The 57,671-nt window shown below is 60.6% G+C and carries 49 protein-coding genes (2 of these 49 running past the window's edge); 29 read left to right on the forward strand and 20 right to left on the reverse strand.

Going from position 1 to position 57,671, the window contains the following annotated elements:
* Together ACILSI_RS03190 and ACILSI_RS03195 are read right to left on the reverse strand one after the other, a co-directional pair.
* On the reverse strand, positions 1-554 hold the 5' portion of the coding sequence (locus ACILSI_RS03190; protein WP_395720394.1) for a formylglycine-generating enzyme family protein. It extends 535 nt beyond the left edge of the window; only the first 554 of its 1,089 coding nucleotides appear in the window; it begins with the start codon at positions 552-554; its stop codon lies off the left edge, out of view.
* Between the two features lie 31 nt (positions 555-585).
* The gene (locus tag ACILSI_RS03195; RefSeq protein WP_395720395.1) at positions 586-1,347 is read right to left on the reverse strand and encodes a ThuA domain-containing protein; all 762 of its coding nucleotides are present in this window, start codon (positions 1,345-1,347) and stop codon (positions 586-588) included.
* Positions 1,348-1,451: 104 nt separating this feature from the next.
* On the opposite strand from ACILSI_RS03195, the gene ACILSI_RS03200 reads away from it, so the two are divergent.
* On the forward strand, positions 1,452-2,183 hold the full coding sequence (locus tag ACILSI_RS03200) for a DUF1080 domain-containing protein (RefSeq protein ID WP_395720396.1): 732 nt from the start codon (positions 1,452-1,454) through the stop codon (positions 2,181-2,183).
* Positions 2,180-3,376 carry a serine hydrolase domain-containing protein gene (locus ACILSI_RS03205; protein ID WP_395720397.1) on the forward strand — a complete coding sequence of 399 codons (1,197 nt, stop codon included), beginning with the start codon at positions 2,180-2,182 and terminating at the stop codon, positions 3,374-3,376. Before ACILSI_RS03200 ends, ACILSI_RS03205 begins: the two co-directional genes overlap by 4 nt.
* Before the next feature lie 9 nt (positions 3,377-3,385).
* Here the strand turns inward: ACILSI_RS03205 and ACILSI_RS03210 are convergent, their stop codons facing one another.
* From ACILSI_RS03210 to ACILSI_RS03250, 9 genes are all read right to left on the reverse strand, one after another.
* Positions 3,386-4,171: a hypothetical protein gene (locus tag ACILSI_RS03210; RefSeq protein ID WP_395720398.1), complete on the reverse strand. Its 786-nt coding sequence runs from the start codon at positions 4,169-4,171 to the stop codon at positions 3,386-3,388.
* A 6-nt stretch (positions 4,172-4,177) separates the two neighbouring features.
* The gene (locus tag ACILSI_RS03215; protein ID WP_395720399.1) at positions 4,178-5,482 is read right to left on the reverse strand and encodes a YeiH family protein; all 1,305 of its coding nucleotides are present in this window, start codon (positions 5,480-5,482) and stop codon (positions 4,178-4,180) included.
* A 119-nt stretch (positions 5,483-5,601) separates the two neighbouring features.
* Entirely contained in the window at positions 5,602-6,960 is a 1,359-nt protein-coding gene (locus tag ACILSI_RS03220; RefSeq protein ID WP_395720400.1) for a right-handed parallel beta-helix repeat-containing protein, read from the reverse strand.
* Between the two features lie 23 nt (positions 6,961-6,983).
* Positions 6,984-8,963: a CocE/NonD family hydrolase gene (locus tag ACILSI_RS03225; protein WP_395720401.1), complete on the reverse strand. Its 1,980-nt coding sequence runs from the start codon at positions 8,961-8,963 to the stop codon at positions 6,984-6,986.
* A gap of 122 nt (positions 8,964-9,085) precedes the next feature.
* Positions 9,086-10,474 carry a hypothetical protein gene (locus ACILSI_RS03230; RefSeq protein ID WP_395720402.1) on the reverse strand — a complete coding sequence of 463 codons (1,389 nt, stop codon included), beginning with the start codon at positions 10,472-10,474 and terminating at the stop codon, positions 9,086-9,088.
* A gap of 38 nt (positions 10,475-10,512) precedes the next feature.
* Positions 10,513-13,254: a hypothetical protein gene (locus ACILSI_RS03235; RefSeq protein WP_395720403.1), complete on the reverse strand. Its 2,742-nt coding sequence runs from the start codon at positions 13,252-13,254 to the stop codon at positions 10,513-10,515.
* A gap of 495 nt (positions 13,255-13,749) precedes the next feature.
* Positions 13,750-15,117 (reverse strand): DUF1501 domain-containing protein, encoded by a 1,368-nt coding sequence (locus tag ACILSI_RS03240; protein WP_395720404.1) that lies wholly within the window; start codon positions 15,115-15,117, stop codon positions 13,750-13,752.
* A gap of 60 nt (positions 15,118-15,177) precedes the next feature.
* Positions 15,178-16,404, reverse strand: a complete 1,227-nt coding sequence (locus tag ACILSI_RS03245; protein WP_395720405.1) for an MFS transporter — start codon at positions 16,402-16,404, stop codon at positions 15,178-15,180.
* A complete protein-coding gene (locus ACILSI_RS03250) occupies positions 16,401-17,222 on the reverse strand; it encodes an NAD(P)-dependent oxidoreductase (protein ID WP_395720406.1) in 822 nt (273 codons plus the stop codon). Before ACILSI_RS03250 ends, ACILSI_RS03245 begins: the two co-directional genes overlap by 4 nt.
* A gap of 119 nt (positions 17,223-17,341) precedes the next feature.
* Between ACILSI_RS03250 and ACILSI_RS03255 the strand changes: the two genes are divergently transcribed.
* Complete coding sequence (locus ACILSI_RS03255; protein WP_395720407.1) at positions 17,342-18,655, forward strand: hypothetical protein; 1,314 nt, start codon at positions 17,342-17,344, stop codon at positions 18,653-18,655.
* 65 nt (positions 18,656-18,720) lie between these two features.
* Here ACILSI_RS03255 and ACILSI_RS03260 read toward each other — a convergent pair whose 3' ends face one another.
* A complete protein-coding gene (locus ACILSI_RS03260; protein WP_395720408.1) occupies positions 18,721-20,070 on the reverse strand; it encodes a Gfo/Idh/MocA family protein in 1,350 nt (449 codons plus the stop codon).
* 157 nt (positions 20,071-20,227) lie between these two features.
* Here ACILSI_RS03260 and ACILSI_RS03265 point away from each other — a divergent pair, with 157 nt between their 5' ends.
* Together ACILSI_RS03265 and ACILSI_RS03270 are read left to right on the forward strand one after the other, a co-directional pair.
* Complete coding sequence (locus tag ACILSI_RS03265) at positions 20,228-21,466, forward strand: PQQ-binding-like beta-propeller repeat protein (protein WP_395720409.1); 1,239 nt, start codon at positions 20,228-20,230, stop codon at positions 21,464-21,466.
* A gap of 11 nt (positions 21,467-21,477) precedes the next feature.
* Positions 21,478-22,347: an alpha/beta hydrolase gene (locus tag ACILSI_RS03270; protein ID WP_395720410.1), complete on the forward strand. Its 870-nt coding sequence runs from the start codon at positions 21,478-21,480 to the stop codon at positions 22,345-22,347.
* 80 nt (positions 22,348-22,427) lie between these two features.
* Here the strand turns inward: ACILSI_RS03270 and ACILSI_RS03275 are convergent, their stop codons facing one another.
* The 4 genes from ACILSI_RS03275 to ACILSI_RS03290 form a co-directional block, all read right to left on the reverse strand.
* The gene (locus ACILSI_RS03275) at positions 22,428-22,892 is read right to left on the reverse strand and encodes a L,D-transpeptidase family protein (protein WP_395720411.1); all 465 of its coding nucleotides are present in this window, start codon (positions 22,890-22,892) and stop codon (positions 22,428-22,430) included.
* A 23-nt stretch (positions 22,893-22,915) separates the two neighbouring features.
* Positions 22,916-23,854, reverse strand: a complete 939-nt coding sequence (locus ACILSI_RS03280) for a sugar kinase (RefSeq protein ID WP_395720412.1) — start codon at positions 23,852-23,854, stop codon at positions 22,916-22,918.
* Between the two features lie 181 nt (positions 23,855-24,035).
* Positions 24,036-24,377 carry a hypothetical protein gene (locus ACILSI_RS03285; protein WP_395720413.1) on the reverse strand — a complete coding sequence of 114 codons (342 nt, stop codon included), beginning with the start codon at positions 24,375-24,377 and terminating at the stop codon, positions 24,036-24,038.
* Between the two features lie 48 nt (positions 24,378-24,425).
* Entirely contained in the window at positions 24,426-24,863 is a 438-nt protein-coding gene (locus tag ACILSI_RS03290) for a twin-arginine translocation signal domain-containing protein (RefSeq protein WP_395720414.1), read from the reverse strand.
* Positions 24,864-24,969: 106 nt separating this feature from the next.
* Between ACILSI_RS03290 and ACILSI_RS03295 the strand changes: the two genes are divergently transcribed.
* The 4 genes from ACILSI_RS03295 (at position 24,970) to ACILSI_RS03310 (ending at position 29,868) form a co-directional block, all read left to right on the forward strand.
* Entirely contained in the window at positions 24,970-26,385 is a 1,416-nt protein-coding gene (locus tag ACILSI_RS03295; RefSeq protein WP_395720415.1) for a sulfatase-like hydrolase/transferase, read from the forward strand.
* Positions 26,375-27,163, forward strand: coding sequence for a sterol desaturase family protein (locus ACILSI_RS03300; RefSeq protein WP_395720416.1), 789 nt, complete (start codon positions 26,375-26,377; stop codon positions 27,161-27,163). The genes ACILSI_RS03295 and ACILSI_RS03300 overlap by 11 nt, the downstream gene beginning before the upstream one ends.
* A gap of 121 nt (positions 27,164-27,284) precedes the next feature.
* Positions 27,285-28,595: a carbon-nitrogen hydrolase family protein gene (locus tag ACILSI_RS03305; RefSeq protein ID WP_395720417.1), complete on the forward strand. Its 1,311-nt coding sequence runs from the start codon at positions 27,285-27,287 to the stop codon at positions 28,593-28,595.
* A gap of 55 nt (positions 28,596-28,650) precedes the next feature.
* A complete protein-coding gene (locus ACILSI_RS03310) occupies positions 28,651-29,868 on the forward strand; it encodes a PQQ-binding-like beta-propeller repeat protein (protein ID WP_395720418.1) in 1,218 nt (405 codons plus the stop codon).
* Positions 29,869-29,937: 69 nt separating this feature from the next.
* Here the strand turns inward: ACILSI_RS03310 and katG are convergent, their stop codons facing one another.
* Positions 29,938-32,241, reverse strand: a complete 2,304-nt coding sequence (gene katG, locus ACILSI_RS03315) for a catalase/peroxidase HPI (protein ID WP_395720419.1) — start codon at positions 32,239-32,241, stop codon at positions 29,938-29,940.
* A 109-nt stretch (positions 32,242-32,350) separates the two neighbouring features.
* Between katG and ACILSI_RS03320 the strand changes: the two genes are divergently transcribed.
* The 5 genes from ACILSI_RS03320 to ACILSI_RS03340 all read left to right on the forward strand — a co-directional run bounded on the left by ACILSI_RS03320 (position 32,351) and on the right by ACILSI_RS03340 (position 38,188).
* The gene (locus tag ACILSI_RS03320; protein ID WP_395720420.1) at positions 32,351-33,274 is read left to right on the forward strand and encodes a LysR family transcriptional regulator; all 924 of its coding nucleotides are present in this window, start codon (positions 32,351-32,353) and stop codon (positions 33,272-33,274) included.
* Positions 33,275-33,511: 237 nt separating this feature from the next.
* The gene (locus tag ACILSI_RS03325; protein WP_395720421.1) at positions 33,512-35,071 is read left to right on the forward strand and encodes an arylsulfatase; all 1,560 of its coding nucleotides are present in this window, start codon (positions 33,512-33,514) and stop codon (positions 35,069-35,071) included.
* A complete protein-coding gene (locus tag ACILSI_RS03330) occupies positions 35,068-36,396 on the forward strand; it encodes a sulfatase (protein WP_395720422.1) in 1,329 nt (442 codons plus the stop codon). The genes ACILSI_RS03325 and ACILSI_RS03330 overlap by 4 nt, the downstream gene beginning before the upstream one ends.
* A gap of 78 nt (positions 36,397-36,474) precedes the next feature.
* On the forward strand, positions 36,475-37,704 hold the full coding sequence (gene pelA, locus ACILSI_RS03335) for a pectate lyase (RefSeq protein WP_395720423.1): 1,230 nt from the start codon (positions 36,475-36,477) through the stop codon (positions 37,702-37,704).
* A gap of 10 nt (positions 37,705-37,714) precedes the next feature.
* Positions 37,715-38,188 carry a hypothetical protein gene (locus tag ACILSI_RS03340; protein ID WP_395720424.1) on the forward strand — a complete coding sequence of 158 codons (474 nt, stop codon included), beginning with the start codon at positions 37,715-37,717 and terminating at the stop codon, positions 38,186-38,188.
* Positions 38,189-38,212: 24 nt separating this feature from the next.
* Here ACILSI_RS03340 and ACILSI_RS03345 read toward each other — a convergent pair whose 3' ends face one another.
* Both ACILSI_RS03345 and ACILSI_RS03350 read right to left on the reverse strand, forming a co-directional pair.
* Complete coding sequence (locus ACILSI_RS03345; protein WP_395720425.1) at positions 38,213-38,638, reverse strand: PIN domain-containing protein; 426 nt, start codon at positions 38,636-38,638, stop codon at positions 38,213-38,215.
* Entirely contained in the window at positions 38,635-38,901 is a 267-nt protein-coding gene (locus ACILSI_RS03350) for an AbrB/MazE/SpoVT family DNA-binding domain-containing protein (RefSeq protein ID WP_395720426.1), read from the reverse strand. The genes ACILSI_RS03345 and ACILSI_RS03350 overlap by 4 nt, the downstream gene beginning before the upstream one ends.
* Positions 38,902-39,005: 104 nt before the next feature.
* Between ACILSI_RS03350 and ACILSI_RS03355 the strand changes: the two genes are divergently transcribed.
* The 5 genes from ACILSI_RS03355 (at position 39,006) to ACILSI_RS03375 (ending at position 42,482) form a co-directional block, all read left to right on the forward strand.
* Positions 39,006-39,299, forward strand: a complete 294-nt coding sequence (locus tag ACILSI_RS03355) for a hypothetical protein (protein WP_395720427.1) — start codon at positions 39,006-39,008, stop codon at positions 39,297-39,299.
* On the forward strand, positions 39,296-39,673 hold the full coding sequence (locus tag ACILSI_RS03360; RefSeq protein ID WP_395720428.1) for an HNH endonuclease: 378 nt from the start codon (positions 39,296-39,298) through the stop codon (positions 39,671-39,673). Before ACILSI_RS03355 ends, ACILSI_RS03360 begins: the two co-directional genes overlap by 4 nt.
* Positions 39,639-40,046 carry a hypothetical protein gene (locus tag ACILSI_RS03365; protein WP_395720429.1) on the forward strand — a complete coding sequence of 136 codons (408 nt, stop codon included), beginning with the start codon at positions 39,639-39,641 and terminating at the stop codon, positions 40,044-40,046. The genes ACILSI_RS03360 and ACILSI_RS03365 overlap by 35 nt, the downstream gene beginning before the upstream one ends.
* A gap of 28 nt (positions 40,047-40,074) precedes the next feature.
* Complete coding sequence (locus tag ACILSI_RS03370; protein ID WP_395720430.1) at positions 40,075-41,220, forward strand: hypothetical protein; 1,146 nt, start codon at positions 40,075-40,077, stop codon at positions 41,218-41,220.
* 119 nt (positions 41,221-41,339) lie between these two features.
* Positions 41,340-42,482 carry a cytochrome P450 gene (locus ACILSI_RS03375; RefSeq protein WP_395720431.1) on the forward strand — a complete coding sequence of 381 codons (1,143 nt, stop codon included), beginning with the start codon at positions 41,340-41,342 and terminating at the stop codon, positions 42,480-42,482.
* A gap of 3 nt (positions 42,483-42,485) precedes the next feature.
* On the opposite strand, the gene ACILSI_RS03380 is transcribed toward ACILSI_RS03375, so the two are convergent.
* Positions 42,486-42,947: a hypothetical protein gene (locus tag ACILSI_RS03380; RefSeq protein ID WP_395720432.1), complete on the reverse strand. Its 462-nt coding sequence runs from the start codon at positions 42,945-42,947 to the stop codon at positions 42,486-42,488.
* 144 nt (positions 42,948-43,091) lie between these two features.
* On the opposite strand from ACILSI_RS03380, the gene ACILSI_RS03385 reads away from it, so the two are divergent.
* The 10 genes from ACILSI_RS03385 to ACILSI_RS03430 form a co-directional block, all read left to right on the forward strand.
* Positions 43,092-44,831: a sulfatase gene (locus ACILSI_RS03385; RefSeq protein ID WP_395720433.1), complete on the forward strand. Its 1,740-nt coding sequence runs from the start codon at positions 43,092-43,094 to the stop codon at positions 44,829-44,831.
* 558 nt (positions 44,832-45,389) lie between these two features.
* Complete coding sequence (locus tag ACILSI_RS03390) at positions 45,390-47,327, forward strand: sulfatase (protein WP_395720434.1); 1,938 nt, start codon at positions 45,390-45,392, stop codon at positions 47,325-47,327.
* 82 nt (positions 47,328-47,409) lie between these two features.
* Positions 47,410-48,783 (forward strand): sulfatase, encoded by a 1,374-nt coding sequence (locus ACILSI_RS03395; protein ID WP_395720435.1) that lies wholly within the window; start codon positions 47,410-47,412, stop codon positions 48,781-48,783.
* A 75-nt stretch (positions 48,784-48,858) separates the two neighbouring features.
* Positions 48,859-49,395 carry a sigma-70 family RNA polymerase sigma factor gene (locus ACILSI_RS03400; RefSeq protein ID WP_395720436.1) on the forward strand — a complete coding sequence of 179 codons (537 nt, stop codon included), beginning with the start codon at positions 48,859-48,861 and terminating at the stop codon, positions 49,393-49,395.
* Positions 49,392-50,294 carry a hypothetical protein gene (locus ACILSI_RS03405; protein WP_395720437.1) on the forward strand — a complete coding sequence of 301 codons (903 nt, stop codon included), beginning with the start codon at positions 49,392-49,394 and terminating at the stop codon, positions 50,292-50,294. Before ACILSI_RS03400 ends, ACILSI_RS03405 begins: the two co-directional genes overlap by 4 nt.
* Positions 50,295-50,328: 34 nt before the next feature.
* Positions 50,329-51,885 (forward strand): sulfatase, encoded by a 1,557-nt coding sequence (locus ACILSI_RS03410; RefSeq protein WP_395720438.1) that lies wholly within the window; start codon positions 50,329-50,331, stop codon positions 51,883-51,885.
* 26 nt (positions 51,886-51,911) lie between these two features.
* Positions 51,912-53,321 carry an alkaline phosphatase D family protein gene (locus ACILSI_RS03415; protein ID WP_395720439.1) on the forward strand — a complete coding sequence of 470 codons (1,410 nt, stop codon included), beginning with the start codon at positions 51,912-51,914 and terminating at the stop codon, positions 53,319-53,321.
* A 14-nt stretch (positions 53,322-53,335) separates the two neighbouring features.
* Positions 53,336-55,249 carry a metallophosphoesterase family protein gene (locus ACILSI_RS03420; RefSeq protein WP_395720440.1) on the forward strand — a complete coding sequence of 638 codons (1,914 nt, stop codon included), beginning with the start codon at positions 53,336-53,338 and terminating at the stop codon, positions 55,247-55,249.
* A 19-nt stretch (positions 55,250-55,268) separates the two neighbouring features.
* On the forward strand, positions 55,269-56,528 hold the full coding sequence (locus ACILSI_RS03425) for a DUF1552 domain-containing protein (RefSeq protein ID WP_395720441.1): 1,260 nt from the start codon (positions 55,269-55,271) through the stop codon (positions 56,526-56,528).
* Positions 56,529-56,578: 50 nt separating this feature from the next.
* Positions 56,579-57,671, forward strand: partial view of a DUF1592 domain-containing protein gene (locus tag ACILSI_RS03430; protein WP_395720442.1) — the start only. The gene runs 1,379 nt beyond the window's last position; the window shows 1,093 of its 2,472 coding nt (coding positions 1-1,093); its start codon is at positions 56,579-56,581; its stop codon lies off the right edge, out of view.

Raw genomic sequence — 57,671 nt, forward strand, 5'->3', positions numbered from 1 at the left:
GTCAGCCATTGGCAAAAAGCTTTCATGTCGTTGTAGCTCACGCACACGACCGGATAGTCATCCTTGTTCGGGAATCCCCAGTTTGGATCGCGCCAGCTCTTGTCCTTCATGGACTTCCACGGATGCACCACCTGGGTGGTGATATGATATCCATCCCATTCAGGATCGAAGACCTGGGTTTCTCCACCGGGCTTTTCGGCATCGGTCACAAAGCCAGTCTCTTCCACAAACCGCCGAAACTGTCCCACGCTGACCTCGGTGCGCCCCATCCAAAAGCTGTTCTTCACACGCGTCAGTCGTGGCTTTTCGCCTTCGAAGGACTCACGCGAAGTTCCCGGCTGGGCCCCACCTTCAATGCCGGTGGCCCAGGCCTTTTCCTCCGGCGTGCTGCCCATCATGAACTCACCCGGCGGAATGAAAACGACCTCCAGCGGCATTCCGCCGAGATCGAGCGTTTTCACCGTGCCTTGGACTGGATCCTGAGCGTGTGACACCGCGAAGGATAAGACCAGCGCGGCGATGCATGCGGGGAGTTTTGCGTGGATTCGTTTCATCGCTGATTTGTGGTGTTGGATTCGGAGGAGATCACTTTGCGAGCGTCCACTTCACCGCGTTCATCAGCAGTGTGCGCACATCCGCGATCTGCATGTCCTCGGGAGCACCGAGGCTGGTGTAGAAGATGCGGGCTTCGTTCGGACCGTAAGTGCGCGTCCAGGCGACAGGCATAGGAGGACTGGTGTCCGTCTTGGCGGTGCCGATGAGGATGGGTGTGGTGTCAGCGGCGAGCGGCAGGACTTTGTAAAGCGACTGATGGCCGAGGATGGCGGCCGCATTCACACCTTCGAGCAGCGGTGTTTTGACACCAGCGGGCACACTGACGGTGTAGGGCAGGCCTTTGGTCTCGTAGCCGGTGTTCGGTGCGCCGAGTACTTCATCAGTGAACTCGGGCCACGGCGCGAGGCTGGGATCAACGACCTCGTTGGGCTTTGGAATAAAGGCGTGGTTCGCAGTGCGGATGCCGAGAAGCGGCTTCCCTGCATCGAGATGGGCGCGGATGGCGGCCATTTGATCGTTTGGCGGAAAACGGCGGCGTGAGAAAAGCACCAGGAGGTCTGCATCCTTCAACGCCTCGACGAGTCCGGCGAAGTGATGCGGCTGCGGCTTGTCACCGTCGATGATCGTGACGTGATGACCAAGCGGGCGGAGCTGCTTTTCCGCGAAGTCACGCATGGTGCGTGGCGCTTCGTAGTTGTTCGGGTCCTCGACGACCATGATGACGATGTTCGAGGCCGGAGCGAGCGAGGTGAGAATGACAAACAAGGCGATGACACTGAGGAGACGTTTCATGGTGTGCGTCGATTACGGGCCTGTAAGCGCCATTCTTTGGCAGAGTCGGCTCATGCGAGTGAAAGGACACAGCGTGCTGCTGCGACTCTGCGACACGACTTCTGATGAAAAAACACCTCCCACTGTTCCTGCTACTGATGTTTGTCTGTGGTGGTCTTGCTGCTGAACCGATCAGCGACAAGCCTGATGCCACCGGCTTCACCTCGCTCTTTGATGGCGTGACGTGGACGGACTGGGATCATCCGCCGCATCTCGATGGCGTGTGGGAGATCGCGGATGGCGTCATCCGGCTACGCACGGATGAACCGAAGCGGGTGAGCGGGAAGGACTACAACCTTTCCACCGCGAAAAAATACAAGGACTTCACGCTGATGATCGACTGGCGGCTCACGGGAAAGCCGGTCGTGAAGCCGCATCAGTGGCTCACCGACGACGGGCAGTTCCACCATGATGGCGACGGCAAGGTGATCATGAAGGACAACCTCACGTGGGGCGACAGCGGCATCTACCTGCGCGGTGCCCGTGTGGCGCAGGTGAACATCTGGTGCCAGCCCTGCGGCAGCGGCGAGGTGGGCACGAAGTTCAAAGACCTCTCCGCCACCCAAGACGAACGCCGGAAGACCATGCCGAGCGTTCGTGCCGACAAAGGCCCCGGCGAGTGGAACCGCTTCATCATCACGCTGCGCGGTGATCGCGTGGATGTGACCCTCAACGGCACGCCGGTCATCCAAGGTGCCCGCGTGAAAGACATCCCCGCGGAAGGACCGCTCACACTCCAGAATCACAAGGACGCCGTGGAGTTTCGCAACGTGTTCATCAAGGAGCTAAAGCCATGAAGCGCATCTTCCACGCGATCCTGCTGATGACGTGCTTCCACATGGCTCACGGCGAAGCATTTCATCGCGACAAACTGACAGCGCTCGACGAGGCAGTGCAGCAGGCGATTGCCGATGGCAAGATCATCGGCGCTACGCTGTGGGTGGAACGTGAGGGCGAATCGTATCACAAGGCCTTCGGCCAGCGGGCGCTGAAGCCCCAGCCTGAGGCGATGACGGAAGACACGCTCTTTGATGTGGCGTCGGTCACGAAGGTGGTGGCGGCTGCCAGCGCGGCGATGTGGTGCGTGGAGCGCGGTCTGGTGAAACTCGACGAACCTGCCTCGAAATATCTGCCCGAGTTCACGGGCGATGGTCGCGAGAAGATCACCGTGCGCCATCTGCTGCTGCACACGTCGGGAATGCCGGTGAATCTCGATCCGAAGACGCAGCCGTTTCGCAACCACAAGGAGGCGATCGCTCAGTTGTGCCGCACGCGTCCGATGTTTGAGCCTGGAAGCGCATTTTCCTACAGCAGCGTCGGCAGCATGGTGCTCGGTGCCGTGATCGAGCGCGTGACAGGTCGGCGTTTCGACGACTTCTGCACTCACGAGCTATTCGAGCCACTGGGCATGAAGGACACCGTTTTTCGAACGGGCGGCGAGTTGCTGCGTCGTGTCGCTCCCTCGAGTGCGCCGGAGCGCGGGCTGGTGGATGACACCGTGGCGCGGCTCGCGGGCGGCGTCGAAGCGCACGCATCGCTTTTCACCACCACGGCGGACATCACGCGTTTTGCCCGCATGATGCTGAATCTCGGCGAACTCGATGGCGTGCGCGTCTTCAAGCCTGAAACAATCAAGCTCATGACCAGCGTGCAGAGTCCGCCGGACCTTCGCAGCCCGGCGGCGAAGAACCTGCCCGTGCAGCGCGGCCTCGGCTGGGACATCAACACGCCTTACCGCACGCCGCCGCACGATTACACGCTGCCTCGCGGTGCGCTGTTCCCCGTCGGCGGCTACGGCCACACCGGCTGGACCGGGCAGATGCTGTGGATCGACCCGTTCTCGCGCACCTTCGTGATCTTCCTCTGCAATCGCTACGGCCCCGATGGCAAAGACACGCGTCCCGACGTGTATCAGCTACACCATCGCCTTTCCACACTCGCCGCCGAGGCAGTGAAGGGATACGATTTCAAATCCGCGCACTCAAAGTGACCCGCACGATCACTTCTCGATCACGAGTCCGGCTTTCGGATCCGGTTTCGCGATGAAAACCTTCGCCGAGTGGCCCTCTCCTTTCACGGGGATGTTTTGCGCGATGAGAAAACGGCCACCGCTGATCGGCGCGATGCCGACCGATGCATTGAACTCCCATTTGCCGATGAAACGCAGCTTTTCATCGGCACGCAGCAACACGGTGGGTTTGCCGTAGCAGCCGAACCACCATGCGCCGTCAGCATACGCGGCGGTTTGGATGCCCATGAGCGTGTAGCCGCTCACGATCACGTGGCGTCTCACGAACTTGAAGCTCTCGTCATACTCATAGGCGTAGTTTTCGTTCACACCCGGCGGCAAACCGCCCACGAGGACGAATTTGCCGTCGTGCCACGCCATGCCGCCCGCACCATGGACCAGCTCGGGCACACGATGCTTCGCGAGTTCGGCAAGCGTGTCGCCATCATAGACATAGACCCACGAATCCGCCTCGCCGGCGGGCCGGTTGAACTTCGCGAGGTTCGTGGCGACATAGACGCGTCCGCCGTGAAAGCACAAATCGCCGTGATGATTCGCCACCGGCACTTTTTGGAGCACATGGCCGTCCGTGTCGGTTTTGACGAGAAAATCGGTCCAGCACCAATAAATAGCGTCTTTATCGTTGGTGCAGATGCCCTGGAGATGACGCGGATAAGTGCCTTCGCAGGCGGTGGCGTGAAACACAGGTTCTGCTGCGAGAGAACATGCCGTGAGCAAGAGCCAAACTGCGACGAGGCTATATGCGAATCGTGTCATGGACTGTCACTTCCCAAAGAGCCACAGCGCCAAAATCAGGGTCCACGCGATGTTGAAGACCTGGCCACCGAGGAAAGCGATGGCGGGGCGTCCGCCGCCGAGCCGGAAGAGTTCGCCGAGACGTGTCTCCAAGCCGATGCAGACAAAGGCGGCGGCAAACCAAATTTCACGCAGACCTTTGAGCGGCTTGCTGGCAGCTTCAGCGACGGCTGGTGATACGAAGTAAGAAAAGACGATGGAGGCGATGACGAAGCCGATGACGAACTTCGGGAAGCGCTGCCAAATGACGGCAGCCGATGGTTTCTCACGCTTCGCGGTGCCGTCTTTGCCACCACGCATGGTCCACCAAATGGAAAGCACGAAGGCCGCCACGCCGATGAGCACGTTTTGGGAGAGCTTCACGATCACGCCGACCTTCGTCGCCTCTTTGCCCACCTGCTCAGTCGCCGCTGCCACGGAGCCGCTGGTGTCCAGCGTGCCGCCGATCCATGCGCCGCCGACAGCTTCAGAAAGACCGAGTTTTTGCACGGCGACCGGCATGAGGATCATCATCGGCACCGCACAGAGCAGCACGATGGAGGTGACGTAGGAAAGCTTTTTCCGATCCCCCTGAATGGCACCGCAGGCGGCGATGGCTGCGGAGACACCACAGATCGAAACCGCCGTCGAGAGCATGACGCCGAACTCGTCATCCACCTTGAGTTTCCTCGCGATGAAGAAGCAGGCATACCAGACCACGGGGATCACCAGAGCACCTTGAATAAGGCCGGGGAATCCAGCTTTCATCATCTCTGGCAGCAAGATGGTGGCGCCGAGGAGAACGATGCCAACCTTGATGAAAAACTCCGTGCGCACCGCCTCGCGCAGCCACTCAGGCACTGGCAACAAGTGGCTCCAGATCATGCCCAGCCCTAGGGCGAAGACGACATACTCGATGCCCCAGACCTTGATGCCCGCGTTGCCCGCGATCCAGTGGGACAGCCAGCCGAGGATGAAAACCACCACAGCGCCACCGAGAAAGGCGAAGATGCGTTTTCCCAAAGAGGCGGCGAGAGCCAGTGTCGAAATTACGAGAAACACGACTAGCAGCACGCCACTGAGGGCGAGGTTGTCAGCAGTAAAGGCTTTGGCGACTTCAGCCGAGCCAGACCACCCCATCGAAGGCATCTTCGGGCTCCAGCCATTCGCTACAGCGATCAAAACCGGCAGCGCCGCGAGCACGGCAAGCCAGTCTTCATTCTGCCACCAGCGTGCGGTGGAGGGACCTGGAGAAGGATAGGCGGAGTCGGAGGCGGCAGCGTTGGCGGACATGATGATTGGAAGAATAGGTGCGAGTCAGGAAAGCGACTGGCATCAAACGAGCACGGTGACGATTGTTTTGCGTTTCATCGCCGCTGCGCCTATGCGATTTTCATCGTGAGAATCGCGGGTCAGTCCGCACCATGCGCGAGTTTGTTGTTGGCGAGGGTGTTGTCCTTGCCGCCTTCGATGCGGATGGAGGGTGCTGGTGCGCGATCAGGGCGGCGGTCGGCGATGAGGCAGCCGGTGACGAGGCTGTTCGTCACGTTCTTGAGCATCAGGCCGGCTCCATCGCTGTCTAGGATGGTGCAGCCAGAGAGGTTGAAGGTGTCGCCGTTCTCGATCTGCACAGCGGCGGGATGGCTGCGAATGCCGTCGATGTGCAGGCCGGTCAGCGTGATGTCGCGGCAGTCGTGGAAGACGAGGCCGCCTTTCGCCGCCTCAGCCTTGCCACGATAGTAGGGAGGGTTGCGGTCGAAGGTATTGCTGCCGACGGCGATGTTGCTGCAATGGGTGACGAGCAAATCGTGCTCGTAGCCACCGCCGAAGGTGTTGCCGGTGATCACCGCGCCGCGCACATACTGGAGGTCGATGTTCACCTCCACGTCGCTCAGCACGTTGTCGGAGATGCTCAGGTGGCCCCATTGCGTGGTGTCGTCGTCACCACGCGGCTTGCCTTTGCCAATGAAGCGCACGTTCGCCGCGCCGGGCGAGGGATTGTGCTGGATGGTGCAGCCGGTGATGCTGACTTCTGCCGTGGAGCCGTCGGTGCAGTCGATGAGCACGTTCGCCGTCGGTGGAGCCTCCGGCGTCATGTTGCTTTCGATGTCGCAGGTGCCGATGTGCAGGTTGCGCACGCCGCCGCCGCGCGTGACCACACCACCACCGGCGTTGTAGCTGATGTGGCTGCCGATGATGTTCGACTGGTGGAGATCGACGTTGTCGTAAAACACGCCGATGCCGGTGTTGTGATACAAATGGCAGTCGCTGATGATCACATTGCGATTCCGCACCGTGAGGTGGATGCCATGCCGCGCCTCATGCACCGCCACACGCGTGATCGTGAGCTGCATCGTCGCTGTCGCTTCAATGCCATCCGCCTCGGGATGTGCGCCGACGATTTCGATGCCGTCCACCATCGGCGTGCGCTGCCGCTGAAAGATCTCCGGCTTCAGGCTCTTCGGGTCCGCCGTGCCTCCGTGCGTGCCGATGAATTTGAAAGCTGGTCCCGCGCCCTCCATCACGAAACGCGCCACGCCATCGCCATTGAGCGAGACGAAGCCTGTTTTGTCGAGATCGACGACGATGGTTTTCGTCAGTCGGTAGGCGCCGCGCCCAAACCGCACGGCTCCGCCAGCATCCACGGCTTTTTGCACGGTCACCGTGTCATCCACTTTGTCATCACCGATGGCTTGTGGCGCAGTGGTTTGCGCCTCAAGGCCGAAGGAAGCCGCGAGGAATAGAAGAGTGAGAATGGAAAAACGTTTCATGGATGGAGGAGTGAATGGCTGGCTTACTTGGCGATGGGCTTCCACTCGTGCGCACTGCGGATCACGCGAATGCGATCACCAGCTCCGAGCTTTTCATAGACTTGCTTCGTCCATTCATAAGCCGGAGGCATCTTGCCGATGAAGGTGATCGGGCGTGGGTAGAGCAGCGCGAGGTTTTGCGGGAGATCGCCGACGCGCAGGATGCCGAGGAACTCGGCGGTCTCGGGCTTGGTGTGGGTTTCGGGAGGAGCGTCGAGGATGAGTTCGCTGATCTTTGGATCAAGAACCGCGGCGTAGATGGCGAGTGCGGCAGTTTCGCCCTGACCGAACAACACCGTGGAACTGGTGGCGGATTCCTGGCGCATGAGCGCGGCTCCGGCGAGCAGATCATGAACCTGACGCTCGGGCAAAGTATGACCGAGCAGCGGATACATGCGCCGCAAGGTCCACAGGTAGCCAGGGCCAACGGAGGTCGCACCGGTGTTGCGCACTTCCACACCGGCGCTGGCGAACTCGGGCGCGAGGCCCGGTTTGGAGGCACCGCCGCCGGTGAAGGTGCTGCGAGCGTCTGGCTGCACAGCGAACAGAACGACGGGGCCGGTGTTCTGCGGCGCGTGCTGAGTTTTCACGGCGAGGGTGAGGCCGTCGGTGGTGTCAAAGACACGCGTGCTGTAGAAGGTGCCGTCCTTGGTGCCGCCGTCGGCCAGCTTGTCGCGCAGGCGTGGCGTGGGATCGGCGGGAATGTTGCGGAAGGTGGTCTGGCGCAGCTTGACGAGCGCGTCTTTTTGATGCGACTGCCACTGCGTTTCACTGTCGGGCATCGAGACATCCGCAGCCTTCACCAGCCGAGCGTCCATCTGCATCATCGTGTCGTCCTTCGGCAGCTTGCCAACGAAGACGAGCAGGTTTTCCTCTGGCTCGACGAAGTCGGTCACATCATCCTGCACGGGTGTGGGATCGCCTTTCAGATGCGTGTTGAAGAAGGTGAAGATGGCCTGTCGCAGCTTCGGCGTGTAGCCGTGCGGCGCGAGATCTTCGGTCAGCTCAAACTTCGTCGGCTCGCCGAGTGCAGTGTATTGATGGCGGATGCGATGCGCGACATCGCGATAGCCCGCAGGCCGCCACAGCACGTCCTCGCTGCCGGAGGCAATCAAAAAGGCACGCGGAGCAATGAGCGCCCCGACGTCCGACCAGCACCAGCGGTGGTAATTGACCCAGAAAGCGCAGTCGCAGTGACCGTCCGTCGCGCGATCCACCGCCATGCGCTCGATGCTGCCGCTCTGGCAGACAGGCACGACCACTTTCACGCGCTCATCCGCCGCGCCGAGGAACCACGACATCGCCCCGCCGCCGCTGAGGCCGGTGACGCCCATCTTGTCGCCGTCCACATCGTCGCGGCCTTGCAGGTAATCGAGCGCGCGCATCGCGTTCCACACCTCGGTCCCCGCGGGTGTGTAGCCACGGCTCGGCCAATCCCAGCGCCCTTCGCGATAGGTGCCGTGATGCAGGCCCTGGCACTCGCCGAGCTGCACCGGATCAAGCACGAGCGCCACATAACCATGCTGGGCAAACCAGCGCGGATTCGCCTGATAAGGCGCGTTCACTTTCCCCTTCGAGTGGCCGCAGAGATAGAGCACCGCAGGCAGCTTGCCGGTGATCTTCGACGGGCGGTAAAGATTCCCTGCCACATGCGCGCCTGGCAGGCTTTGGAAATGAATCTTCTCCACCACATAATCACCACGCTCCAGCACGCCGGTCACCGTGGCCTGAAGTGGCGTTCGCTTTGGCAGCGGCGAAAGGCCGAGCATCTCCAACCACTTCTCACGTCGTTCAGCGAGAGTGGCCTTCCACGTTTCCGGTGACAGCGGCTGCGCGAGAGAAGCGCCGGAGACTTCCCGCGCCTCCTGGCTCACACTGCTGTAAAGCGAGAGGCCCTGGGCGACAATGACAGACGGAAATGCGATGCCGAGGGCGGCGAGTAAAAGACAGCGGCACGATTTCATGGCAGACCACTACGGTGCCAGCCGCCGTGTTTTCGTTTCAGCCTCCGGTTTCAAATGTGCATCCAGAAAGCCTTAGATCAGTTCACGCGACTCATGAAGCACCGAGCCGGAGGTGATGAACGTCATTTGAGCTTCGCAAACAACTCCTCCAGCCCCGCGATGATCTTCGTGGAGGCATCGACTTCGAGGCAACTGGAGCGGGCACGCCAAGTTTCATAGCCGCCTAGCGCATGGTGTTCGGGCGTGGGCAGGTAGCCGTGGTAGGCGTTGGCCAAAGAGACACTGAAAGTCGGCGAATGGCGCTTTTTGAGTTCCAGTCCGATTTCGACGAAGACCTCGGCGGGAATGGCCGAGACGTGCAGATCACCGATCTTCATGATTTGCAGCGGTGCGGACACTTTCGCGGGAAAATCGGCCAGCAGCGCGGTTTCACGCGCATAGACCTGCTCCATCGTTTCCATGCGAGGAAAGAGCTTGGAGCCCTTCATCACTTCGTGGGCCTTTTCGACCTCGTCCTTGCTCGGAATGCGCAAACCGAGCTCGAGTTCCTTCTGCGCGACGGCGAGCGGCACAGATTCTTCGTGCTTCACGCTCTTCACCGCCTCCGCCACAGCCTGTGCAACATCGTTCGCGACGATTTGGATACGGCCATACGGCGCTTCTTTGGCCTGACCGCCGCGAAAGTCGATGTTGTTGATGTCGCCGCTGGTGCCGTTCGACATGATGCCGACGAACTCCGGGCCTCCGCCGAGCAACTGACCGATCTTCACCGCGAACGCGCCAAAGTAATCCGCCGAGATGTGGCTCGGACCGACACCACCGACGTAATGCAGCGAGTAATTCGCCAGCAGGGCGATGGGTCTGCCGTCCACGCCTTGCACGCTGATGAAACTCACCTCAGGATCGGTGGGGCCGGCGGGTTCGACGAGGTTTGGGTTGTTGATGCCGGGATTGGTCTTCACCTGATCGGTGGTGACCCCGAGCGGCGTGGGCGGAATGGTGCCAGGCTTCATCTTCCAGCGACGATTGAAGACCTGCTGCGGCACCGAGGCGCTGCCGTGGCCGATTTTCGCGGGAGCGAGGTTGTTCAAGGCGCGCCGCACACCATCCGCGATGCGCCGAGCCACGAAGCGCTGATAAATCGGGTTCGGTTCGCTCTGGCCCACGGCTTGCAGTGTCCCGCACGAGTGTGAATGCGTGGCAGACATCATCATGTTCTCCATCGGCAGGCCGGTGGCTTCATTGACCATCTTCTTGGCTTCATCGAAGATGCCGCGCCCGATCACACAACTGTCCGCGACAACGAACACGAGCTTCGTTTGGCCATCATCGAGCGCGAGACAGCGGGCGTTGAGTTCATCATGAATGAAGGCCGCCTTGCCGTCTTGAAAGCCGCCGTTGATCGAACTGCCGAGTTCCGGCGTGATGTTGCTGGTGGCGGCTCCGGCGCGGAATTCGGCGGCGTGGAGGGTGGCGGCAAAGAATGCCAGAAGGGAGAATAGATACTTCATTCCCTTTGATACGGCATCCAACGGGCAACCTTCGCGAATCAGGGTGAGGTTGTGACACGAAGCCGGATGAAACGCCGTGTGGTGGTATTCATCGGCACGCTGTCTCGCACGCTGAAGGTGGTGCCGTTGTCGATGAGCGTCACGGTTTGCTCGGGGTGCCAGGTGAGGAGGTCATCGCTCGATTCGGCGCTCCAGGTGATGCCGGAGGCGCTGGCGTTTTTGGCGATGCTGAGGCTGAGATAGCCGTTGGTGGTCGTGGTGACCCATGGCGTGGACGACGTTTGAGTCGGCAGCGTGCCGAGGGCGTATTCGAGGAGGTTGCTGAGGCCGTCGCCATCGGGATCGGCGTCATCAGCGGCATTCGAAGTGCCAGCGACGGTGCCGAAGTGTTGATAGCGCCACGCTTGGCGTGCGGGCGGTGTCCATTCCAGCACGGTCATCGAGTAAGGCGGCAGCGAGAGCGGCTGAGCGGGATCAAAGCTGGTGAGCGTTTGCGAGGTCGGAGCGACAACTTCGGCGGTTTCGTTGTTGTCGGTGATGTTGGCGGAGGTGAGGCGACGGAGTGTGAGTGAGCCCGCGGGAGCGTTTGGGCCGGTGAAGCGCACATCGAGCGCATTGGTGCGATGGAGATTGAAGACGACGAGGCCGCGCTGCGTGCCGTTTTGAAAGGCGAAGCTCTGCAAATGGTGGGCTGAGGTGAAGCTCACGCGGTTCATGAGCGGTTGGTTCCAGGTGGGATCATCGCCGCTGTGCTGTGTGGCGACGAGATCGCCTGCGAGCACGTCGTTGAGCATCTGCATGGCGTGGTAGTGCGGGCGTTTGCGGTTGGTTTTGCCCATGTCGAGCACGGAGCCCCAGAGCCGTGCGGTACGGCCATCGCCGATCGAGTAGCTGTGACCGGCGAGCGAGAAAAAGACCTGCTCGCGGCTGTTCAGCTCCTTCAGCATGACGAGCATGTGATCCGCCACAGCGATGGCCGCGCCGACGGATGGCGTGAAGCTATCGAGCGCACCCTGGCTGATGGCGCCGGTGGTGGTGTGGAGGTTCACTTCATAGACGCTGAGCGGCACGGGACGGCTGGAGCCTTGTAGAAAGTCGTGCGTGTAGCGCATCAAACCGCTCGTGGCGGAGGGATTGAAGCTCCACCACTCGGGCTCGGCAAAGAGCGGACCGAAGAGGTCCTCGTTCGTGGCGAAATTATCCACGCGGTAGGCCATGTATGGGGCCAGCGTGAAGACGTCATGCTGCGGCGAGGCATTGTGCAGCGCGGAGTTCAGCCCGGCGTTGCCGTTTTGGCCGCCGAGGATGCACTGGACCTGTGCGGCGTTGTAATGTGGCGAGGCTTTGATGGCGCTGAAGACCTCGCTGGCACAATGGCCGCAGGGCACGGGCTGCGTGATGGCGGCGCCTCGATAGGCGCTGTTGTTCCAGTTCTCATTGCCGAACTCGAGGTGGATGCGGCTGAACACCGTCGTCCATGGCACGGGATGACCACGCGTGGCTCGCAAAGCACCCATCGGTGTGCCGGTGGAGCCGCCGAGGTATTCCATGAGGTCTGCGGCCTCCTGCGGCGAAAATGGCACGGGCACGGAATACCATGGATTTGATCCGAGATGCTCGCAGAGCACGAGATACTCATGCAGGCCGGGCATCATGTTGTTTTCGCTCGTCGCATAGACGGAGTAGCCGGTGCGCTTGCGGCCAAACAGCGGCGAGAGCGCGTTCGCGAGCGAGTCGCCGACCTGCTGCCAGTTCACATAGCGCAGGATGCCGGGGCGCAGGCCTTCGAGCGTGCTTACCACATCGTCGCGAAACTCGGTGGGATTCGTCGCGCTGCTGTCGGTCTGCCGCAGGCTCACATCGTCGATGAGGACGGCGCTTTGATTCGTGGCGGAAAGGCCCACGCTGATCGTGCCGGAGGTGCTGACGTCCTCGCCCACGGAAAACGGCAGCGAGTAGTCTGCCCACTCGCTCGTGAGCTGCACGGTCTGGCTCAGGTAAGATGTGAGCGAGCCGCGACGCACGGTGATGAAGGCGCGGTTTGCACCGCCGACGCCCTTCGCTTTGAAGGCGAGTCGGAACTGGCCATTCAGCCGGATGAAGCCGGTCAGCGTGTCGAATTGACCTGTCACACCAGCTTGTTGACCACTCGTTGCGGCATCGAGTCGGGCGCATTGCTGCCCTGCGGTGCCGGGAGGCAGATCGGCGGTCTCGCTCGTCACCGTGCCGCCACCACCAGCGCTCACGGACCAACTCGCAAAGGCAGCGCCTCCGCCGGTGCCGCCCACTTCGGTTTTGCGCAGGATCATGTAGTCACCCTCGAGCGGCACATGCGCGGCATCACTGTCGGCAAAAAAATACGTCGTTCCCTGTGCGCTGCCGCTCGGGTCATTCGGCGGATTCGCACGATTCGGCGCAAGCGAGTTCGTGACCGTGCCGCTGCGGCCCTTCGTGTTGCCGGACGACCAGATGATCTCATACGAAGCACCCGCCCAGAAGCCGCTGGGCCATTGCGTGAAGGCCTCATCTTCGATGGCGCTGCCTGCGGTGCCGCCCTGGCCGAGGCGCACGACGGATTGATAAAGCAGCCCCTCGAAGCCCGGATTGCGAAAGAGCAGTTCCTTCATCATCTGGTTCGAGTCGTAGTAGTTGTGCTGCGCCAGGCCGATGCCGAAACGCTGAACGCCGGGGCGCAGCACGGTGCTGTCCACGTTGATGACCGTGTCAGCACGCGACAGCGCCGCGAGCATGAGAAGGGTGGTGAAGGCGAGTGTTTTCATGGCGCGGTCAGTGGAGTTTTGAGCCTTAGTCCTTCTTGCGGGTCAGGATCATGAGGTAGGGGCCGGAAGAGCGGGTTTTGAACTCAGTGGGCCTTGGCATGCCGCCATTGGCTCTGCAGAGACTGAGCGTCGAAAAGAGCGCTGCGCACAGAAGTCGCAGCCCGGCAGGAAGAAGATTTGTTTTCATCACGCAGCGAGACTCGCTCCAGGTGCATGAAACGAAGATGAAAGGCAGATGAAAAGGCTTTCATCTTCTCGGTAGTAACGCCTTTCTCGGCTGTGGCGAATCGAACACAAACTGGAAAAGCCTATGCTACGGGAGCCTAATGGTGAACGTCGTCCTACGACCGACCACGCTCGAAACAGCCACCGAGCCGCCGCGCGCCTTCATCAGCGCCTCGACGATCAGCAGGCACAAGAAATGAATCTAGAAACATGAATTCAATCCGGCAAAGAAGCGAATGCTGCCGAGTGGATTCGCTGCCTGCCCAAGAATCAAATCAGCTCGCGGATCGGCAACGCGCCGTTTTCGACGAGGTAATGCGGGCGGCCTTTGGTGTCGGTGACAGTGGTGGTGGCCACGTCGATGCCGAGATTGCGATACAGTGTGGCAAAGACTTCTGCGAACGTGACGGGGCGGCTGTCGGCTTCACCACCGAGACGATCTGTGGAGCCGATGACCTGCCCCATTGGCATGCCACCGCCGGCGAGCAGCGCCATGGCCACGCGCGGCCAGTGATCGCGGCCGACTTGCTTGCTGATGATGGGCGTGCGGCCGAATTCACCCCATACGAGGACGGTGACGTCTTTGTCGAGGCCACGCTGATGCAGATCCTCGACGAGCGCGGTGATCCCTTTGTCGAAGATGGGGAAATCTTCGCGCTCACGCGAAAAGATGTCGTTGTTCGGTCCGCCGTGCCAGTCCCACTTGCTGTAGTTGACCGTGACAACACGCGCACCGGCCTCGACGAGCCGGCGTGCCGTGAGAAAGCTCTGCGGCACACGCGGGGCACCGTTTTCATCAATGCGCTTCACTGTATCGCCGGTACCGTAGCGCTCGACGAGGCGCGGGTCTTCTTTGGAAAGGTCGAGCGCGTCGGCGAGCTTCGACGAGGTAAGCACGCCCATGGCTTGCTGCGTGAAGGTGTCCATCGCGTCCATCTTTCCGCTCGCATCGACATCGCGGCGGAAGTTGTCGAAGCTCGTGAGCAGCTTCGCTCGATCGGAGAGCCGGTCGTAGGTGATGCCTTGAAGTGTGAGGTCGCCGCGGCTGGGTCCCGTGTGACGGAAAGCATCGCTGGCGGAGCCGAGCAGGCCGGGGCCGGGTTCATTGTAAGGACCGTGCGTGCAGTCGTAGCACATGCTCACGAAAGGCGGCACCGCAGGATCAAAAGCGCCCTTCAGCTTGCCGACCACGCTGCCGAACTGCGGCCAGCCGCCGGGCGGGACGGTGCCCACGCGATTTGGGAAGCCAGTGTAGCACTGGATCGCGTCGTGCCCGGCCTGCGCGCCGACAAGCGAGCGAATGATGGTGAACTTGTCCATCATCTTCGCCATGCGCGGGAAGAGTTCGCAGATTTGAATGCCATCCACATTCGTGCCGATGGGCTTGTGCGGTCCGGCGATCTCGCGCGGCGCATTGGGCTTCAAATCAAACATGTCCTGATGCGGCGGGCCACCGACGAGATAGATCAGGATGACCGACTTGTGCGAGTTGCGGATGCCGGCCTGGTTTTCCAGTGCCAGCAGCTTCGGCAACGACAGGCCGAGGGAGCCGAGACCGCCAACTTTGATGAAGTTGCGACGCGACACTCCATCACAGAAGGCGCTGCGTTTTTCGGCGGGAGCGAGAATCTTGAGCATGGCAGGTGCGGCGTTGGACGCCGGACAAGTATGGAACTCGCGCCTGTTTTCTTTCGGCTGCTATGACAGGTCCTCCGCCTTTGTGACGGGTGCCCACCAGATGACGATGAGGCCGAGGGCGTAAATGGAGGCGCAAATCGTCCCGACGCGTGGATAATCACCGCCGAGCGCGGTGAAGAGAAAACCAGCGGCGAGAACGCCAAAGGCCGTGGCAAAGCGGCCCGAATTATAAGCGAGACCGCTGCCGGTGGCTCGAACACGCGTGGGAAACAGTTCCGGCAGATACAAGGCGAGCCAGCCGAAGAACAACGTGGCGACGAAACCTTGTGCGAACACGATGGGATGGAAGAAGGGCTGCAACGGCGCAGTGAGCTGAAACATCGCGAAGGTGATCGTGACGGTGGCGAGGCTGATGAGGCCGTAACTGAGGCGACGACCGACCCAACTCGCGAGCTGAGCACCGGCGAAACTGCCGAGTGTGGCTCCCAGCGCCCACCAGCCCTGCGTGGCGGCTTTGTAGCCGACGTTCGTGGCTCCGGCGGCTTTGTCGGCCCACGGGATCATCCACTTGCTGGCCGACCACGCGCCGATCATCGGAATGGAGCTGAGAAGGATGCCGATGATCGTGAAACGAATCAGCTGTGGCTGAAACAGCTCGCGCAATGGGGCGACTTTTTGTTTCACACCACGATTCGCGAGCCATTTGGGCGATTCGGGCAGCGCGATGAGCACAAAGATGCCGAGCAGCGCCGGAGCGCCCGCAAACTGAAACAACCAGCGCCACGAATCCGGCGTGATGGGCCATGCGCGGGCGAGTTGGGAGAGCAACAGGATGCCTGCGTTGAGTCCGGCCATCATCGCGCCAGAGACGAGCGGGCGTGACGCGCCAGACCAGCATTCGGAGACAAGCGCGATGCCATTCGGCCACAAACCGCCGACACCCAGGCCCACGAGGAAACGCAGCGCGAGCATCTGCCATTGGTCTTGCGCATACGCGCCGAGCGCGGCGAAGATGGAGTAGAACAAGATGCACACGCCCATCGCCCGCGTGCGACCAATGCGATCTCCAAGGCTGCCAAGCGCGATGCCGCCGATGGCCGCGCCAAGCATCAGGGCGGCGGTGAAGCGCGCAAACCACTCGCCACCGAGTTCCGGAGTGAAGGCAGCCCCGAGCAGGCTTTTCGACACCGAGAGCGATGCGACGGGCATGAGGCCGAGTTCCACACCGTCAAAGACGAGCGCGAGGAAACAGGTGATGAGGACGAGGTAGCGTTGCGAAGCGTTCATGGCTCCAAAATGGCTTTGATGACAGCGCTGTTGTCCGCGTCGCCAAACCCTAGCATCTCGGCTTTTTCGAGCAGTTGGCGGTGTGTTTCGCTCAGCGGCAGCGGAATCGAGCTGGCGGCCAGCATGAGGCGCACGTCTTTGAGATGCTGCGAGAGCTTCGCCTGCGGTGTGAAGTCCTGCATGATCATCTTTTCGCCCTTGGTGTCCATAATGCGCGAGTAGGCCATGCTGCGGCGCATGACATCGAGCGTTTGAAGCAATTCGAGATCAAGCTGTTGCGCAAAGGCCAATCCTTCGGCCAATGCGGCACGATTCAAACCCAGCACAAGATTCGTGACGAGCTTCATCTTCGCGCCACTGCCGCAGGGGCCGACGTGGACGGCTTCGCGGGCAAATTTCGCGAAGAGTTCACGACATTGCTCAAACACCGCCGCTTCGCCGCCGACCATGACGAGCACGTCGCGCTGTAAAAGCTGCGCACTGCTGCCTGAAACGGTCGCATCAAGGTAATGCACGCCTCGGGCGGCCAGTTCGGCTCCGAGCGCGGCCATTTCAGCCGGATCGCCTGTGCTGGTGTCGATGATGATCTGACCAGCATGCAGTTTGGCCTCCCGCAGCACGCGGCTGGCGACGTCAGAGTTCGGCAGGCAGAGGAAGATGACATCGCAATGCTCAAACACGTCGTCCGCACTCGTCACACCTGCACAGCGTCTCGGATCGACATCCCAGCCACGCTCCGCGCCGGTCATCCGCATCAGGGCGGAGCCCATGAGGCCCATGCCGATGATGCCGATGGATTGATTTGGCTGGATGCTCATGGTCTGGGTGGTGGGATCCCATTTAACGCCTCATGCCTCACGGTGTATCATGAGGAGGAAAGGTTTGAAATGTTCGGGGGATTGCAAAGCATCCACGCATCACCTCGTTTCGTCTGCCCATGCGTTCTCTTGTCTTCCTTGCCCTGGCTGTCTCGCTCTATGCCCAACAGCCGCCTTATGATGTCTTTCCTTCGGCAGACCCGCCTTACTACCGCGTGCGCTATGAGGCCTCCACCAAGCCCGGCGAGCTGATTTTTCCGGTGAACTACACGATCTGGATTCCGCCGAGCGTAAAGGCCGTGCGTGGCGTGATCGTGCATCAGCACGGTTGCGGCGAGGGCTCGTGCAAATCGGGCCTGACAGGTGCGTTTGACCTGCACTGGCAGGCGCTGGCGAAGAAGCATGAGTGCGCGCTGCTCTCGCCATCCTATGAGCAGCCGGAGAAGGCGGACTGCCAGATGTGGTGCGATCCGCGCAATGGATCGAGCGCCGCGTTTCAGAAGTGCCTCGTCGATCTCGGCGCGAAGAGCGGCCATCCTGAGCTGTCGAAGGTGCCGTGGGCGCTGTGGGGCCACAGCGGGGGCGGCCACTGGGCCGGAGGCATGGTGCTGATGCATCCTGGGCGCGTGGCCGCCGCGTGGCTGCGCAGCGGTGTGCCGCTGCTCACGCCGGATGAGAAACGTACGACGATCAAGGCGCACACGATTCCAGACGCCGCGCTGAAGGTGCCGGTGATGTGCAATCCGGGCACGAAGGAGGGGGTGACGGTCAAGGAAGGCCGCTTCGCCGGGGTGTGGCCTGCCAATGAGGCGTTCTTCACCGCGATGCGTGCGAAAGGCGCGCCCATCGGTGTCGCAGTCGATCCGCTGACAGCGCACGAGTGCGGCAATTCACGCTACATGGCCATCTCGTGGCTGGACGCGTGTCTCAGCGTGCGTTTGGCCAAGAACAGCGGCGATCCGATGAACGCGATGCCTGAGGAGGGCGCGTGGCTGGCTCCGTTGCTCGGTGCCGAGGCGTCTCCTGCGGCCAAATTTGCCGGTGAGGCGAGCAAGGCCGTCTGGCTGCCGAACGAGGCCATCGCAAAGGCCTGGATGCATTTCGTCAAAGACACCGCCATTCCTGACAGCACGCCGCCTCCCGCGCCGACGAATGTGCGTGTGAACGGCAGCGAACTCGCCTGGGACGCCGAGGCTGATCTGGAGAGCGGCATCGCCAGCTTCATCATCGAGCGCGATGGTCAGGAAGTCGGCAGCGTGCCCGAGCAGCCGAAGAATCCCTTTGGCCGTCCGATTTTCCAAGGCCTGCAATACAGCGACACGCCGACAAATCCTCTGGTGAAGATGACCTTTACCGACACGAAGGCCGAAGCGGGCAAGAAGCACGCGTATCGCGTGATCGCGGTGAACACCGTGGGATTGAAGTCGAAGTGACGACGTAAAAAAACCGCCGCCAGGGACGCGGGTCCGTGGCGGCGGTGAGGAACGTGGGCTCAGGATCAGCCGTCGATGTTCCAGCCGTCGCGGTATTCCTTCTTCATGAAGGCGTTCGCCTCGGGTGTGTCGGGGCTGGTGCCGGTCTTGCCGTCGTAGCTGATCTTTTTGCCGGTGCGGTAAGCAACGAGCCCAAGAAGCATCATTTCGATCATGTTGGAGCTGTAGCCGAAGTCGCAGGCGGTCTTCTTGCTCGGGTCTTTGCAGGCGTCGAACCACTGCTTCTGGAAGTTGCCTTTGCCGACATCGGCGAACTGGTCCTCCTTTTTGCGTGGCTTGTAGTAGCTGAGGTCCGCGTCGTCACCGAAGGGAATGATCATGCGGGAGTCGAAGTCGGCGATGATGAAGCCTTTCGTGCCCTTGAACATCGCGCCATGGCCGATCTTCGTGAGGTCGATGGAGGGCTTCGGCGAGCGCGGCATCGCGCCGCCTTGATACCAACTGATGGTGATCGGCCCGCGCCAGTCGTTGGCGGGATGTTCGAAGTGCGATTCGCAGTTCACCGGCGTCACATCGGAGTTGAAGGCCTCTCCTTTGGCCTCGGCGGAGGTTGGGAGCTTGGCATCCACGGCGTTCCAGAGCAGGTCCATGGTGTGGCTGCCCATGTCGCCGATTTGTCCGGCACCGAAGTCCCAGAACATGTTCCAGGAGAGGCAGTTCGCACCGGCTCCACCGGAGAAGTAGGCCGGATTGTAGGGATGGAAGGGCGCAGGGCCGAGCCACAGATCGTAATGGAAGCCTTTCGGCGGCGTGCCTTCCTCGGGGAAGTAGCCGGGCTTTGGAATCTGGCGATTGCCCCACGCGTAGGCGGCTTTCAGCTCGCCGATGGCTCCATCGCGGATGAGTTCCTTCACGCGGTTGAAGTTCGGCTGCTCATGACGCTGCATGCCGACCTGCGTGGCGAGTTTGCCCTTCTTCGACTCCCACGTTGCGCGGACGGTGCGCGCCTCGTTCACCGTGATGGCCAGCGGCTTCTCGCAGTAGCAATGCAGGTCACGTTTCAGCGCCCAGTTGGCGATGAAGGCGTGCGTGTGGTCCGGCGTGCAGACGACGACGGCGTCGAGATCTTTGTGATCGAGGCACTTGCGCCAGTCGATGTAAGTGGTGGCGCCGGGGAAGCGCTTCAGCGCGTCTGGGAAGCGCGCCTCATTGATGTCACACAACGCGACGACGTTTTCTTCAGCGATGGAGTTGTAGTGAGCGAGACCGCGGCCCCACACGCCGATGAGGGCGACGTTGAGCTTGTTGCTGGGCGCGTTCTGGCCAAAGAGCGGGCGGGTGATCATGCTGCCGGCGACGAGGCCGGCGGCACCGACGAATCGGCGACGTGATAGAGGAGCAGGTTGGGTGTTCATGGTGGGCCTTATAATCGGCGCGACCGGCGGCGCTCCTTCAGCCCAAATCCAAAACTCTGCGCTGAAACAAGCGTCCGGTGATGCCTGGTCCATAACGCTTGAGTAATTATGCGCTGTGCTTGCAACCTGCTCCCGACAGCGGCGTTCTCATCGCGCCATGAAACTGCACGCCCTGCTGATCCTTCTCACATTCCACGCCTTCGCCGCCGACTGGCCGCAGTTTCGTGGCCCCACTGCCGATGGCGTCACCACCGACACTAATCTGCCGCTGACATGGAGTGAGAAGGAAAATCTCGTCTGGCGCACCGAACTGCCCGGCCCCGGCTCATCCAGCCCCATCGTTAGCGGTGACAAAGTCTTCCTCACCAGCTACAGCGGCTACGGCATCGACATCAAAGAGCCGGGCGACATGGCAAAGCTCAAGCGGCATGCTCTTTGCCTCGACAAGAAGACCGGCAAGATCCTTTGGGACAAAGAGATCACGACCGACCTGCCGAACAAGCCCTACACTGGCACTTACATCACCACGCACGGCTACGCGTCGAGTTCAGCGGTCACGGATGGCAAAGGTGTTTACTTCTTCATGGCAAATGCAGGCATCCATGCCTTCACCGTGGATGGAAAGCCTGTCTGGAACGTCAGTGTCGGCGAAAAAGCGCACGACTGGGGTGTCGGTTCATCGCCCATCTTGTATGGCGATCTGCTCATCGTGAATGCCGCGCTGGAGAGCAACCAACTCCTCGCCCTCGACCGCAAGACCGGCAAAACCGTGTGGAGCGCCACCGGCTTCCCCGCGTCCTGGAACACGCCCACCATTGTAAAGGTCGATGGACATGACGAACTCGTCGTCAACTCCAGCGGCAAGCTGCGTGCGTTTGATCCACTCAGCGGAAAAGAGCTGTGGAGCTGCGACAGCATCAAGGCCGCCGAGCTTTGCCCAAGCATCGTGGCGCATGAGGGCGTCATCTTCGTCATCGGTCATCCTGGCGGCCAGAGCCAGGCGGTGAAAGGTGGCAAGGTGCTCTGGCAGGCGCAGAAGGGCAGCAATGTCGGCTCGCCCGTTTACAAGGACGGCCATCTCTACTTCATCAACGACTCACGCGGTGTCGCCACCTGCCTTGATGCGAAAACGGGCGCTGTCGTTTATGAACAACCGCTCGCCTCCCGCCAGAAGCGCGACCGCTGGTATTCCACGCCGCTGCTTGCTGGTGACAAAATGTACTGCGTGGGCCGTGAGACTGGCACTTATGTGATTGCAGCGAAGCCGCAATTCGAATTGCTCGCCACCAATGTCATCTCCAACGACGACAGCATCAGCAACGCCAGCCCAGCCGTGTCCGACGGCCAGATTTTCCTGCGCTCAAACAAATACGCCTACTGCTTTGGCAAGAAGTGACCCTTGAAACCATGAAACACCTCCTGCTACTCCCACTGTTCCTCGCCGCCTCCGCGTTCTCCCAAACACCCGCCAAATCCAAGGCACCTGATGCGGTGGACACTCTGGCGAAGGATTTGAAGCCATCGCGCGTCCTCGTTTACAAGAAAATCGCCGAGCGCGAGCTGCAACTGCATGTCTTTGATCCCGCAGGTTTCAAGGCGGGCGACAAACGTGCCTGTTACCTCATCATTCACGGCGGCGGCTGGACCGGCGGTGCGCCGCCCCGCATGTATCCCTTCGTCGCGCATTACGCGAAGCTTGGTCTCGTTGGCATCAGCATGCCGTATCGTCTGCACAGCGCGAATACTGGCGTCAGCGTATTTGATTGTGTGAAGGATGCGCGTTCCGCCGTGCGCTACATCCGCGCACACGCCGCCGAACTGGGCATCGATCCGCAGAAGATCATCGTCAGCGGTGGTTCGGCAGGTGGTCATCTCGCCGTTTCGACGGCACTGTTCGACAAGGTGAACGAGGAGGGCGACGATCTTGCCGTCTCCGCATCGCCGAACGCGCTCGTGCTGCTCTTTCCAGTGATCGACACCTCTAAAGAAGGCTACGGCAATGCGAAGATCGGCGAACGCTGGCAGGAACTCTCACCGGCGCACAACGTCCGCGCCGGATTGCCGCCCACGCTCATCTTCCATGGCACCGGCGACACCGTGACACCCTTCGTCGGAGCCAAGACTTTCCATGAGGCCATGCTCAAGGCTGGCAACCGTTGCGAACTCGACGTCAACGAAGGTGGTGTGCATGGCTACCTCATGCGCGACAAGCTGCTCTTCGATGACACGATGAAGAAGACGGACTCGTTTCTGAAATCGCTCGGACTGCTGCCGTGAGTTCCAAATACCAAGTTCCAGGTTTCAAGATTGGGCTGGCGCTCTCGCCAAATTGAAACTTTAAACCTGAAACTTGGAACTCATTCCCCGATCCACACCGGCGTCCCCACCGGCACGAGGTCGAAAAGCTCGATCACATCACGATTTTTCATCCGCACGCAGCCATGACTGCCAGGCCTGCCGATGCCGTTTTCGTCGTTCGTGCCGTGGATGTAGATGTAGCGCTGAAAGGTGTTCGCATTGCGCGGCTCCAGCCCATGCAGCCAGAGGATGCGAGTGAGCACGAAGTCGGATTTCGTGTCCATGCCCGGCGTCCACAGGCCCACCGGCTGGCGTGATTTGAAAATCGTGCCGCACTCCGCGCCGTCGCCGTGTTTTTCCTTCACCACAAAGCTACCCAGCGGGGTCTTGTTGCTGCCTTCGGTGAAACCGATGCCGAACTTCGACGTGGAGCAGGCCCACTCTTTGACCAAGCGCGCACCATCGAACAAACGCAGACGCTGGGTGCCGATGCTGACTTCGAGGCGTGGATTGGCGGGAGGCATGGGGCGATTGTAATCCTCGAAACTCACACCACCAGCCGTCCTTTGCGTTTCGAGATCGAAATCGTGGCCTTGGTCCCGGAATTGAACTCGATGAAGTCGTGCTCGATGCCATCGCTGAATATGACACCGTTTTCAGCCATCATGGACTCGATCACGAGCGGCTGCTGAGGCATGACTTTGCCAAACACGAGCGTGGTGCCGGTGTTGCGGCTGGGGAAGGGCTCCCGCACGGTGAAGTACAGATGATCCGACTCCCACGGAAACTGCGGGTCCTGCGCCTGCGCGGCCTGGGCACGGCCCGCGGCCACGGCCACACCGGCGGCACCGGCCATGAGGCTCTTGAACCATCCGGTGGAGCCGAGCCCGGTCGAAACGATGACGCCGCTGGAGGAGTGGTTCTCCGCCGCGTTGCCCAGGGCGATGCGATACCGCGCCGAACCATGCGATTTCACGCCGATGAAGAGATCATTCACGGCGCAAAGAACGAGGCCGGTGTTCAGGGCTGCCTCGGCCATGGTCACCTCGCGGGTCTTGCGCCCGCTGCGGAGGACTTCGCGCATCACGGCCTCCAGATCCGGCACCTGGAAGGGCAGAAGCTGGCCGTCCCAGCGTTTCGGGTCGGGATTCACCCCCACGAGCGGCTGCCCGTTGAGATACTTCAACGTGTTCGCCACCAGACCATCCTGGCCCAGCGCCACGACGATGTCCTGCTCGCCAAACACGAAATTCGGCAAAAAGGCCCGCTGCACGAGCTGCACGCGCCCAAGCTCGCCGAGCGTCTGCCGTGCTTGCGCGATGGCCTGCTGGTAGGCAGTGTCCTCGCGCTCGTAATCATCGAAATCACCGCCCAGCCGGCTGACGTAGAACCTGGCCTGCGTTTTGGTGGCAAACTTCGCCTTCAAGTCCGCCAGCCGCGTCGCTCGCACGACGAGGATGATCTTCGTTTCAGTCAGGCGGTTCATGATGAGGTGGAAAAGAACGCCGGAAGCAAGGCAGTTTGGTTGGTATTCTCTGCGGTTATCTCATCTCTGGCGGTGTAACTCTGGAAAATGCCGTCACGCTGCTCCTGCCGAGACTTTCAACACTGCGGAGTTCGACGCGTTTGTGACACATGGATTAAAGTTGGCGTAGGGAACAGCGATCTCAGTGCCACAGCCTCTCACACGTCGCCAGCATGATGGCGCGGGTTTCGGCGGGGCCGTGGGTGTGGCGGTGATTATGAGCAAAATTGCCGCCGGTGTGGAAGAGGTGCCAGCGGCCGTTGCGTTGGAGCAGGGCGTGCGGGGCGTGGAGAATGTAGCTGGCGGTGGTGGTGCCGGGGGCGTCGCGGGTGATCCAGGGCTTGCGATGCGGTCGCTGCCAGGTGATGCCGTCGGTGGAGAAGCAAGGCTCGAGGTCGATGGTCTGCGCGTCGAGCCGGTAATGGCCAAGCAGGCCAATACGCCCGCGCTCCGAGCGCGTGACGGAGAGGTAGTAGAACTGCAAATCGTGCGGATCATCCGTATCCGGCGTGATGACGCGCTGACGGTTGCTTCAGGTGAGGCCATCCTTCAGTCGCAGCGTGACGACTTGCACCGGCTGCCAGCCTTCCGCCAGTCCGCCGATGGCAAGAGGCGCGGTTTTGTCCGGCTCACCCGGCGTGCAAACGGCCAACGTGCGCTTCCATTCGCCGCCGACCTTGCCTTTGTGATAGCCGATATTTTTCGCCACGCCCTTCGGCCCAGAAACACTCGTCCACACCCGCCAGTGGTCGTCATCCAGCGGCTCCACTGTGCTCGTGAAGTTCTGCACCCAGGCATTCGTAGGCTCGCCTTGATGTCGAAACAACTCGCCATGCTTCTTCCACGAGGAGGCATCGACCAACGACGGTGATTCGCCTGCGAACAATGGCGCTCCGGCCAGCGCACTGACACCGACGCCGCCGAGTTGCTGGAGAAAATCGCGTCGCTTGAGTTTGGTGATCACCGTCATGAATTTGAAGCGTCAAGACTCATAGCGCCAGCGCACAGCCGCTGAAATCAACAGCCCCATTGCAACAGTTCCCCATGCGCGCCGTTACCGCCCCTCTCATCGTGACATGAACCGCCTCGTCCTGCTCATTTTCGCTCTAAGCTCTTTATGCCTCGCCGCATCGCAGCCAAACATCCTCTTCATCCTGACTGAAGATCAGGGGGCGCACATGGGCGCGCTCGGCACCACGGATGTCAAAACGCCGCACATGGACGCGCTCGCCGCCAGCGCCGCATTGTTTCGCCGTGCCTACGTCGCCTATCCGGTGTGCTCCGCGTCTAAGGCCTGCATCATGACCGGCCTGCTCGCTCATACGAACGGCCTCGTCAATAACACGAACAACTACCTCAAACCCGCCGCGAAACTCACCGAGGCCGAAAAGAATTCACCGCCGTATCTGCACACACGCATCCGCAGCGCAGCGCCGACGATGATCGAAGTCCTCGCCAAAGCAGGCTATCACACGGCGGTGAGCGGCAAACTGCACGTCTCGCCGAACGAACGCTTCCCCTACGATGACTTCATCCCGAAGCCAGCCGCGAAGCAGGCACTCACCGGCGTCATCAAGCGCGCTGCGGGCAAACCGTGGTTCTTCCTTCACAACAGCACCACGTTCACGCATCGCCCCTTTGTGAACAGCGAGAAGCAGCCGATCAGCATCGACCCAGCGAATGTGAATCTCCCGTCGCACCTGCCTGACACGCCGGCTGCGCGAAGAGATTGGGCCGAGTATCTCGACGGCGTGCAGCGAAACGATCAAGTCGTCGGCGAGGTCATGGCCGCCCTGCGCGAGTCTGGCGCGGATTCCAATACACTCGTCATCTTCATGGGCGATCACGGCCCCGCGTACCCTCACGGCAAAATGTCCCCCTACCACCTCGGCCTGCAGATCCCGCTCATCATCCGCCTCCCCGGTGCCAAGCCGCTCGTCAGCGACGCCTTGGTCAGTGAACTCGATCTCCTGCCCACGCTGCTCGATCTGCTCCAAATCGACTACGCCTCCAAACTTCACGGCAAAAGCCTGAAACCGCTTCTCGAAGCTCAAAGCGACGCCAAAGGCCACGACTTCATCTTCGCCGAAGTCTCCGGCCGCTCGCTCGATAAACCGCGCGGCATGGAGGAACGCAGCGTGCTCGACGCCACGCATCAACTCATCGTCCGCAGCCGGCTCAGCGAACCAAAAGTCATCAACGCCGATCTCCGTGACATGAAGCCCTGGATCAACCGCATCTACGGCGAGACCCTGCGTGTGAAGGAACAATTTCCCGAAGCCTACCGCATCCTCAGCGAAATGGACCCGCACGCCCTCGGTGGCAAGCCGCCCCTCATCGAACTTTACGACCTCAAGCGTGATCCCTTCGAGCTACGCAACCTCGCTACCGAACCCGCCTCCCGCCCGCACCTTGACCGTCTCATGACTGCCTTCAAAAAATGGCACACTGAGACCGCCGACAGTGCCATGATCCTTCCCGATGCTCCGTGATCTTTTCATTTCTCAAAGCTGGCCCAAGTCCGTGCAGATGTTTTTCGGCATCGCTGTGGAGAACTGGCTGCGCTACGCGCTCGTAGCCGGGATCGCCTGGCTGCTGGCCTATGTGATCTTCAAAAAGCGCTGGCGGCGGCGGAAGATCATCCAGCGTCATCCGGCAGCGGGCGACGTGCGTCGAGAGATGAAGTGGTCCGTGCTCACGGCGCTCGTTTACGGTCTCGTCGGTGTCGCGACGATCCTGATCGGCAAAACCTACGGCTGGCAGATGTACCGGAAGATCGACTCGCATGGCTGGCTGTGGTTCGTGGCCAGCATCGGCATTGCCATTGTCGTGCATGACACCTGGTTTTACTGGACGCACCGGCTCATGCATCACCGACGGTTGTTCCGGCTCTTCCACCGCGTGCATCACGAGAGCACCAACCCCAGTCCCTGGGCCGCGTATTCCTTCGCCCCGCTGGAGGCCTTCATGCAGGCCTGCATTTTCCCTCTGTTGGTCTTCACAGTGCCCATGCATCCGCTGGCCTTCTTTGCCTTCATGATCTGGCAGATCGTCTTCAATGTGCTCGGCCACACGGGCTACGAATACTTCCCTTCCTGGCTCATGAAGTCATGGCTCGGCAAGATCCTCAACACGCCGACGAACCACGTCCAGCATCATGAGAAGATGCGTGGCAACTATGGGCTCTACTTCAACTACTGGGACCGCCTCATGGGCACGAATCACAAAGACTACGAAGCGCGTTTTCACGAAGTCACCAGTCGATCATGAAGCTGATTCGTGTGAGTCGGTGTGCGGCCGAAATGGCCCCAGACGAGACGAGGTAGGAAACAAGACCCGCCAGCGACGTATCCAGACCATGCCTTCAAACACCCGTTCACGCACGCTCACGATGAAACACCTCCTGGCGCCCCTTCTCCTCACCGTTTCGCTGCATGCCGCCGACTTCCACGGCTGGACCGCCGAAAGCCCGCGCGATGAAATCCGCCCGCAATTCAGCAGCAGAGACAACTCGCTCATCATCACGCATGATCAGCGCGAGGGCCTCGACGGCTGGTTTCAAAAGAGCTTCGAGATCCAAGGTGGCGCGTGGCAGCGCTTTGTGGTGAAACGGAAGATCAGCGGTGTGAGCAATCCACGCCAGAGCTGCCTCGTGCGCATTTCATGGCAGGACAAGGATGGCAAAATGGTGCGCATCGACGAGCGGCCCGTGAACTCCGATCCCAAGCTGCCCATGCCCAGCGCCGAGCCGGAGTATCCAACCGATGGCCCGACGGATGCGCAGGGCTGGACCACCGTGAGCGGCATTTATCGAAGCCCGTCCAAAGCCACGCGTGCGGTCGTCGAACTGCATCTGCAATGGGCATCGAATGGTCGTGTCGAATGGCGTGGAGCCGAGTTTGCGCAGACGGAGGCACCGCCGGCTCGCAAGGTTCGGCTTGCCGCCGTGCATTACAGACCCGCAGGCAAATCACCGCGCCAAAACTGCGAGGAGTTTGCCCCGCTCATCGCCGACGCCGCACGGCAGAAGGCGGATCTGGTCGTGCTCGGCGAGACGGTGCCCACCGTGGGTCCGGTCAAAGATCCGGTGCTGACCGCCGAGATGATCCCTGGCCCTTCCACGGAATATTTCGGTTCGCTCGCGAAACAGCACCATCTTCACATCGTGCTCAGTCTTTACGAGCGCGAGGCGCATCTCATCTACAACACCGCCGTGCTCCTCGGACCCGATGGCGCATTGATCGGCAAGTATCGCAAAGTCTCGCTGCCACCCGGCGAGGCCGCGAAAGGCATCGCGCCCGGAAAAGATTATCCCGTGTTCGACACCGCCATCGGCAAAGTCGGCATGATGATCTGCTACGACGGCTTCTTCCCCGAAGTCGCCCGCGAACTCACCAAGAACGGCGCGGAGATCATCGCGTGGCCGGTGTGGGGCTGCAATCCGAAGCTCGCCGCCGCCCGTGCCTGCGAAAACCATGTCTATGTCATCAGCAGCACTTTCATGGAGCACGATTCCGGCTGGATGATCTCCGCTGTCTATGATCACAACGGCGATCCCCTCGCCACCACTCCGAAATGGGGCACCGTGGCCGTGGCTGAGGTCACGCTGAACCAGCCCTACCTCGGCCCCTACAACCTCGGCGACTTCCGCAGCATGGTCCCACGCCATCGCCCGCCTGTGGCGGGCGAGGTCACGAAGTGAGGAAAAGCGAGATGCGGCCTGCGCCGCCGTTTTCTGACACTCTCATCTCAGCTTCATGAAACTCACCGCACTCCTCATTGCCATATTCGCCACATCCATCTATGCAGCCGACTGGCCCGCGTGGCGCGGACCAGCCGGCGACGGTCATGCGGCAGCGGGCCAAAAGCTGCCGGTGAAATGGAGTGAAGGCGAAAACCTCGTGTGGAAGGCCGAGGTGCGAGGACGCGGGCATGGTTCGCCGATTGTCGTCGGCGGTCAGGTGCTGCTCGCGACGGCAGACGTGGAGACCGAGGAGCAGCTCGTGCTCTGCTTTGATCGTGCCACGGGCAAAAAGCTGTGGGAGTCCGTGGTGCATCGGGGCAACCTGAACACCAAGGGGCACAAAGTCTCCTCACAGGCTTCATCCGATGTCGTGAGTGATGGCGAACGGCTGTTTGTGAACTTTTTGAACAACGCTGCCATTTTCACCACCGCGCTCGATTTGACCGGCAAGCAGCTCTGGCAGCGTCGAGTGTGTGATTTCCAGGTGCATCAGGGTTTTGGTTCCTCGCCGGTGATTTATCAAAACATCGTGCTCGTGTCTGCCGATCATCGCGGCGGCGGCAAGATGTCCGGCCTCAACAAACTCACCGGCGAGATCGTGTGGCAGCAGGACCGTCCACCCGTGGCGAACTACGCTTCGCCTGGCATCGTGCAGGCTGCGGGCAAGGTTCAGGCCGTGCTCGCCGGCTGCAACAAGGTCGAGAGCTTTGATCCGCTCACGGGCACGAAGCTCTGGAGCATCGACGGCAGCACGGAGGAGACCGTCGTCACTGCCGTGAGCGACGGCAGCCGCGTCTTCCTCGGCGGCGGTTATCCGAAGAATCACACCATGGCCCTCGAAGCCGACGGCAGCGGCAAGATCGCATGGGAGAATGTCACGAAGACCTATGTGCCCTCCATGCTCGTGAAAAATGGCCACGTCTTTGCGGTTGGCGATGCTGGCCGTGCGGCATGCTGGAAGTCCGCGACTGGCGAGGAACTCTGGAATGAAAAAGTCGATCGCGAATTCTACGGCTCGCCCGTCATGGCCGACTCCCGCATCTACGTCACGAGCAAAGGCGGCGTCACCTCCGTCTTCGAAGCCACACCGGAGAAGTTCACTCTCCTCGGCCAAAACCAACTCGGTGACGAAAGCTTCAGCTCCCCCGCCATCTGCGACAACCGCATCTACCTCCGCTCTGCCAAGACCAGTCCGACAAGGCAGGAGTATCTGTGGTGCGTGGGTGAGTGAATAAACAAAACCCATCCCGGCGCTTGGATGCCAGGATGGGTTTGCTAATTGCGTCAATCGTTCCTCAGCTCACTTCGCCAGATCGAAGCGATCCAGGTTCATGACCTTGTTCCAGGCGGCGACGAAGTCGGTGACGAACTTCGCCTTTGCGTCCTCGCTGGCATAGACCTCGGCGGTGGCGCGGAGCTGGGAGTTCGAGCCGAAGACGAGATCGACGGAGGTGGCCATCCACTTCATCGCGCCAGTTTTGCGGTCGGTGCCTTCATAGAAGTGCTCGCAGCGGGGCGAGACCTTCCATTCGTTCTCGATGCTGAGCAGGTTCACGAAGAAGTCGTTGGTGAGAGCACCGCGATTCTTGGTGAGCACGCCGAGGTCGGGATGACCGACGGTGGTGCCAAGCGCTCTCATGCCGCCGATGAGGACGGTCATCTCAGGCACGGAAAGCGTGAGGAGCTGGGCGCGGTCCACGAGGTTCTCGGGCGCGGGGCGATCAAGCTCGTGGCCGAGGTAGTTGCGGAAGCCGTCGTGCTTCGGTTCGAGGACAGCGAAGGATTCGACATCGGTCTGGTCCTGCGTGGCGTCCACACGACCGGGGCTGAAGGGCACCTTCACGTCGTGACCGGCCTTCTTTGCGGCAGCTTCGACAGCGGCGCTGCCGCCGAGGACGATCAAGTCCGCGAGCGAGACCTTCTTCTTCCCGGTGTTGAACTCGGTTTGGATCTTCTCCAAGGCGGCGAGCACTTTGGCGAGCTGGGTTGGATTGTTCACTTCCCAATCCTTCTGCGGGGCGAGGCGGATGCGGGCGCCATTGGCACCGCCGCGCTTGTCGCTGCCACGGAAGGTGGACGCGGAAGCCCAAGCGGTGGACACGAGTTCGGAGGTGGTTAGGCCGGAATCAAGGAGCTTCGCCTTGAGCTGGACGACGTCCTGCTCGTTGACGAGTTCATGATCCAAGTCAGGAAGCGGGTCCTGCCAGATGAGTTTTTCCTTTGGCACTTCAGGGCCAAGGTAGCGAGCGAGCGGCCCCATGTCGCGATGCGTCAGCTTGAACCAAGCCTTGGCGAAGGCGTCAGCAAACTCGCCGGGATTCTCCAGGAAGCGCTTGGAGATCTTGTGGTAGATCGGGTCTTCACGCAGCGCGATGTCCGTGGTGAACATCATCGGCGCATGTGATTTGCTAGCGACGTGCGCATCCGGCACGGTGCCTTTGCCAGCGCCGCCTTTCGGCGTCCACTGCTGGGCACCGGCGGGGCTTTTGGTCAGCTCCCATTCATAAGCGAAGAGGTTGGTGAAGTAACCGTGCGACCAAGCTCGCGGAGTAGTCGTCCAGGCACCTTCGAGACCACTGGTGATGGTGTCTTCCGCGTTGCCTTTGCCAAACTTGTTTTTCCAACCGAAGCCCATTTCTTCCAATGGTGCAGCTTCAGGCTCGGGGCCGACGTTTTTTGGATCTCCCGCTCCGTGAGCCTTACCAAACGTGTGACCACCGGCGATGAGCGCGACGGTTTCTTCGTCGTTCATGGCCATGCGGCCAAAGGTTTCGCGGATGTCCGCAGCGGCGGCCAACGGGTCGGCCTTGCCGTTGGGACCTTCGGGATTGACGTAGATGAGGCCCATCTGCACAGCGGCGAGCGGCTTCTCCAGTTGGCGCTCGTCCTTGTAGCGCTTGTCGCCCAGCCAGGTGGTTTCTGGACCCCAGTAGATGTCTTCCTGCGGCTCCCACACATCGGCACGACCACCGGCAAAGCCGAAGGTTTTGAAGCCCATGGATTCGAGCGCGACGTTGCCAGTGAGGATCATCAAATCAGCCCAGGAGATCTTGTTGCCATACTTTTGCTTGATCGGCCAAAGGAGGCGGCGCGCCTTGTCCAGGTTCCCATTGTCCGGCCAGCTGTTCAGCGGTGCGAAGCGCTGAGTGCCGTATCCAGCACCACCACGACCATCGCTCGTGCGGTATGTGCCAGCGCTGTGCCAGGCCATGCGAATCATGAAGGGGCCGTAGTGGCCGTAGTCGGCGGGCCACCACTTCTGGGAGGTGGTCACGAGTTCATTCAGATCCTTCTTCAAGGCGGCGAGATCGAGCTTCTTGAACTCCTCGGCATAATTGAAGCTCTCGCCCATCGGATCACCCTTCGGCGAGTTTTGATGAAGGATTTTGAGATTGAGCTGGTTCGGCCACCAGTCGCTGTTGGTCATTGCTCCGGCGGTGGTGTGACGGCCAGGCCCGGCTGCTGCGCCCATCACGGGGCACTTGCTGATGTCTTCCATAGGTTTGTCTGATTTCGGTTGGGCTGGCTTTTCCTGGGCCGATGCGGTGACGACGGGCGTCAGCATCAGCAGGGTAAGTGCAGCCTTGAGTTTCGATGTTTTCATGGCCTCAGGTTGGTTTGGTTGGTGGGTAGCGGACCAAGGGTGGAAGTCCTCCACTGCTCCTTTCCCGGATGATGAAGGATGCATCCAATGCATTGTCTGAATGCTTGCCATGCACTCGACGCATCGCTATGGGGCCAGGATGCGGAATGAACTCAATCTCCACCTGCTCGAGCAATTCGTGGCCCTGGCACGAACCAAGAACTTCACCCGGGCAGCGGAGGAGCTGAATCTCTCCCAGTCCGCGCTGAGCCGGGCCATCCAAAAACTCGAAGAGCAGCTCGGCCAGCCGCTCTTTGAGCGCAAGCCGCGCGAGGTCATGCTGACCGATCACGGCGAGCTCTTGCTGGAACGCGCCCAGCACATTTTGAAGCTCATGGAGGACACCTTCGCCGAGCTTTCCGAGGCTGGTCGTCGTGGCCGCATCCGGCTCGGTGCCATCCCCACCATCGCACCTTATTTCCTGCCTGGCCTGCTGAGCAGCTTCGCCAAAGCGCACCCGGAGATCTCCGTGATCGTGCAGGAGGACACGACGGAGAATCTCATCAAACGCTGTAGCCACGGCGAGATCGACCTTGCCATTCTCGCGCTGCCCATCATCGCCAAGTATTTGGAGGTCGAGCCGCTCTTTGAGGAAGAGCTGCTGCTCGTGCTGCCAGTCGGGCATCCGCTCGCTGCCTCGAAGTCGGTCGCTATTGATTCCGTGGATGGTTACCCCTTTGTCATGCTGAGCGAGGCGCACTGTCTGTCCGACAACATCGCCACCTTCTGCCGGCGGAAATCCGTGCAGCCCGTCACCATCGAGCGCACCAGCCAGCTCACCACCGTACAAGAACTTGTGACGCTGAACCACGGCGTCTCCATCGTTCCGGAGATGGCGCGGAAGACCGACACCAGCGACCGCCGCATCTATCGCTCCTTCAGTGGCGAAAAACCCACGCGCACCGTGGCGATGATGTGGAAATCGTATCGCTTTCAAAGCAAAGCGGTCAAAACGCTGATGGAATGTCTGCGCCGCCTATCTAAACAGCTCTGATGGAAGCTACTCCAGCAGACGTTATCACCGCATGAGAGCCACCTTTCTCCTCTCCGCCCTTTGTCTCACCGCAATCCTCACCCGCGCGGATGACAAGCCTTCAAGCTGCTCAAAGACATGAGCGAAGATAACAAAACCAAGCTCAACACCCTGCTCCAACAGATCGCGTGGGATACCGTGAGCTCGCACCCAATGAGCGGCGTGATGAAGCCATCAGACAAATAGCCTTTCACGATCATGACACGCATCCTTCTCCTCCTTGCCCTTTGCCCCGTCGTCTTCGCTGCACAGCCAAACATCGTCATCATCCTCGCGGATGATCTCGGCTACGGCGACATGCATGCGAACAACCCGGAGCGATCCAAAATACCAACGCCGAACATGGATCGCCTCGCGGCGGAGGGGATGCGGTTCACGGACGGGCATTCGAGTTCGGGCTGCTGCTCGCCATCACGCTACACGCTGCTCACGGGGCGCTATCATTGGCGGACGACGTTGCAGTCAGGCATCGTTGGCGTCTGGGGGAAGCCGCTCATCTCACCGGATCGCCTGACGATTGGCAAGCTAGCGCAGCAGCACGGCTATCGCACGGCGTGCATCGGCAAATGGCATCTCGGCAGCGACTGGCCGATCACGCCGGAGCAAAAGACGCACTTCAGCGGCTTCGGCGGCAAGCCGGGCGGTGGCGGCGAGGTCTCCACGACGATCACCGACGCGCATCGCGAGACGTGGAAGGCGGTGTTTTCGCGGCGCATCCCCGGCGGGCCGACGGAGCGCGGCTTTGATGAGTATTTCGGCACCGACGTGCCGAACTGGCCGCCGTATTGTTTCATCGACGGAGATCGCACAGTCGGCATCCCGAGCGAGCTGCTGCCTGCGGCAAAGCTGATGAAGAATCAGGCGAGCATCCAAGGCCCCGCGCTGCCCGGTTGGCAGTTGGAGGGCATTTTGCCCGCGCTCGGTGATCGAGCGGAGAAGTTCATCAAGGCGCAGTCAGATGCGAAGAAGCCCTTCTTGCTCTACCTGCCGCTCACCTCCCCGCACACGCCGCTGGCCGTGAATGCCGAGTGGAAGGGCAAAAGCGGCCTCAACAGTGACTACGCCGATCTGGTGATGGAGACGGATCATGTGATCGGTCGCGTGCTGGAGGCTTTGAAGAGTGGCGGAGTCGAAAAAGACACCTTCGTGCTGTTCACGAGCGACAACGGCTGCGCGTCCTACATCGGCGTGCCGCCGCTGGAGGCGCAGGGGCACTTCCCCAGCGGTCCGCTGCGTGAATACAAGACTTCCGTTTATGAAGGCGGGCATCGCGTACCCTTCGTCGTGAAATGGCCCGGTGTGGTGAAGGCTGGCACTGTGTGCAAGCAGCTCGTGCAGCAAGCCGACACCATCACCACGCTCGCCGAGATCCTTGGCACGAAGCTGCCTGAGAATGCCGGTGAAGACAGCTTCAGCCTGATGCCTCTGCTCAAAGGCGAAGACCGCCCCATCCGCATTCATGCCATCAATGCCGCCTGCGGTGGCACACCCAGCCTGCGCGACGGCGCCTGGAAGCTCGTCCTCGCTGCTGATCCGGTGATGAAAACACCCGTGCAGCTCTACAACCTCGATGAAGACCTCGGCGAGACCACGAACCTCGCCGCCATGCATCCAGACCGCGTGAAGTCGATGCAGGACACGATGGAAAAACTCATCACCAACGGGCGCAGCACGCCCGGCGCTCCGCAGAAAAACGACATCCGCGTCACCCGCTATCCTAAAGCCGCCGCGCAAGCCAAAGCCAAGAAAAAATCATGAACCGCCTGCTTTTCGTCATTCTCTTCGCCCTCTGTTCTCCTCTCATCTCGGCACCGCCGAATTTCCTGCTCATCTTCGCCGATGATCATGGCTATGGCGATGTGTCAGCCTACCACGCCTCTGATGTGCGGACGCCGAACATCGACCGCATCGGCCAGGAGGGCATGCTTTTCACCGCGATGCGGGCGAACTGCACGGTGTGCTCGCCCTCGCGTGCGGCACTGCTCACGGGGCGCTACGCGGATCGCGTGGGTGTGCCTGGAGTGATCCGCACGCAGCCAGAGAACTCCTGGGGCTACTTCAAACCGGGTGAGCCGACGATTGCGGATGAATTGAAGAAGATCGGCTATCACACTGGCATCATCGGGAAGTGGCATCTCGGCCTCGAATCGCCCAACACGCCGCATGAACGCGGCTTTGACCACTTTCACGGCTTCCTCGGCGACATGATGGACAGCTACACGACGCATCTGCGCCATGGGAACAACTACATGCGGCTCAATGCCGAAGTCATCGACCCGAAGGGCCATGCGACGGATCTTTTCACCGACTGGGCCGGTGATTACCTGCGTGAGCGGGCGAAGTCGAAGGACAAGCCGTTCTTCCTTTATCTCGCTTACAACGCGCCGCATTTCCCCATCGAGCCGCCTGACGAATGGCTGGCGAAGGTGAAAGCACGAGCGCCGCAACTCGATGAAAAGCGGGCGATGAATGTGGCCTTCGTCGAGCATCTCGATGATCGCATCGGAAAGGTGCTCGCAGTGCTCAAAGAGGTCGGTTTGGAGGAAAACACCGTGGTCGTCTTCAGCGCGGACAACGGCGGCTCTGTGCCTCATGCGCAGAACAACGACCCGTGGCGTGGCGGCAAGCAGGATCACTACGACGGCGGCCTGCGAGTGCCCTTCATGATGCGCTGGCCTGCGCAAATCAAGCCCGGCAACCGCAGTGACTTCCAGGGGCTGAATTTTGATCTGTTTCCGACTTTCCTCGAACTCGCCGGAGCGACGCCCTCGCCCGAACTCGATGCCGTGAGCCTCGTGCCGATCCTTAAAGGCGGCACGATCACCACGCCACGCGATCTTTACTTCGTCCGCCGTGAAGGCGGCAAAATCTACGGCGGCAAGAACTACGAAGCGCTCATCCGTGGCGACTGGAAGCTCATGCAAAACGATCCCTACAGCCCGCTGGAGCTCTACAACCTGAAGAACGATCCGCAGGAGAAAACGAACGTAGCCACAAAGGCTCCGAAGATATTCAACGAACTCTCTGCTGCTCTCAGCCAACACATTCAGCGCGGCGGCAGCACGCCATGGCAGAGACCATGATATCTAAGTAACACGACCGGAGAACAATCGCATTTACGTTCTCACTGTAGCAGGCGTCGTCTCGGGCACTGTCATCCTATGCGCAGCCACCTTTTTCCACTCCTCTTTGTCATTTCAATCGCCGCGGCAGAAGACAGACCCTTCACCCTGCTCACCGACGAGCTTCTCGCGAAGCTCCCCGAGGCGCAGCGAGCCGAGTGGACCGCCTACATCGCCAAATCGCATGCCTTTGCCGCGGAGGAGCACCGCATCCTCGATGAAGAACGCGCCAAGGCCGAGGTGAAGCCCGCGCCGGGCAATCGCGCCGAGTTTGAGCACGACAGCGACACGCCTGCGGAGTGGTTCGCCAGCGCGGAGAACCAAAAGCTCGCCGAGGTCGTCATCAGCTACCAGACGCCGACCGGTGGCTGGTCGAAGGCGGTCGATTACACGAAAGGCCCACGCCAGCCCGGCACGCACTGGACCGCGCAAACCGGCGACGCCTGGCACTACTGCGGCACCTTTGACAACCGCACCACGACGGAGCAGATCAAGTTCCTCGCCGGTGTCTTCACCGCCACAAAACGCGACGACGTGAAAGCCGCGCTGATGAAGGGCCTCGACTACGTTTTCGCCGCGCAGTATCCGAACGGCGGCTGGCCGCAAAACTACCCCGTCGAGCGCGGCTACCACGAGGCCATCACGCTCAATGACGACGCCATGGTGCACATCCTCGAGGTGCTGCACGACCTCGCCGAGGGCGACAACCACTTCGCCTTCGCCGACGACGCGCTGAAGCAGCGTGCGCAGGCCGCTTTCGACAAAGGCATCGCCAACATCGCCGCCATGCAGGTCCGCATCGACGGCCAGCCCACCGTCTGGTGTGCGCAGCATCATCCGCTCACGCTCGAGCCCGTGAAAGCCCGCGCCAAAGAGCCGCCGTCCCTCAGCGGCGGCGAATCCGCGAACCTCGTGAAGTTCCTCATGCGCAGCGGCCCCACCACGCCCGAAGTCGTCGCCATGATCGAGTCCGCGCTGAAGTGGTTCGACGCCCACCGCCTCACCGGCCTGCGCAAAACGAAGAACGCCAAGGGCAAGACCGACTACATTGCCGACCCCGCCTCCACCGACGTGCTCTGGGCCCGCTTCTACGACCTCAAAACTGCCAAACCCATCTTCGCCGGCGCCGACGACGGCATCGTTTATTCCACCTTCCAAGAAATGGCCGCCAAAAACAAAGTCGCCTACGACTTCTTCAGCACCCGCCCCGCCGAACTCCTCGGCAAAGAACTCCCGCGATGGAGGAAGAGGCTGGAGAAGGGGAAGTGATGGCGCAGCCATGACCAACCGCTTACTGAGTTCCATGCCTTCTCTCTTGGAAAACTTCCACGCCTTACCCGCTGAGTTGCGCAAGCTGGTGCAAATTGACCTGTGTGCTCAAGCTCTTCGCGTTTGGCAGTCTTACTGTCATTCCGGGGGATGTTTAAGGTATGTCGAAACAGTCTGCGGCACTCAGCAAACGGTGGACATCGCTCTGCCGGCAGACGCGTTTCGCTCTGTGATGGAGGGTAAAGACACTTGCAACGTCCAAGCACGTTATGGAGAACCAATCTGTGCAATGCAGGATGACGACTTGGAATTCCCAGACGACATCGAGCTGGCCTACTACTCAATCTACAACTTGTTCAGAAGGTATGTGCTCGCCGATTCGATTGATGACTGGTTGATCGTGAACCAGGCATTGTCGGCCCACGGCGAAAGCGCTGATGTCGCAGCGATTCTTGAATCAACCATGGCCCGGATTGGCGTCTGACCACGAGTCTCATTCATCTGCACCTCACACCCCCGGATGCACGATCTCAGGATCACCGGGGCGGTAGATCGCCCGGAAGTTCGAGAGGTTCAGCGTGTAAATGCGTGCTGCTTTTGCCTTTCGGGCGGCGACGAGGTGCAGGTAGTCGTAGATACCTCCGCCGCGCACACCACGACTCTGGGCATCCCGCATCGCCCTCATCATCTCAGTCGGCGTGAGAGAGGTCACGCTGAGCAGCGGCAAGAAGTCTTGTTCGATCAGCTCAGAGGCGGCATCCGCCGTCATTTGCAGCTTTCTCCGCCCGCTGGTGAGGATGCTGAAGGTTTCAGCAAGACCGTGGGCAAACATGCCGAGTTCGCCGGAGTCCATCAGGGCGTCGCATTCACGATGGTAATCCTCCGTCCCCACGATGGCTGCGACGAGCGCGGAGGTCTCGATGAATGCGATCATCTGCGTTTGGCGGGCATGAGGTTCTCCATGCGCTCCTCGCGGATCTCCTGCACGGCTTTGGCGGCGTCAAACCCCTCCCAACCCATCACCACCCGGCGGCCACGAGCATTTCGCACGATCCGCACCTTCGGCAGTTCCTGCTCCAGTTCGATCTTGTCGCCCACGATCTCGATCTTGAACGCCGCGCCTGTCTTGAGGTGTAGCTTATCCCGGATCTTTTTTGGAAGAACCACGCGTCCTGCTTTATCGAGTGTCGCTGTCATAGCTGTGACTTTGCCATTTCCAGACCCACTTTCCAACCCATTTTTCGCCCCATGCGCCTCATCCTCTTCCCTCTTTGCCCTCTGACCTCCGCCTACCACAACCCTTGCACGAACGCCGCCTGCGTGGCAAACTCGTTCCCATGAGCACTCAGATGGCCTTTCAACGCGGTGTCTCGCCGCTTCTTGAACTTCTCCTTCCCGGCAAGGAGGACTTGATCATGTCTGTCATGCCAGACCGGTCGCTGCGGGATCGGATCGACCAGTTGGCGGGAAAAAGTACCGAAGGCGAGCTCACAGAAGAGGAGCGGGCCGAGTATGAAGGCTACGTCAGAGCCAACAAGTTCATCGCCCTGATGATGCGCGAGGCGAAACGCTTCAAAGCTCGATCCGCAGCATGACCGAGGCCGTTCGGCATCTCGTGCGACAACGGGCGAAGCACCGTTGCGAGTATTGCCAGCTTCATCAGGATGACTCGCCGCTGGCGGCGCTGCACATCGAGCACATCCGCCCCATCAAGCATGGCGGCACCGATGCCTTGGAGAATCTCTGTCTTGCCTGCATCGACTGCAATCTGCACAAAGGAACCAACCTGACTGGCATCGACCCAGAGACCGATGAGATCACTCCGCTGTTTCACCCGCGAAAAGACAACTGGGACGAGCATTTTGGCTGGAACGGCATCCGCATTGCAGGGCGCACCGCCGTGGGTCGAGCCACCGTCCGTGTGCTCGATTTGAATGGCGATGATCGTCTCGATCTGCGAATGGCCTGACCCTCATACTATGCCCATCCCTCTGTCGAAGAAGTGTCTCAAGGTCGTGGAACGGTTGTTTGATGAACCACGACGCTCACATCTCGCCTGCAGGCTGGTGGAGGAAGTTTCGGAAAACATCCCTTTCTGCGACAAGCACAAATCGGAAGACATGGACCGCATTCGTTTCTCCGTCATGAAGCTGCTTACGGAGCCTGGGCAAGAAGAGGACTCCGTCTTCGAACTCGCCAAGATCGACTGGCGTGATTTGTTCATGGCAGCTGGCTTTGGCTACACCGCGACGGAGCATTTAAAATGGTATGAAGGTCTTTTTCCTGGCGAAGCAGCAGAGAAGAATGCTCGTCCGCTTTGGTGGGCATTTTGGCGAAGGTAACTTTCGCGTTTCCAGACTATTTTGCCCCATGCGCCTCCTCCTTTTTGCTCTTTACCCTCTGCTCTGTGCCTTCTCGGCGGAGCCGCCCAACATGCTCCTCGGCACGCAGGCCATCGGTGGGCGGTATCAGTTCACGCAGGACGAGCCTTTGCTGGAGAGCGCGAAGCTGATCGCGGAACTCGGGTCAGGCATCATGAAGTTCTCGATCTCGGAGCAGGCCTCGTTTGGCAAGGCGAAGGTGAATGTGCGCGGGAGCAATCCCGGCCTCCAAACACTCGCCGACATCGCGGCGAAGGAGCCGACGCATCGCGCGGTGCTCGACATGCCGTTCACTCACTTCTTCATCTGGGCCTATCCCTTCACCACGCATGGCAACGCGGGCACCTTCAAGCCCGCCGAGCGCGATCTGGAGTATCGCGAGATGTTTGACCTCACCTCGCATCTGCTGCGCACTTACAGCGGCAGCGGCAAAAAATTCTACCTCGGTCACTGGGAGGGCGACTGGCATCTGCGACCGCACTTTGACCCGAAACAGCCCTTCCCCGAGCACTTTGGCGACAACTTCATCGCCTGGCTCAAGGTCCGCCAACAGGCCATCGACGACGCGAAGCGCGACACGCCTCATCAAAACGTCGAAGTCTGGCACTACACCGAGGCGAACCTCGTCGAGCCCTTCCTCAAAGGCGGCCAATGCCTCGCCAACGACATCCTCCCGCAGGTGGACGTCGATTTCGTCAGCTACTCCTGCTACGACAGCCTCCAGCGCGGTATCCGCGACGATCTCCACGCCGCGCTCGACCATCTCGAATCGAAACTGAAACCCAAGCCCGGCATCCCCGGCAAACGCGTCTTCATCGGCGAATACGGCTTCCCCGCGCGACGCTACTCGCCCGAGGTGACCGACCGCAAAAGCATCGAAACCATGATCGCCGCCCTCGAATGGGGCTGCCCCTTCGTGCTCTACTGGGAACTCTACGACAACGAAGGCACCCCCGAAAAACCCGGCGGCTTCTGGCTCATCGACGAAAAGAACGAGAAGCAGCCCATCTGGCACACGCATCAGCGCTACTTCGACTGGGCGCGGAAACACATAGCCGACTTTCAACAACGCACCGGCAAGGCCATCACCGACGCCGAGTTCCGTGCCGCCGCGCTGGAATATTTGCGCCGATAGCCAAGCGCACTCCTCGACGAGAGCATGGAATATCGCCTCAAAGGCATTTCCTGAACTGTTTTTGCCAAGGTTCACGCTCGAAACCTCTTTCAACACCGCGTTAAATAAGACTCCAAACCATGTCCGCTTTCTCCGATCCCTTTAAAGAAGCCCGCTCCGAATTCGGCGTGATGCAGTGCCCGTTTCATGGCGAAAACATCACCATGATTCTGCGTCATGAAGATGTGCGCAAAGCAGCGAAGGATTGGCAGACGTTCAGCTCAGACGCGCCCTTCCGTGTGCCGATTCCATCGGAAGAAGATGTGCGCTCCATGCGGCAGCTTCCCATCGAGACGAATCCACCTGAACACACCGACTACCGCGCCATCGCCGAGCCTTTCTTCCAGCGAGCGAAGGAACCGGAGATGATGGCGAAGGTCGAGGCGTTGCTCACTGGCATGATCACGCAAGCGTTAGGACGTGAGATCATCGAGATCGTGAACGAGTTTGCGCTCCCGGTGCAGTCGCGGGCGCTGACATATCTGCTCAACACAAACGAAGCCGAAGCAGACACCTGGATCGGCTGGGGTATCCATGTTTTCAAAGTCACCGGCGGCGAGTTCAAAAAAGGCACCGTGCTGGAAGACTACCTGCACCGGAACTTCGACGAAGCCGAGGCGAATCCAGGCGCGGACTTCTTCAGCGCGCTGGTAAAAGCCGAGTATCGCGGTCGCAAGCTCACGCGTGAGGAATGCATGGGCTTTGCCAATCTCGCTTTCGCCGGGGGTCGTGACACCATCATCCACACCATTTCCTGTGCTCTCGGCTACCTTGCCGAGCATCCTGAGGCACTGGAGTTTCTCCGTGCCGATCCAAAGCGAATCACCCTCGCCAGTGAAGAGTTTTTCCGCGTCTTCATGCCGCTCACGCACATCGGTCGGGTATGTCCGGCTGACACGGATGTGAATGGTGTCACGGTCAAAGCAGGTGAACGCATCTCGCTCGCCTGGGCCTCGGCGAACTTTGACGAAACCGCCTTCCCGCAGCCAGATGAAGTCCGTCTCGACCGCAAACCCAACCCCCATCTCAGCTTCGGCTTTGGCACGCATCTCTGCCTTGGGGCTCCTCATGCACGGTTGATTCTCCGCACGCTGTTAAAGCTCTGCTGCGACCGCGTGAAGCGCATCACCATTATCAAAGCTGAAGAGCGTGTCGAACATGAAGCCAAGTTCGACCGCACGCTTGGTTACGACTTGCTGGTCGTGAAGATAGAGGCGCTTTAAACCTCACCACCCGATCAGCCGCGTGATCGCCGCCCGCATCGCCGTTTCGAGGATCGCGGCCTCGGCGTGGGTGACGGGAATGGTCACCTTCTTCACGTTTTTCGTCGCGCCTTCCTGGCGGGACATGCTCATGAAGAACGGGGCCTTCTGCGGATCATCGCGGTAGGTCAGTTCGAAGGCGCTGTTGGCCTTTTCGGACTGGTGGAAGAGCTTCGCCTGCTCCTGGCGCCCTTGCAGCGTGGCCAAAACGGCCCCGAGGTCGTTCAAGCCCCATTTCATCGTGATCTTCGATTCCCAATCGAACTGCTTCTCGCCGCTCTGCGTCGCCGCATCGACGAAAACGGCTCCTTTGGTGCGGTTGAACTCAAAACGGATCACGCCGCCGTTGCCGCGACCGTTTGGCTTGTAGATCGCGTATTCGGCGTTCGGCTTCGTGGCGGCAGATGAGGCGGTTTTCGCAGTCATGGCGCCCAAATCGTAAAACAAACGGCCGCTGGCCGTAAAGGGCGAATTACCGGATCCGACACACTCTTTGCCGGAATGTCCGGCCAGCGGCTTCGTTTCACGCCCACCATGCGCTTTCTGGCTTTTCTCTTCGCTCTCTGCCCTATGCTCTCCGCCTTCGCGGCGAAGCCGAACATCATTGTTTTCTACACCGACGACCATGGCCACGCCGATCTCGGCATTCACGGCGTGGTGAAGGACATCAAGACGCCAAACCTCGATGCGCTGGCCCGCAGCGGCGTGGTGGCGACGCATGGTTACAGCACGGCGCCGCAATGCGTGCCCTCGCGTGGTGGATTGATGACCGGGCGCTTCCAGGGCCGCTTTGATCTCGATAACAACGGCTCCGCGCTCGACGGCTTCAACAAGCAGACCACGATCGCCACGCGACTGCAAAACGCGGGCTACGCCACGGCGCAGTTCGGCAAATGGCACCTCGGACCCACGGAGGCGATCACGAAGCATGGCTTCAAGCATGTGTTCTCGCAAAACGCGCAGCGTGCCTTCTCGGCGAACATCACGCTCGATGGCCAGGACCGCCCGATGAGCGATCTGCCGCCGAGCGAGTATCACCTCGACGGCTGCTCGAAGGCCGCCGCGGCGATCATCGAGCGCTATAAAGACCAGCCCTTCTTCCTCTACGTGGCCTATCGCGGCCCGCACACGCCGCTGGATGCGCCAAAGCGCTACATGGACCGCTTTCCCGGCGAGATGCCGGAGCGACGCCGCGCCGCGCTGGCCATGCTTTCGGCCATCGACGACGGCGTGGGCCTCATCACGAGCACTTTGAAGAAACACGGCCTCACCGAGAAGACGCTCATTTTCTTCATCGGCGACAACGGCGCTCCGCTGAAGATCCACAAAGTCGATTCGCCGCTCCAGGGCGACGCCGGCGGCTGGGACGGCAGCCTGAATACCCCGCTGAATGGCGAAAAAGGCATGCTGGCCGAAGGCGGCATGTCCACGCCCTTTCTCATTGCCTGGCCCGGCACAATCCCCGGCGGCCAGGTTTACGAGCATCCTGTGAGTGCGCTCGATGTCGCCGCCACGGCCGTTGGAGTCCAGCCTTTAGGCGACTCTGAAAATTCGGCTAAAGCCTCGACTCCAACTGACCTCGACGGAGTCAATCTCCTCCCGCATCTCACCGGCGAAAACAAAGCGCCGCCGCACGATGCGCTCTACTGGCGCTGGATGGCCCAGAGCGCCATTCGCGAAGGAAACTGGAAACTCCTCCGCGGTGGTAATCGCGAATACCTCTACGACCTCGCCACCGACCGCGAGGAGAAGCACAACCTCGCCGCGAAGCACCCGGAGATCGCCACGCGACTCCGCGCGAAGCTCAAAACCTGGGCTGATGGCCTCACACCACCCGGCATGGCACTCGGCCCCATGGCCGCGACTTGGAACGACTACTTCGATCACTACCTCGAAGGCAAAACTAAAGCTCCACCCGTCGAAGCACCCGCCTCCACGGCTTCGGAAACGCAAGGCTGGGAAGCCCGCAACGGCAAGCTCACCGCCAAAGACGGCCTTTTCATCCTCACACCCGACAAGGCCGACAAACCCACCTTCATCACCAAGTCCAATCTCAAGCTCGCCGGTCCCGTCACCGCCAAACTCACCCTCAAAACCGCCGCCACCGGCGAAGGAGCCATCGCCTGGCGTCTCGACGGCGACAAAGACTTCCTCCCCGTGAACCGCCTCACCTTCCCCCTCCAAGCCACCGCCGACTGGCAAACCCACACCCTCGAAATCCCGGCCACCGGCCGCGTCATCCACGTGCGCGTGCATTTGCCTACGGGAGGCGCGGAGTTCCGGGAGATTGAGTTGAAGGCGGGAAGGTAATCGGAAGGATCAATTAACCAACCAATGCCTGAACAGCCACATCAACAAACCTCGCCGAAAGAAAATCCGTCTCAGACGTGGGCTCGGCGGATTTACTTTTGTTTGGCCGGGATTTCTTGGCTCGCATGTCTGCTGTTGGCTCTGATCACCTTGCCTTTCTTATCCGATTCAGGACCGCATGGGATCTTCGGTTATGCGTGGATCGTGTTGGTATCCCTCACTTGCATCTGTGGTGGAGTCGGGTGGCGTTTTTACACCGCTGGCAAGGCGAGGCGATGATAACGCATCATCATCGGTTGAAGCGCGAACTGTGCGCGAATTTCGCGTGAAAGCAGCCTGATCAGAAGTCAGAAGGTTCCCGATCGACGGGCCTGTGTCAGCGCTGCCGGATTTTGAACCGCTAATATGACGCTGATTTGACGCTAATGGCTTGGAGTTATCAGCGTCGAATTAGCGTCATATCAGCGGTTGATAAGCTGCTACAACCAACGGTCAGACTTCCAAATCCGACACACTCTTTGCCGGAATGTCCGGCCGCGGACGACGTTTCAGGCCGCGATGCTTCGCTCTCTTCTCCTTCTCTTAGCCCTCGGCTCTTCACTCTCCGTTTTCGCGGCGCGGCCGAACGTCATCGTCATTCTCGCCGACGATTTGGGCTGGAGTGACACATCGCTATACGGCACGACGACGTATTACCAGACGCCGAATGTGGAACGGCTCGCAAAGCGTGGGATGACCTTCACGCGGGCGTATTCGGCGAGTCCGCTTTGCTCGCCGACGCGGTCGGCGTTGCTCACGGGGCTGAGCCCGGCACGCACGGGCATCACGGTGCCGAATTGCCACGAGCCGCGGGTCGTTTTGCAGGCGACGACGGGCAAGAAGGCTCCGCCGGATCAAAAGGCGATCATGCCTGATCCCGTGACGCGGTTGAAGACGGAGTATCGCACGCTGGCGGAGACGCTGAAGGACGCGGGCTATGCCACGGCGCATTTCGGGAAGTGGCATCTCGGGCCGGAGCCGTATTCGCCGCTGCAGCAGGGTTTTGATTTCGATCTGCCGCATCATCCGGGGCCGGGGCCTGCGGGCAGTTTTGTCGCGCCGTGGAAGTTTGCGGACTTCAAAGAGAAGTCGCCCGGCGAGCACATCGAGGACCGCATGGCGGCGGAGGCCGTGACGTGGATGGAGAAGCAAAAAGAGAAGCCGTTTTACCTCAACTACTGGATGTTCAGCGTGCATGCGCCCTTTGACGCGAAGAAGGCGAACATCGAGACGCATCGCGGTCGCATCGATCCGAAGGACGCGCAGCGCAGCCCCACCTACGCGGCGATGATTCAGAGCATGGACGACGCCATCGGCACGCTGCTCGACGGTCTCGACCGGCTCAAGCTGGCCGACAACACGATCATCATCTTCACCGCCGACAACGGCGGCAACATGTACAACGAAGTCGATGGCACCACGCCCACCAGCAATCGACCGCTGCGCGGTGGCAAGGCGACGCTGTTTGAAGGCGGCACGCGCGTGCCTTGCGTGATTGTTTGGCCGGGGATCGCTGCTCCGGGCAGTCGAAGTGATGCCATCATTCAGAGCGAGGATTTTTATCCGACGTTGATCGCGGGTGTTGGAGTCCAGCCTTCAGGCGACTCGGAAAGATCGGCTAAAGCCTCGACTCCAACGCAGCGATTCGACGGCCACAGCATCCTTCCTGCGCTGAAAGGCGATGCACTGGCAGGCAAAGCGGTGTTCCAATACTTCCCGCACAATCCGGGCGTGCCGGACTGGCTGCCGCCGGCCGTTTCGGTGCATCGCGATGACTGGAAGCTCATCCGCATCTTCCACGGCGGCGAAAAAGGCGCGCATCGTCACCTGCTCTTCAACCTGCGCGGCGATCTCGGTGAAAAGAACAACCTCGCCGCGCAGAAGCCCGAACTCGTGGCCGAACTCGATGCCTTGCTCGAAGGCTTCCTCACCGACACGAAGGCCGTCGTGCCTGTGCCGAACCCGGCGTTTGATCCGGCGAAGTATCGCCCCGAGCTCGAAGGCAAATCGCAGCCGAAGGGCAAAGCCAAAGCGCCCGCGAAGTCCGCTGCCAAAGGCAAGGACGATGGCGATCCCGCGCTCCAAGGCTGGAAGGCCCGCGATTGCCAAGCCGCGGTCAAAGACGGCATCCTGCGCCTCACGAACATCGGCTCTGCGTGCTTCCTCGGTTTCTCCGCCGGCAAACACAGCGGCCCCACGACCGCGAAATTCCGCATCAAGGCCCAAGCCGGCTCCAGCCACTTCGATTGGCTCCCAGGTGGTGTTGGCAGCAAAGAGCAGCGCATCGATTTCACGCTCAAAGGCGGCGATTGGGAAGAAATCAGCGTCGAACTCCCAGCCGAAGGCCCGCTCGGCATCGTGCGCCTGTATTTACCGATGCAGGAGCCGCCGGTGGAGATCGACTGGATCGAACTCACCTCTAAAAACAGCTCCAAACCGACGCGGACGGCGTTTTGAACCGTAAAACGAGTTTTCCGACTCGTGCAGCATTGAAGAAACACGAGTTAGAAAACTCGTGCTACGTCGTTTCATCGCGTCCATGCGTTGTCTCGCCCTTCTCTTCGCTCTTTGCCCTCTGCTCTCCGCTTACACGAAGCCCAACGTTCTGCTCATCATGGCGGATGATTTGCGGGACTTTGGCGGGGCGTTCACGAAGGACGTCGTCAAGACGCCGAACCTCGACCGGTTGCGGGCTCGCGGCACGACGTTTGAGCGGGCGTATGTGCAGTATCCCGTGTGCAATCCGAGCCGCAGCAGCATGATGACGGGCCTGCGGGCCGAGCAAACAGGCATCGTCGGCAATGACATCGCGCTGCGGCAAAAGATGCCGGATGTCGTGACGCTGCCGCAGCTCTGCAAAGACGCCGGTTGGCAGTCGCATGCGTTTGGAAAGCTCTACCATCTCGGCGGCGGCAAGAATGTGGAAGCGAAGCAGCGCTGGATGGATGCGGGCCGCTCGTGGCACACGGCGCAGGCGTTTGAAGCGACGAAGGCAGGCCGCAAAATGCTCGAAGGCCGCAATGTGACCGGCGGGGCGCTGAAATGGTGCCAGTGGGGCGCGGCGGATGGCACGGATGACGATCAGCCGGATGGTCAAATCGCCGCGGCCACGGTGGCGATGATCGAGAAGCTCGGCGACACGCCGTGGTTCATCGGCTGCGGGTTTATGAAGCCGCATGATCCCTTCATCGCGCCGAAGAAATACTTCGATCTCTATCCCGCGGACTCGCTGAAGCCTTGGAGCGATCCCGCTGACATGACGGCCGTGAGGAAGGACAGCGTTGGCTTTGGCGACTACGGCGAGGCTTTTGCCAAGTTCACCGAACAGGAGTGGCGGGAGTTGTTTCGCGCCTACTGTGCGGGCACGAGCTTCATGGATGCGCAGCTCGGTCGCGTGCTGAATGCGCTCGACAAGCATCAGCTCTGGGAAAAGACCATCGTCATCTTCGTCGGCGATCATGGCTACCACACCGGCGAGCGGCAGTGGTGGAACAAAAACACGCTGTTTGAGCGCAGTTGCCGTGCGCCGCTCATCATCGCCGCGCCGGGCCTGAAAGGCGGCCAGACGACGCGCTCGCTCGCCGAGTTCGTCGATGTATATCCGACCGTCGCGGACTTCTGCGGCCTGAAAATGCCTCACACGGCCGCAGGAGGCAGTTTGCGTCCTGTTTTGACCGATCCCGCCGCTAGCATCAAAGACGCGGCCTTCACGCTCGTGACGCGTGGCGACAAACTTCACGGCCAAAGCATCCGCACCGCCCGCTGGCGTTTCACCCGCTGGAGCGATGGCCCAACCGAACTCTACGATCACGAAACCGATCCCGAGGAGCTCCACGATGTCTCGGCACAGCATGCCGATGTCGTCGCAGAACTCACGGCTCGAATTCAGAAGCTGCCTGCGGTGGCCCGGTAGTCGCCGGGGAACTGACGATCTTTTTCAAAGATGCGGTGTTAACCTTTTGCCACGCTGTGGCATTTGGGGGTGATCATGAACGAGAATCTAAAGGAAACAGAGTTCGTCGCGCAGTTGACCGAGGCTCAACTGCCGCTGCGTTTGTATGTCCAGGCGCTGCTGCCTGGAGACAGCGCGGCGCATGATGTGGTGCAGCAGGCGAACGCGACGCTTTGGAAGAAGCGCGATGACTTTGTCCTCGGCACGAACTTCAAGGCCTGGGCATTCAGTGTGGCGCGTTATGAAGTGCTGAACCATCGCAAGCAGCAAGCCCGGGACTCGCGTTTGGTGTTTGGCGAGGAGCTGGATCTGGTCCTTGCCCAAGATCTGGTCGAGCGTGATTACGAGACGGAGCGGCGGCATGAGGCGCTCCGGGGTTGCATGGCAAAACTCCGTCAGCAGGATCGCGAACTCATTCTGTATCGCTATTCATCGACGGCGGGCACCCTGGATGATTTCGCGCAGCGCATGGGCCGCAGCGTGGGGGGACTGAAGGTGACACTGCATCGGCTGAGAAACGCCCTGCTCACCTGCATCGAGAAACAACTGGCAACCACGGAGGCTGCATCATGAAACCGAGTGAACTCAATGAACTCATCGACGCCTTGATCGAGGGCGACATCACCGAGGCCGACTTTCTCCGGCTGGAGGCGGAGATGTCCATCGGCCCTGTAGCAAGGAAAGCCTATTTAGACCGAGTGGCACTCACGCAGGCGCTCACGGCGGAGGCAACGGCTGCCTCCACCATAAAGGCGATGCCAAAAGTGAAGCCGCAGCGGATGTGGTTCTCCTGGCGACCGCTCACCGCAGCGGCGGCGGGGATTGTGTTTGGGATGTTTTGCACGTCGGTGGTGTTTGGATTTGTGGGGTATCGCGGTGCTTTGAAGAAGACGCCGCTGGCGGTGGTGCAGCCGAGTTTTGAGGATGCGGCGATGCCTTTGGCAAAGGGCTTTCCGGATGCTTCGGCGCACTGGGGTGGCGATGAGGCACGTGTGGTGGCCGCGGAGAATGGCGTGAGTGCGAAAGACGGTAAATCGATGCTCCGGCTGGAGGCGTCGCCCATGCGCATGCCGCGTTTTGTTTATCAGGTGCTCGATCTGACTTCAGTGCCGACGACAGGTCGTGGGGAGACGCGGGAGATTGAGATCTCGGCTTCCTTTGCGGCGGGGGATGCGGGTTCGTCGAAGCGCTACATGATACGCGCGTTCGCGGTTTCGGAATCGCGGGAAGCTCTGGATGCGACGTGGCTTGAGCATCGTGATGAGGCTGTGGCTTCGGCTTCGCGTGGGCTGGATGTCGTAGGCGGCGGTCATGGCTGGGAGACGCTGGGTTTGAGAATCCAGGTGCCGCGCGCGGCACGCAGCCTCGTGCTCTTTTTCGGTGTGCGCACGCCCGACAAGACGGTGCGGAACACGGCGCACTACATCGACGAAGTGCAGGTGTCGCTCATCGAGCCGCAGCCGATTCCTTGATCTCTTCTGAACACAGAAAGCAAACAATCCAACCATGAGACCCATCCTCACACTCTTAGCTGTCCTGTTGTCTGCGCCGATGGCGCTGCTGCACGCTCAACCGGCCAAACCGAACGTGCTTTTCATTGAGATCGATGACCTGAACGACTGGGTCGGCGTTGTCGGTGGAAATCCGCAGGCAAAGACGCCCAACATGGACCGGTTGGCGAATCAGGCGGGCGGGACGGTGTTCATGCAGGCGTATTGTCCCGGCTCGGTGTGCTGTGCGTCGCGCTCGGCGATGCTCACGGGGCTGCGTCCGTCCACCACCGGCGTGTATGGCAACAGCAACAACATGAAGGCATCGCCCATCGCGGCGAAGGCGGTCACCTTGCCGCAGTATTTCTCGCAGAACGGCTACCACTCGCTTTCGAGCGGAAAAATCTTCCACAAGCATCCGAGCTGGATCGGCATGGATGAAGGCCAGTGGGCCTTTGATGAGTGGGCGCCGAACTCCGGCGGCGATGGCTTGAACAAGGAAGACCTACCGCTGAACAAGCTGCCCATGCTTGACGGCCAAAAATCGAATGCCGAGGCGAAGGAGTTTGATTGGGGTCCGACGGTCACGGCCACGAAGGAAACGAGCGACTACCTCACCTGCGCGTGGGCGGCGAAGCAGCTCGATCGCGATTTCGGCAAGCCCTTCTTCATGGCCGTGGGCATCTCGAAACCGCATCTGCCGTTTCATGTGCCGCAAGAGTTCTTTGACATGCACCCGCTCGATCAGGTGCAGGTGCCGGAGATCGTGCCGGATGATCTCGACGACATCCTCACGCCACGCGGGAAGAAAAAGTTTGAGCCGACGGAGGACTTCCACCGTGTGCAGCAGGCGAATCAGTTCAAGCAGGTGACGCAGGCCTATCTCGCCGCGTGTTCGTATGCGGATCACTGCGTCGGCGTCGTGCTCGACAAGCTGGCGAAGAGTCGCTACGCGGAAAACACCATCGTGGTCATCTGCGGTGATCACGGCTGGTTCCTGGGCGAGAAGTTGCGCTATCGCAAAACCGATCTCTGGCAGGAATCCACGCGAGTGCCGCTGATCATCCGCGTGCCCGGGCTTTCCGAGGCGGGAACGAAATCGAACCGAATCGTCAACCTCCTCGATCTCTATCCGACGCTGGTGGAGCTGTGCGGCTTGCCGAAGAAAGAAGGCATGGATGGCCGCAGCTTCGCCGGGTGGGAAAAAGCACCGTCCGACCCTGGCCTGCCCACTCTCACGACGATGGGTTTTCAGAATCACTCCGTGCGCTCGGCCACGCATCGCTACACGCGGTATGCGGACGGCACGGAGGAACTCTACGATCATCAAACCGATCCGATGGAGCGTCGCAATCTGATTACGGATGCGAAGCTGAAGCCCGTCGTGGATGAACTTCGCGCGTATCTGCCGAAGCACGATGAACCCCAGGCCGTCGAGAACGAGATCGACAAGAAGCGCCTCCGCAAGGCCATGGCTCAGATCAAGCAGATGGGAAAAGAATACCGCGAGAAAGCCGAACGCGGCCAGCTCGATCCCGAAATGATCCGGAAGGTTTACGACAGCCTCAAATAAGCATGAAACACACGCGTCGATTCTTGATGAAACTGTCTCCGCTGCTCGCGTGGCGTGGCTTTGGCTTGCTCGCGGCCGAATCCGGCCCAAACCGGCTTTTTCTCGGCCAAGGAACGATGTCCGGTGAAATCACCGATGCGAGCGCCTTGCTGCAAACACGATTGACGCAGGCAAGCGAACTCAACGCCGAGGGTGACCTGCCTGGAGCCGCAGGCGTGGTCTGTTTTGAGTGGAGCAAGCATGAGGACTTCCGCGAGGCTCGCCGCACGCCCTTCCAGCCGGCGACGGACCAGCATGACTTCATCGTGCGTGCCGAGATCGCCGATTTGAAGTCTGGCACCACGTATCACTACCGCGCTGTGTTTGGCGGCACGGAGGCAGCGGCACAGCCCGGGCCGAGTTGTTCGTTCAAGACCTTGCCTGGTGGCGAGACTGACACGCCCGTGCGTTTCATCGTGGGCAGTTGCATGAACTACAACAAGTTCATGCATGGCAAGCGCGGCAAGGCCAGCGGGCCGCTCACGGCCACGGAAGAGGACAAGCGCCTCGGCTTCCCCTCGGTTGAATCCATGCAGAAACTGCGCCCCGACTTCTTCGTCGGCACGGGCGATATCGTTTACTACGACAACCCGCTGCGAGTGGCGAAGACCGTTCCGCAACTGCGCCAGTGCTGGCATGAGCAGTTCCGCTTTCCGCGCCTGATCGAGTTCTTCCGCCACGTGCCGGCCTACTGGTCGAAGGACGATCACGACTTCCGCTTCAACGAGTCCGACAACACCACCGATGCGCTGCCTTTGCCTAAAACCGGCATCGACATGTTTCGCGAGCAATTGCCGCTAGTCGTTACCGGCGGTGACAAGCCCAGCTACCGCACGCATCGAGTCAGCAAGGATCTTCAAATCTGGCTCACCGAGGGACGCGACTACCGCTCACCGAATGCAATGCCCGATGGCCCTGAAAAATCGCTCTGGGGTGCAGAACAACGCGAGTGGTTGAAAACGACCCTGAAGGCGAGTGATGCGAAATGGAAGATCCTCATCTCGCCCACGCCGATGGTCGGTCCCGATGATTTGAAGAAGATCGACAACCACGCCGATCTCAGCGGCTTCCGCCATGAGGCCGACGCATTCTTTGCCTGGCTGAAGGAAAAGAACATTGAAAACCTCACGCTCGTCTGCGGCGACCGCCATTGGCAGTATCACAGCATTCATCCGTCGGGCATCCATGAGTTTGCCTGCGGTGCGCTGAATGATGAGAACGCCCGCATGGGCGTGGCCCCAGGAGCGAAGAACGGCTCCGACCCGCAGGCGTTGATCAAGCAAGAATACACCTCAGCCACGCCCCAAGGCGGCTTTCTGCAAATCACCGCCGGTGACGAACTCGTTTTCGAGCACTTCGACTCGCGCGGAAAGCTCCTGCACCGCGTGGTCCTGTAGTCTGCGATTCATCCATGAACCTCACCCGTCGTTTTCTCCTGAAGCTCACACCCTTGCTCTTCTGGCGCGGTTCCACCTCGTCACTCACGGCGGCGGAGGCTGCACTGCCGTATGGCGAGGCTTATTCGAAGTTGGATTCCCTCGCGGTCGGCGAGTGGTGGAATGCCAAGGCACCATCAGCGAAGAAGGCCGCGCTGCCGCCTGCGATGAACGTGTCGCGAGATGAAGTCGTGGCCTTTGCGCTCTACACGCATGACCATGGCGTGCTGAAGCTGACCGCGCAGTTTTTTCCGCTTAAGCCCGATGAGGCACGAGAGGCGAGGCTGGAGTTTCAACGCGATGGCGCATGGGTGGAGGTGACCAAAGAAGCGATTCTCTATCCCGGCTGGAGCGCGCATTTCCGCATCGAGAAATGGGATGCCAAGCAGAACGTCGCCTATCGCGTTCGCCACGGCGAGAAGGCGATGTTTGAGGGCTTGATCCGGCGTGATCCCATCGACAAGAACGAGATCGTCATCGCCAACATGTCGTGCAACTCCAGCCGCACCGGCGGATTGCGACCGGAGATCGTCGAGCATCTGCGGGCACAAAATCCCGATCTGCTCTTCTTCGCAGGTGATCAGACCTATCGCCACACCGAGCACACCGCGGGCTGGATCGAGTTCGGGCTTCAATTCCGCGATGTCATGCGCGACCGTCCGACGATTTGCATCCCCGATGACCACGATGTCGGCCAGCCGAATCTCTGGGGCGAGAATGGCAAGCAGTGTCTGCGCGAAGACGGCAGTGATGGCGGCTTCCTTTATCCACCGGAGTATGTGAACCAGGTGCAGCGTCAGCAGGCGTGGAATCTGCCCGATCCGGTCGATCCAGCACCTGTCGAGCGCGGCATCACGGTCTATTTCACCCGCTTGCGCGTCGGTGGCGTGGACTTTGCCATTCTTGAGGATCGCAAATTCAAATCGGGGCCGTTTGGCAAAATCCCCGTGATGGGGCCGCGGCCGGATCACATCAATGATCCCGCCTACGACCCGAAGACCGTGGACCTTCCCGGCCTGCAATTGCTTGGCGAGCGCCAGGAGAAATTCCTGCGCGACTGGGCGCAGGACTGGACCGGGTGCGAAATGAAGGCCGTGCTCTCCGCGACGTCCTTTTGCGGTGCCGTGCACATGCATGGCAAGAAGGACGAGCGCTTGCTGGCCGATCTCGACTGCAATGGCTGGCCGCAAACGCCGCGCAATCGCGCACTCGAAGAAATCCGCCGCGCCTGGGCCGTGCATCTGTGCGGTGATCAACATCTCGCCGTCGTCACGAAGCAAGGCATCCGCGAGCACGGTGATGGACCGTATTCGTTCACCAGCCCCGCTTTGGTAAACACGACCTACGGCCGCTGGTGGCATCCGCTCGATGAGAATCCCGGCCCGAATCCCGTGCCGGGCAGCCCGCTGCCATGGACGGGCGATTTCAAAGACGGTCTCGGCAACAAGCTCTCGATGCTCGCCTACGCGAACCCGCCCGACATCAACGATGAGCGCCAGCGCGCCGATGGCTACGGCATCGCTCGCTTCGACAAAAAGACGCGACAGATCACCTTCGAATGCTGGCCGCGTTTCTCCGATGCGAAGGCCCAGTTCCCCGGCTGGCCCATCACGGTCTCGATGGAGAGCAACGATGGCCGCGACGCGCTCGGCTGGTTGCCCGAGCTCGTCTTTGAAAACGGAGCCAGCCCCGTCGTGCAAGTCATCGAGGACGCCACCGGTGACATTCTCTACACCGTCCGCGCTCAAGGAGGCCGTTTTCACCCGCGTGTCTATTCCGCAGGCAAACACACGATCAAAATCGGCGCGGACAAACCCGGCGAAAAAACCCTCACTGCTTTGGAACCAAAGCCGAAGGCCGAATCCGGACAGCAAAACGTGAAGCTGTGAGCTTCCAAGCATTCCACTCATGAAAACATCATCCACACCTGTCATGGACCGTCGTCACTTCCTCCGCGGACTAGGCGTTTCACTCGCGCTTCCGGCTTTCGAGAGCCTCAATGTTGGCTTCGCGGCTGCGGCTCCGGCTGCCACACCGAGGCGATTGATCTGCATCGGCAATCATCTCGGTTTTTGGCCCGGCGGGTTCTTTCCGACGGCAGAAGGTCGTGACTACGCACTCAGCCAAACGCTGGCTCCGCTGGAGGCGCATCGTTCCGACTTCACGGTGTTCTCGCATCTCGATCACGGCGCCAAGGGCGGTCACGGTGCGGTGCATACTTTCCTCTCGGGCGTGAAGAAGGACGAATCGGCCGGGTTTCCTGAGAAGAACATCACCATCGATCAGGTAGCTGCGGAACATGTCGGCTCGGGCACGCGGTATCCCTCGATCACCGCGGCCATCGGCGAAGGCACCGACATGTGCTGGAACCGTGCGGGCGTGCATCTTCCGCCGGTGAACAGTCCCGCGCGGTTGTTTGAGGCGTTGTTTGTCGAGGCAGAAGCGGGCGAAAAGGCGTCGGAGCGCACACGGTTGTCGAATCGCGCCAGCGTGCTCGATGCCTTGCGCGAGTCGGCCAAACTCATGGCGGGCAATCTGGACGCATCCGACCGCAGCAAGCTCGATCAGTATTTGACCTCCGTGCGTGATGTGGAGCGTCGCTTGCAGATGTCCGATGCCTGGCTGGACAAGCCGAAGCCGAAGTCGCCCATCAAGGCGGTCGAGGATGAAGAGCGGATGCAGATCGAGGAAATCCCGCTGTTCATGGATTTGATGACGCTGGCGCTGCAAACCGACTCGACACGCGTGGCGACCTTTGAAGTCCCGCTCGGGTTCCACACGCAGGACCTCGATGTCGGCAGCTACCACGGTCTCTCGCATCACAGCAAGCAGGCGGGCCTGCTCACGCAGTTGCAGATCGTGGAGAAGTATCTCATCACGCAGTTCGCGCATTTGCTCGGCAAGTTGAAGGAGGCGGGTTTGATGGACAGCACGCTCGTCGTTATCGGCAGCGGCATGGGCAATGGCTCCACTCATTCCAACCGCGATCTGCCCGTGATCCTCGCCGGTGGCGGATTGAAGCATCAGGGCCATCTCATGTGCCCGGCGGACGATCACAAGCGCGTCCCCTTGTCGAATCTCTGGCTGTCCACGCTCCAGTGGTTCGGCGTGGAGCGCGAGCGCTTCGGTCGCAGCACCGGGACGTTCACGCCGATGAAGATCGGGTGATGAGAAAGAGGCACCAAGGCAAACATCCACTCATTCACCGGACACTTTTCATGAATTTGCATCGCAATGATCAGCGCATCGTCCGTCGCGTGACGCTTGCAGCTCTGGCCATCATTCCATCGCTCTGCTTCTCCGCGCCTCTGCGTGATGGTTTTCTCAAAACCTACTGCATCAACTGCCACGGCGCGGACAAGCAGAAGGGTGACCGCCGCTTCGACGATCTGACGACCACGATCCAGACTCCTGATGACGCAATGGTGTGGCAGGAGATCCTCGATCAGCTCAACAAGGGCGAGATGCCGCCCGAGGACGAGAAGCAGCCGCCGAAGGCCGAGTTGCTCGCCGCGGTCGATGCGATCACGCAATCGATTGCCGATGCCACGCAACGTTTCAAGGCCACCGGCACACACACGGTCCTGCGCCGGCTCAACAGCTTCGAGTATCGAAACACCATCGGCGATCTGATGGGCCTGAACGTTCAGGCATGGGATCCGACCACCGGTTTTCCGTCGGAAGTGCGTGCCGAAGGTTTTGATAACAACAGCGCCGCGCAGGTGACCTCTGGCATCTTGCTCGATCACTACTTCGCCGCTGCCGAGGAGGCCATCCAGCGTGCGACGCAGTTCGGCCCGAAGCCCGAGTCGAAGGCCTACGCGCAGAAGTCGCCGTTCTACTTCGATGGAAAGGAACACCGCGACCTGCCGAAGATTTTCCACCCCGACCGCTACCGCTGGATCTCAGACACGGGCTACGATGATCTCTTCGCGCGAGGTTATCGCGGCGGTCACATTGGATTCGAGCCGCTCGCACGCGGCGGCGCACCGCAGAGCGGGCGCTACACCATCCGCGTGCAGGCTGCGGCGGTGGATCTTCAGCACCCCTATAAGTTCCTCAACGAAATCCGCAGCGGCGATCCCATCGTGATGGAAATCGCCGCGGTCATCCGCGGTGGCGGCAACGAGGAAACGGGAAACCTCAAAGCCGAGCGGTCGCTCGCTGTGGTGGAACTCACCAGCGAAAAGCCGCAGTGGTTCGAGTGGACCGTCTATCTCGATCGCGGTGAAGAACCCGAGGTGCGCTTCCGCAATGGCACCGGAAAGGCCAAAAACTTGGCGCGCCGATTGTCCATGCACGCGAAAGACT

The organism is Prosthecobacter sp., from assembly GCF_044232965.1.
Lineage (GTDB): Bacteria > Verrucomicrobiota > Verrucomicrobiia > Verrucomicrobiales > Verrucomicrobiaceae > Prosthecobacter.

What these genes read in the sequence shown, in the direction of transcription:
- ACILSI_RS03220 (WP_395720400.1), bottom strand. Translation starts at nt 6,960, where the DNA reads ATGAAACGTTTTTCCATTCTCACTCTTCTATTCCTCGCGGCTTCCTTC.
- ACILSI_RS03300 (WP_395720416.1), top strand. Translation starts at nt 26,375, where the DNA reads ATGCTCCGTGATCTTTTCATTTCTCAAAGCTGGCCCAAGTCCGTGCAG.
- ACILSI_RS03410 (WP_395720438.1), top strand. Translation starts at nt 50,329, where the DNA reads ATGAGACCCATCCTCACACTCTTAGCTGTCCTGTTGTCTGCGCCGATG.
- ACILSI_RS03280 (WP_395720412.1), bottom strand. Translation starts at nt 23,854, where the DNA reads ATGAACCGCCTGACTGAAACGAAGATCATCCTCGTCGTGCGAGCGACG.
- ACILSI_RS03365 (WP_395720429.1), top strand. Translation starts at nt 39,639, where the DNA reads ATGGCGATGATCGTCTCGATCTGCGAATGGCCTGACCCTCATACTATG.
- ACILSI_RS03420 (WP_395720440.1), top strand. Translation starts at nt 53,336, where the DNA reads ATGAACCTCACCCGTCGTTTTCTCCTGAAGCTCACACCCTTGCTCTTC.
- ACILSI_RS03260 (WP_395720408.1), bottom strand. Translation starts at nt 20,070, where the DNA reads ATGAACACCCAACCTGCTCCTCTATCACGTCGCCGATTCGTCGGTGCC.
- ACILSI_RS03215 (WP_395720399.1), bottom strand. Translation starts at nt 5,482, where the DNA reads ATGTCCGCCAACGCTGCCGCCTCCGACTCCGCCTATCCTTCTCCAGGT.
- ACILSI_RS03250 (WP_395720406.1), bottom strand. Translation starts at nt 17,222, where the DNA reads ATGAGCATCCAGCCAAATCAATCCATCGGCATCATCGGCATGGGCCTC.
- ACILSI_RS03340 (WP_395720424.1), top strand. Translation starts at nt 37,715, where the DNA reads ATGACCAACCGCTTACTGAGTTCCATGCCTTCTCTCTTGGAAAACTTC.
- ACILSI_RS03370 (WP_395720430.1), top strand. Translation starts at nt 40,075, where the DNA reads ATGCGCCTCCTCCTTTTTGCTCTTTACCCTCTGCTCTGTGCCTTCTCG.
- ACILSI_RS03270 (WP_395720410.1), top strand. Translation starts at nt 21,478, where the DNA reads ATGAAACACCTCCTGCTACTCCCACTGTTCCTCGCCGCCTCCGCGTTC.
- ACILSI_RS03350 (WP_395720426.1), bottom strand. Translation starts at nt 38,901, where the DNA reads ATGACAGCGACACTCGATAAAGCAGGACGCGTGGTTCTTCCAAAAAAG.
- ACILSI_RS03400 (WP_395720436.1), top strand. Translation starts at nt 48,859, where the DNA reads ATGAACGAGAATCTAAAGGAAACAGAGTTCGTCGCGCAGTTGACCGAG.
- katG (WP_395720419.1), bottom strand. Translation starts at nt 32,241, where the DNA reads ATGAAAACATCGAAACTCAAGGCTGCACTTACCCTGCTGATGCTGACG.
- ACILSI_RS03305 (WP_395720417.1), top strand. Translation starts at nt 27,285, where the DNA reads ATGAAACACCTCCTGGCGCCCCTTCTCCTCACCGTTTCGCTGCATGCC.
- ACILSI_RS03240 (WP_395720404.1), bottom strand. Translation starts at nt 15,117, where the DNA reads ATGCTCAAGATTCTCGCTCCCGCCGAAAAACGCAGCGCCTTCTGTGAT.
- ACILSI_RS03235 (WP_395720403.1), bottom strand. Translation starts at nt 13,254, where the DNA reads ATGAAAACACTCGCCTTCACCACCCTTCTCATGCTCGCGGCGCTGTCG.
- ACILSI_RS03405 (WP_395720437.1), top strand. Translation starts at nt 49,392, where the DNA reads ATGAAACCGAGTGAACTCAATGAACTCATCGACGCCTTGATCGAGGGC.
- ACILSI_RS03380 (WP_395720432.1), bottom strand. Translation starts at nt 42,947, where the DNA reads ATGACTGCGAAAACCGCCTCATCTGCCGCCACGAAGCCGAACGCCGAA.
- ACILSI_RS03255 (WP_395720407.1), top strand. Translation starts at nt 17,342, where the DNA reads ATGCGTTCTCTTGTCTTCCTTGCCCTGGCTGTCTCGCTCTATGCCCAA.
- ACILSI_RS03345 (WP_395720425.1), bottom strand. Translation starts at nt 38,638, where the DNA reads ATGATCGCATTCATCGAGACCTCCGCGCTCGTCGCAGCCATCGTGGGG.
- pelA (WP_395720423.1), top strand. Translation starts at nt 36,475, where the DNA reads ATGCGCAGCCACCTTTTTCCACTCCTCTTTGTCATTTCAATCGCCGCG.
- ACILSI_RS03200 (WP_395720396.1), top strand. Translation starts at nt 1,452, where the DNA reads ATGAAAAAACACCTCCCACTGTTCCTGCTACTGATGTTTGTCTGTGGT.
- ACILSI_RS03295 (WP_395720415.1), top strand. Translation starts at nt 24,970, where the DNA reads ATGAACCGCCTCGTCCTGCTCATTTTCGCTCTAAGCTCTTTATGCCTC.
- ACILSI_RS03390 (WP_395720434.1), top strand. Translation starts at nt 45,390, where the DNA reads ATGCTTCGCTCTCTTCTCCTTCTCTTAGCCCTCGGCTCTTCACTCTCC.
- ACILSI_RS03330 (WP_395720422.1), top strand. Translation starts at nt 35,068, where the DNA reads ATGAACCGCCTGCTTTTCGTCATTCTCTTCGCCCTCTGTTCTCCTCTC.
- ACILSI_RS03325 (WP_395720421.1), top strand. Translation starts at nt 33,512, where the DNA reads ATGACACGCATCCTTCTCCTCCTTGCCCTTTGCCCCGTCGTCTTCGCT.
- ACILSI_RS03275 (WP_395720411.1), bottom strand. Translation starts at nt 22,892, where the DNA reads ATGCCTCCCGCCAATCCACGCCTCGAAGTCAGCATCGGCACCCAGCGT.
- ACILSI_RS03320 (WP_395720420.1), top strand. Translation starts at nt 32,351, where the DNA reads ATGCACTCGACGCATCGCTATGGGGCCAGGATGCGGAATGAACTCAAT.
- ACILSI_RS03425 (WP_395720441.1), top strand. Translation starts at nt 55,269, where the DNA reads ATGAAAACATCATCCACACCTGTCATGGACCGTCGTCACTTCCTCCGC.
- ACILSI_RS03245 (WP_395720405.1), bottom strand. Translation starts at nt 16,404, where the DNA reads ATGAACGCTTCGCAACGCTACCTCGTCCTCATCACCTGTTTCCTCGCG.
- ACILSI_RS03415 (WP_395720439.1), top strand. Translation starts at nt 51,912, where the DNA reads ATGAAACTGTCTCCGCTGCTCGCGTGGCGTGGCTTTGGCTTGCTCGCG.
- ACILSI_RS03360 (WP_395720428.1), top strand. Translation starts at nt 39,296, where the DNA reads ATGACCGAGGCCGTTCGGCATCTCGTGCGACAACGGGCGAAGCACCGT.
- ACILSI_RS03205 (WP_395720397.1), top strand. Translation starts at nt 2,180, where the DNA reads ATGAAGCGCATCTTCCACGCGATCCTGCTGATGACGTGCTTCCACATG.
- ACILSI_RS03290 (WP_395720414.1), bottom strand. Translation starts at nt 24,863, where the DNA reads ATGACGGTGATCACCAAACTCAAGCGACGCGATTTTCTCCAGCAACTC.
- ACILSI_RS03265 (WP_395720409.1), top strand. Translation starts at nt 20,228, where the DNA reads ATGAAACTGCACGCCCTGCTGATCCTTCTCACATTCCACGCCTTCGCC.
- ACILSI_RS03395 (WP_395720435.1), top strand. Translation starts at nt 47,410, where the DNA reads ATGCGTTGTCTCGCCCTTCTCTTCGCTCTTTGCCCTCTGCTCTCCGCT.
- ACILSI_RS03230 (WP_395720402.1), bottom strand. Translation starts at nt 10,474, where the DNA reads ATGAAGTATCTATTCTCCCTTCTGGCATTCTTTGCCGCCACCCTCCAC.
- ACILSI_RS03310 (WP_395720418.1), top strand. Translation starts at nt 28,651, where the DNA reads ATGAAACTCACCGCACTCCTCATTGCCATATTCGCCACATCCATCTAT.
- ACILSI_RS03385 (WP_395720433.1), top strand. Translation starts at nt 43,092, where the DNA reads ATGCTCTCCGCCTTCGCGGCGAAGCCGAACATCATTGTTTTCTACACC.
- ACILSI_RS03225 (WP_395720401.1), bottom strand. Translation starts at nt 8,963, where the DNA reads ATGAAATCGTGCCGCTGTCTTTTACTCGCCGCCCTCGGCATCGCATTT.
- ACILSI_RS03210 (WP_395720398.1), bottom strand. Translation starts at nt 4,171, where the DNA reads ATGACACGATTCGCATATAGCCTCGTCGCAGTTTGGCTCTTGCTCACG.
- ACILSI_RS03375 (WP_395720431.1), top strand. Translation starts at nt 41,340, where the DNA reads ATGTCCGCTTTCTCCGATCCCTTTAAAGAAGCCCGCTCCGAATTCGGC.
- ACILSI_RS03195 (WP_395720395.1), bottom strand. Translation starts at nt 1,347, where the DNA reads ATGAAACGTCTCCTCAGTGTCATCGCCTTGTTTGTCATTCTCACCTCG.